Here is a 57,671-nt window from a genome sequence, read left to right as displayed (position 1 = left end):
CGTCCGTCGATCAGCGTCGATCCGGAAACCTACGACGTGATCGCCGACGGCCAGTTGCTCACCTGCGAACCGGCAACGGTGCTGCCGATGGCGCAGCGCTATTTCCTGTTCTGATCCGGAATCCTCGGTTTCATGCGCACCCTCGACAAACGCATTGCCCCGAACGTGAAACTCGCCGCGTCGCTCGTCGCGCGCGCGCCGACGCTCACGCTCGCCTATGACGCCCGCTGCAAGAGCCGCCTCGCGGCGACGCTCGACACCGGCGAGGACGTCGCGGTCCTGCTGCCGCGCGGCACCGTGCTGCGCGACGGCGACGTGCTCGTCGCCGACGACGGCGCGCTCGTGCGTATCACCGCTGCACCCGAAACCGTGCTGCTCGTGCGCGCGGCCGACCCGCTCACGCTGATGCGCGCCGCCTACCATCTCGGCAACCGCCACACGCCGGTCGAGATCGGCGACGGCTACCTGAAGCTCGAGGCCGATCCCGTGCTCGCGGACATGCTGCGCCGGCTCGGCACGCAGGTCGAAGAGGCACGCGCGCCGTTCCAGCCGGAAGCCGGCGCGTACGGCGGCGGTCACAAGCACGGGCACGACGCGACGTTCGCCGAGGATTACGCGCTCGCGCAGCAGGTGTTCGGCGAGCACCACGGGCACTCGCACTCGCACTCGCACTCGCATTCGCACGATCACGATCACGATCACGATCACGATCACGATCACGATCACGATCATCAGCATGGTCCCGGCTGCACGCACGGCCACCACGGTCATGACCACCACTGAACTCGTCGCGCTGCTGCACCTCGCGTCGCCCGCCTTGCCGATCGGCGCGTACAGCTACTCGCAGGGCCTCGAAGCCGCGCTCGACGCGAACCTGATCCGCGACGCCGATTCCGCGCGCGACTGGATCGCCAGCGGCCTGACCGACGTGCTCGCGCACGGCGAGTTGCCGTTCCTCGCGCACCAGCTCGCCCGCTGGCAGACGCACGACGTTCGAGCGCTCGGCGCCGAAAACGCGTGGTTCGTCGCGAGCCGCGAATCGGCCGAACTGCGCCGCGAAACCGAACAGATGGGCTGGTCGCTCGCGCAGCTGTGCGCGTCGCTCGAATGGGGCGACGCAGCACGCCGCGCGACGCTCGCGTCGCTGTCGCCGATCGCGCTGCCGACCGCGTTCGCGTACGCGGCCGCCGCACACGACGCCAGCGCCGACGCGACGCTCGCCGCGTACGCATTCGGCTGGGTCGAGAACCAGACGTCCGCCGCGCTGAAGGCCGTGCCGCTCGGCCAGCTCGCCGGGCAACGCATCATCGTCGCGCTGCGCGGCGCGATCGACGCAGCCGTGCGCCGCGCGCTCGCGACGCCGCCCGACGCCGTCAACACGTTCGCGCCGCAGCTCGGCATCCTGTCCGCGCGGCACGAAACCCAGTACTCGCGGTTGTTCCGCTCCTGAATCTGATCCACACCATGAACGCACCCGCTCCCTCCTCCGCTCGCCGCACGAAGAAACTGCCGCCGCTGCGCGTCGGCATCGGCGGCCCCGTCGGCTCCGGCAAGACCACGCTGCTCGAAATGCTGTGCAAGGCGATGCGCGACCGGTACGACCTCGTCGCGATCACGAACGACATCTATACGAAGGAAGACCAGCGGCTGCTGACGGTCGCGGGCGCGCTGCCCGAGGAACGCATCATGGGCGTCGAGACGGGCGGCTGCCCGCACACGGCGATCCGCGAGGATGCGTCGATCAACCTCGAGGCCGTCGACCGGATGCTCGCGCGCTTTCCGGATGCCGACATCGTCTTCATCGAGTCGGGCGGCGACAATCTCGCGGCGACCTTCAGCCCCGAGCTGTCGGACCTGACGATCTACGTGATCGACGTGGCCGGCGGCGAGAAGATTCCGCGCAAGGGCGGCCCCGGCATCACGAAGTCCGACCTGCTCGTGATCAACAAGACCGACCTCGCGCCGCTGGTCGGCGCGAACCTCGACGTGATGGCGTCCGACACGCAAAAAATGCGCGGCGAGCGGCCTTACGTGATGACGAACCTGAAGGCGCTCGACGGCGTCTCCGACGTGATCGCGTTCATCGAGAAGAAGGGCTTGCTGACGGTGTGAGCGGCACGGCGGCGACCAGCGACGCCGCCACGCACGCCGGGCGGCATCGCGCCGCCCGTCGTCTAAGCGTCGTCGTCGGAAGCGCCCGGCAGCCCACGCGCACCGGCTTCGCCGGCCGGCAGCAGCGCGGCGAGCACGTCGACCGTGCGCGCGGTCGCGCCGCGGTGACGCGACGCGAAGGCCGCGCCGGCCGCGCCCATCGCGATGCGCCGCGCCTTGTCGGCGAACAGCGCGTCGAGCACGTGCGCGAGATCGAGCGGATCCGCGACCTGCATCGCCGCACCGGCCGCGACCGCATCGGCGGTCGCCTGCGTGAAGTTGAACACGTGCGGCCCGATCAGCACCGGCACGCCGACCGCGCACGCTTCGATCAGGTTCTGCCCGCCGAGCGGCAGCAGGCTGCCGCCGATGAACGCGATATCGGCCGCCGCGTAGTACGCGCCGAGCTCGCCCATCGAATCGCCGAGCAGCACCGTCACGTCGGCCGGCAGCGGTTCGGCGGCCGGCCGGCCGGCCGCGAGCGCGGCCGCATCGGCGGCCCAGGCGGAGCGCCGCACGCACTTGAGCCCGCTGCGGGCAACGAGCGCCTCGACTTCGGCGAAGCGCTGCGGATGACGCGGCACGAGCACCAGCAGCGCACCGGGCGTGCGCATTTCCGCGAACGCCTGCAGCACCAGCGCTTCCTCGTTCTCGCGCGTGCTGGCGGCGACCCACACCGGCCGCGCGCCGATTGCGTCGCGCCACGCATGGCCGCGTGCCGCGAGTTCCGGCGGCGTCGTCATGTCGAACTTCAGGTTGCCGAGCACGGTCACGTTGCGCGCGCCGAGCGACGTCAGCCGTTCCGCATCGGCCGGGCTCTGCGCGAGCACGCGCGAGAAGCCGCCGAACACGTCGCGCGTCGCCGCGCCGAACTTCGCCGCGCGCCGGAACGAACGCGCGGACATCCGCGCATTGGTCAGCACGAGCGGCACGTCCGCGCGGCGGCACTCGTCGATCAGCGTCGGCCACACCTCGGTTTCCATCACGAGACCGAGCGTCGGCCGCCATGCGTGCAGGAAGCGCCGCACCGCGCCCGGCATGTCGTACGGCAGGTAGCAGCGCAGCACGCGATCGCCGAAGATCTGTTCGCCCGTCGCGCGCCCGCTCGGCGTCATGTGCGTGAGCAGGATGCGCGCGTCGGGACGCGCGTGCATCAACGCGTCGATCAGCGGCTGCGCGGCGCGCGTCTCGCCGACCGACACCGCATGCACCCAGATCAGCGGCGCGCGATCGTCCGGCGAGCGGCCTGTGACGTGGCCGAAGCGCTCGCCGATATGCTCGCGATAGCCGCGCTCCTTGCGCGAACGCACATAGAGCCGGATGACGGCGGCCGGCGCGACGAGCCACCACAGCGCGCGATAGATCGCCCTCAGCATGCGGCCGCCCGGATGTTGCGTCGAAGCAGGTGCGCGCTCAAACCAGCGCCCTGCCCGTCAGGCGTTCGAGAATGCCGAGCGGCGCGCACTCGCGGCGCACCATCGCATCGACCGGCAGGAAGAAGGTCTGTTCGAGCATGAACTGGCCGGACATCACAGCGTGCGAAGTCTGATCGGAGAAACATATCCACACGCTGCCCGGCGGAAACGGCATCGTCTGTTGCGGGCAAGTTTTCTGGTAGTCGAGATCGGCCTTCATCCCGTCGTGCAGGTTCAGCATCAGGTGGTCGTATGCGCTGCGCGGCGATTTCGTCACGTGCAGCAGGTTCAGCAGCCACGCCGAGCCCGGCAACTGCGGCCGGATCTTCGGCAGAAAGCGCTTCGCGACGTCCTCGAACGGCTCGCCGACACGCCACACGCGCGGCGCGCCGGCCGGGTTCACGTTCGTGAACACGCGCAGGATCCGCTCGCCGTAGTTCGGCCGCGACGGGAATGCGTCGACGTGCAGGCGGCTGTCGTCCTTGCGCCACGACGTCTGGCGCGTTTCGACCTGCATCAGCCGCAAGCTTGTCGGCGCGACGCGCAGCTTGCCGCGGTATTCGGGAAAGAGGCCGTCGACGAGCGTGCCGGCCTGCTGCTGGAAGCGCGCGACGAGCGCGCGCACAGCGGATTGCGTGACGCTGTCGCCGAGCACGCCGGCGAGCGCGCCGCCGTTCGGCGCGAGGCTGATGTTCTTGCGTTTCGGATCGGCGAGCGCCGGATCGAGCAGCGCTTCCTCGCCGCCTTCGATCGCGAAGCGCAGGTGCGGGAAATACAGCACCTTGCCTTCCTCGACCGCGGCGAGCAACTGCTCGCGCGGCGCCGACAGGTTGTGTCCGCTCCAGTCGGCGGACGGGACTTCGATGATCTGGGATTCGCTCATGATCGGTTCGCGTGTGGACAGCGTTACAGGAGACCGAAGCCCGCGAGCGCCGACTTCACCTGCGCGATCGACGGGGGCTGCCCCGCCGTGCCGAGATTGACGACGTTCGGCGACCAGTAGCCGCCGGTCCGCCAGGCCGTCGCGAAATTGTACAGTTCGACCGTCGGACGCTTCAGCGCGGCCGCGATGTGAACCAGACCTGTATCAACCCCGATCGTCGCGGCCGCGCCGTCGATCAGACCGACCACGGCCGGCAGCGACAGCTTCGGCGGCACGATCGCCGCCGCGCCGAATTCCTTCGCGAGCCGCTCGCTGGTCGCGCGTTCCGCGTCGTTGCCCCACGGCAGCACGAGCGACGCGCCGCGCCGCACGAGCGCCTGGCCGAGCTCGATCCATGCGGCGTCCGGCCACTGCTTGTCGGCGCGCGACGTCGCATGGACGAACACGACGTACGGCACCGGCAGGTTCAGGCCGAGCGCGGCCACCGCGAGCGCCGCCGCCCGCGTGTCGAGGCCGAACTCGACCGGATCGGCCGGGGTCGGCGCCGGATCGTCCAGCGCGGCCGCGACGAGCTGCCGCGAGCGCTCGACCACGTGCGTGCGCGGCGCGATCGGCACGCGCTTGCGGTAGAAGAAGCGCACCGGCCATTCGTAGCCGGCGCCGTCGGTCCGGTTGCCGAGCCCGACGAGCGGGCCGCGCGCCCAGCTCGCGACCCACGCCGTCTTGATGAGGCCCTGGCAGTCGATCACGAGGTCGTACTGCTCGGCCGCGAGGCGCCGACGGAACGCGCGGATCTCGCGCCACGTCGCGCCCGAGAACGGCTTCTTGCGCCAGCGGCGCAGCGAGAACGGCAGCACGTTGCGCACGCCGTCGACGAGCCGCACGAGGTCGACGAAGCTTTCCTCGACGAGCCAGTCGATCTGCGCATCGGGGTGACGGCGCCGGATATCGGCGATCACCGGCATGTTGTGCACGACGTCGCCCAGCGACGACACGCGCACGATCAGGATCTTTTGCACGCTGAAAAAACGCCGGCTGACAGCCGGCGACAGACATAAAGGGGGGATTTTATCCCGGCCGGACGACCGGACAGACAAAAAGCGGCCGCGCGCCCGAGGCACGCGCCGCTTTTCGAGATAAACACGGCCGACGAACCGGCCGTCGTACGGGCGGCCCGCCGGCCGCCGGCGCTCAGAACGGCAGCTTGACGTCCGGCTTCGCGGCCGTCAGCACACGGCGGAAGTCTTCCTGGATGCGCTCGAGCCCTTCCTGCGTCTCGGCTTCGAAGCGCATCACGACGACCGGCGTCGTGTTCGACGAACGCGCGAGGCCAAAGCCGTCCGGGTACTCGACACGCAGGCCGTCGATCGTCACGACTTCGTCGGCGCCGTCGAACTTCGCCTCTTTCTGCAGCTGCTCGATCAGGCGGAAATTCTCGCCTTCGTCGAGCCAGAGCTGCAGTTCGGGCGTGCTCATCGCGTCCGGCAGGCTGTTGAGCAGCGCGCTCGGATCGGCCGTCTTCGCGAGGATTTCCAGCAGGCGCGCGCCGGTGTACAGGCCGTCGTCGAAGCCGTACCAGCGATCCTTGAAGAATACGTGGCCGCTCATTTCGCCGGCGAGCGGCGCGCCCGTCTCGCGCAGTTTCGCCTTCACGAGCGAGTGGCCCGTCTTCCACATCAGCGGCTCGCCGCCCTTCGACTTCACCCACTGCGCGAGGTGGCGCGTGCATTTCACGTCGTAGATGATCTGGGCGCCCGGGTTGCGCGACAGCACTTCTTCCGCGAACAGCATCAGCTGGCGGTCCGGATAGATGATCTGGCCGTCCTTCGTGACGACGCCCAGGCGATCGCCGTCGCCGTCGAACGCGAAGCCGAGCTCGGCATCGGTGTCCTTCAGCGCCTGGATCACGTCCTGCAGGTTTTCCGGGTGGGCGGGATCGGGGTGGTGATTCGGGAACGTGCCGTCGATGTCGGTGAAGCGCTCGACGAGTTCGCAGCCGAGCGCCTTGAACAGGCGCGTCGCGAGCGGGCCGGCAACGCCGTTGCCGGCGTCGACGACGAGCTTCAGCGGCCGCGCGAGCTTCACGTCGCCGACGATACGCGCGATGTACTGATCGGCAACGTCGATTGCTTCATACGTGCCGCTGCCCGTCTCGAACCGCTCGTCGACGATGCGGCGGTACAGCGCCTGGATCTGCTCGCCGTAGATCGCCGCGCCGCGCAGCACCATCTTGAAGCCGTTGTAGTCGGGCGGGTTGTGGCTGCCCGTGACGACGATGCACGAATCGACGCGGCGCTCGCCGCCCTTCAGCGCCAGCGGCACGTTCGCCGCGAAATAGCCGACCGGCGTCGGCACCATGCCGACGTCGACGACATCGACACCGGCCGCACGCAGGCCGTCTGCCAGCGCGCCGACGAGTTCCGGCCCGGACAGGCGGCCGTCGCGCGCGACGACGACCGCATCGCCGCCCTGCGCACGCACTTCGCTGCCGAATGCGCGGCCGATCCCGCGCGCCGTGTCGACGTCGAGCGTCTTGCCGACCACGCCACGGATGTCATATGCCTTGAAGATGGATTGGGAGATCATCGATTCTCTTCTCTCTCAGTTGCGTGCATGGAAAATTGTCTGGCTTGGCTGGCCGCCTCTCGCCGGTGCCGCGCATGATACATGCGGCCCCGCAAAACAAGGAACGGAACGGCTGGAGCGGTCGCGATCCCACTTATAATCGCGGGTTTCGATGACGCGCATACCGCCCATTTTAATGCCTAGCCGTCCCGCCGCCGCCCACCCGCCGCTTCCGGCCGCCCCCCGCGCGCGCCGCCGCTGCCGCGCATGCTGAAGCGCTTCGGCAACCCGGACGTCGCGAAGGCCGTCGCGAACCTCGTCTGGCTGGGGCTCGAACGGCTCACGCAGATCGGCGTCGCGATCGCGATCAGCGGCCTGCTGGCCCGTTATTTCGGGCCAGATGTGTTCGGCAAATGGCAGTACGCGAATACGCTTCTCCTGGTACTGGCGCCGCTCACCTGGGTGTGCGGCGCGGAAATCCTCGTCCCGACCATCGTCCAGCGCCCGCCCGCCCAGCTCGACGCGGTGCTCGGCAGCGCGTTCGTGCTGCGCATCGCCGTGTCGGTCGCCGCGCTCGCCGCGACCTGGATCGCGATCGCCGCGGGCGCCTTCGACCCGCTGGTCGGCGCGATGCTCGCGGGCCTCGCGGTCACGATGGTGTTTCGCGAGCCGTTCGTCGGCGTGATCAACGCGTGGCTGCAGAGCATGACCTACAGCAAGCCGCAGCTCGTCACCAGCATGGTCACCGCGCTCGCGAAGGCGCTGCTCGTGTGGCTCTTGGTGCGCGCGGCCGCCGGCCCCGCCCGCTTCGCGTGGCTGTGGGCGCTGGAAGCCGCCGCGATCGGCCTCGCGCTGCTGCTGTACTACCGCCATCGTAACGGCGGCACGCTCGGCTGGACGTTCGACACACCGCTGTTCCGGCACTTTGCAACGGCCGGCACCGTGTTCTGGCTCGGCCTCATCTGCATGTACCTGTTCCTGAAACTCGACCGCCTGATGCTCGAGCGCCACGTGTCGTTCGCCGATCTCGGCCGCTATTCGGCCGCGCAGCAGCTCAACGAGAACTGGATCACGCTCGCGCTGATGCTCGCGCAGACCATCGCGCCCGCGTTCGTGTACCGCGTGCAAGACGTCGCGCGGCTGCGCCGCAACATCGTCCGGCTGATCGCGATGACGGCGGGCCTGATGACGGCGGGCGCGCTCGTGCTCGACGCGGCCGCCCCGCTGATCGTCGGCAAGGTGTTCGGCCGCGGCTACGAGGCGTCCGTCGACATCTTCCGCTGGGCCGTCTGGCTGTCCGTGCCGGCCGGCATCGAGGCGATAGGCAATCTTATCGTTCTCAAATATCAAGCAAAATTCGTGTTGCTCACGAAATGGCTGCTCGCGCTGGCGATCGCCGCGCTCGTCAACCTGTTCGCGATCCCGCGGCTCGGCCTGTACGGCGCGCTCGTCGGGCTGGCGGCCGGCTACCTGGCTGCTGCCGCCGTCAACTTTTATTACATCCGTTTCAAGCTGCGAACATGACGTCCCCTGATTGCCCGCTCCCGCTCGACGACGTGGCCGTGCTGATGCCGGCCTACAACGGGCACGACGACGTCGCCCGGACCCTCGCGTCGTTTCGCGAGGATGCGCGCGTGCACGTGCTGATCGTCGACGACGGCAGCACGCCGCCGATCGTCGCGACCGACGTGCCGGGCCTCGCGATCGACGTGCTGCGCATGCCGCAAAACGGCGGCATCGAACGCGCGCTGGCGGCCGGCATCGACGCGCTCGCCGCGCGCGGCTTCCGCTATGCGGCCCGTATCGATGCGGGCGATCTCGCCACGCCGCGGCGCCTCGCGAAGCAGCGCGCCTATCTCGGCGCCCACCCGCGCGTGGCCTGCGTCGGCATGTGGACGCAGGTCGTGTCGCGCGCCGGCGAGCCGCGCTTCATGCTGACGCCGCCCGCCGACCCGCGCACGTTGCGCCGCACGCGCTTCCTGCGCTCGCCGCTCGTGCATCCGTCGGTCATGTTGCGCATCGACGCCGTGCGCGAAGTGGGCAACTATCGGGCGAAGTATCGCGCGGCCGAGGATCTCGATCTTTTTTTACGGTTAATGCAACGCTACGATTGCGCGAACCTGCCGGAACTCGGCCTGTATTACGAGCTTAACGAGGGCGGGATCAGCGCGACCAAGCGCCGGCGCCAGCTGGTGTCGACGCTCACGCTGCTGCTGCGCCACTTCAACGTGCTGAACCCGTACGACTGGGCCGGCCTCGCCAAGAACCTGCTGCATTTCGTGACGCCGTACCGTACGCTGCAGCGCATCAAGCAGACGCTGTTCGGCGCACGGCCGTCCGCCTGACGCGTATCCGGCCCGTTCGGCAATTTCGACGCTTTATTTTTTCTTTTTTTCATGTCCGCCACCTCCCCGCTGCGCATCGCGCTCGTCTGCAACACGGCCTGGGCGATCCATACGTATCGCCACGGGCTGATCCGTGCGCTCGTCGCGCGCGGCGCCGAGGTCATCGTGATCGCGCCGCACGATCGCACGGTGCCGCTGCTCGAGCAGATGGGCTGCCGTTACGTGGCGCTTGCCGTCGCGTCGAAAGGCACGAGCCCGCGCGAGGATCTCGGCACGCTCGCCGCGCTCGCGCGCCACTACCGCGCGCTGCGGCCCGATCTCGTGTTCCATTACACGATCAAGCCGAACATCTACGGGTCCGTCGCCGCATGGCTCGCGCGCGTGCCGTCGATCGCGGTGACGACGGGCCTCGGCTACGTGTTCATCCAGAAGAGCCGTGCGGCGAGCGTCGCGAAGCGCCTGTACCGGTTCGCGTTCCGCTTCCCGCGCGAGGTGTGGTTCCTCAATCGCGACGATCTCGCGACCTTCACCGACGAGCGCTTGCTCGCGCATCCCGAGCGCGCGCGGCTGCTGCACGGCGAAGGCGTCGATCTCGAACAGTTCTCGCCCGTGCCGTTGCCGGGCGGCGACGCGCCCGTCTTCATCCTGATCGGCCGGCTGCTGTGGGACAAGGGCGTGCGCGAATACGTGGAAGCCGCGCGGCTCGTGCGCGAACGCTTCCCGAGCGCGCGCTTCCAGCTGCTCGGGCCGCTCGGCGTCGACAATCCGAGCGCGATCGGTCGCGCGGACGTCGACGCGTGGGTCGGCGAAGGCATCGTCGAGTATCTCGGCGAAGCGCACGACGTGCGCCCGCACATCGCGGCGGCCGACTGCGTCGTGCTGCCGTCGTACCGCGAAGGCGTGCCGCGCACGTTGATGGAAGCATCGGCGATGGGCCGCCCGATCGTCGCGACCGACGTGCCGGGCTGCCGCGACGTCGTCACCGACGGCGAAACGGGGTTCCTGTGCCGCGTGCGGGACAGCGCGAGCCTCGCCGAACAACTGAATCGCATGATCGCGCTCGGGCCGCAAGGCCGTGCGGCGATGGGCGCACGCGGCCGGCACAAGGTCGCGGCGGAATTCGACGAACAGCAGGTCGTCGAACGCTACAGGGAGACCATCCATTCGTTGACGGGATTCACACTCTGAAGGAGCGCATCTGCAATGACCGCTAAAGGCACCATCCTCGTTACCGGCGGCGCGGGCTATATCGGCTCGCACACGGCCGTCGAGCTGCTCGACAACGGCTACGACGTCGTGATCGTCGACAACCTCGTGAACAGCAAGGCCGAATCGGTGCGCCGCATCGAGCGGATCACGGGCAAGACGCCCGCGTTCCACCAGGTCGACGTGTGCGACGAAGCCGCGCTCGCGAAGGTGTTCGACGCGCACCCGATCACCGGCACGATTCACTTCGCGGCGCTCAAGGCCGTCGGCGAATCGGTCGCCAAGCCGCTCGAGTACTACCAGAACAACATCGGCGGCCTGCTCGCCGTGCTCAAGGTCATGCGCGAGCGCAACGTCAGGCAATTCGTGTTCAGTTCGTCCGCGACCGTATACGGCGTGCCCGAACGCTCGCCGATCGACGAATCGTTCCCGCTGTCCGCGACGAACCCGTACGGCCAGTCGAAGCTGATCGCCGAGCAGATCCTGCGCGATCTCGAAGTCTCGGACCCGTCGTGGCGCATCGCGACGCTGCGCTACTTCAACCCGGTCGGCGCGCACGCGAGCGGGCTGATCGGCGAGGATCCGGCCGGCATCCCGAACAACCTGATGCCGTACGTCGCGCAGGTCGCGGTCGGCAAGCTGGAAAAGCTGCGGGTGTTCGGTTCGGATTATCCGACGCCGGACGGCACTGGCGTGCGCGACTACATCCACGTCGTCGATCTCGCGAAGGGGCACATCGCCGCGCTCGACGCACTGGCGAAGCGCGACGCGAGCTTCGTCGTGAACCTCGGCACCGGTCAGGGCTACAGCGTGCTGGAAGTCGTGCGCGCGTTCGAGAAGGCGTCGGGCCGGCCGGTGCCGTACGAACTCGTCGCGCGCCGCCCGGGCGATATCGCCGAGTGCTATGCGAACCCGCAGGCCGCGGCCGACATCATCGGCTGGCGTGCGACGCTCGGCATCGAGGAAATGTGCGCCGACCACTGGCGATGGCAGGAGGGGAACCCGCGCGGTTTTGTATAATCCGCTGTCCATTTTTCGAGCGATCCCATGCTCAGCTTCGCGTCCGGCTTCATCGTCTCCTTGCTCGTCACGCTGTTCATCGTGCGCTACGCGCACCTTCACGAGAAATTCTCGATCGACAGCGACCTGGCCGGCGTGCAGAAATTCCACGTGCGGCCCGTGCCGCGCGTCGGGGGCATCGGGATCCTCGCCGGGGTCGTCGTGGCCGCGCTGCTCGTGTCGCGGCGCTATCCGACGATCGCCGGCAGCATTCTCGGGATCGTCGCCTGCGGGATGCCGGCGTTCCTGTCGGGCCTCGTCGAGGACCTGACCAAGCGCGTATCGCCGCGCGCACGGCTGCTGTGCACGATGGGCGCGGCCGCGCTGGCGTTCTGGCTGCTGGGCATCGCGGTCAAGCGCATCAGCGTGCCGCCGCTCGACTTCCTGCTCGGCTACGTGGCCATCTCGGCGTTCATCACCGTGCTCGCGGTCGCGGCGCTCGCGAACGCGATCAACATCATCGACGGCTTCAACGGGCTCGCATCGATGGTCAGCTTCATGATGTTCGCGTCGCTCGCGTATGTCGCGTTCCATGTGAACGACCCGGTCGTGATGTCCGCGTCGATCATCATGATGGGGGCGGTGCTCGGCTTCTTTCTGTGGAATTTCCCGGCGGGGCTGATCTTTCTTGGCGACGGCGGCGCGTATTTCATCGGCTTCATGCTCGCGGAGCTCGCGATCATGCTCGTGATGCGCAATCGCGAGGTGTCCGCGTGGTACCCGGTGCTGCTGTTCATGTATCCGATCTTCGAGACGTGCTTCTCGATCTACCGGAAGAAGTTCATCCGCGGGATGTCGCCGGGGATTCCGGACGGCGTGCATCTGCATATGCTCGTGTACAAGCGGCTGATGCGGTGGGCCGTGGGGACGAAGCACGCGCATGATCTGACGCGGCGGAATTCGTTGACTTCACCTTATCTGTGGCTGCTGTGCCTCGTCGCGGTGATTCCGGCGACGCTGTTCTGGCGGCATACGGTGCATTTGTTCGTGTTTGTTGTGGTGTTCGCGCTCACGTATGTGTGGCTTTATCTCAGCATCGTCAGGTTCAGGGCGCCGCGGTGGATGGTGGTGAGGAGGGAGAAGCGGGGGCACTGAGGAGCCGCGGCCAGCGTGTTGTCCGGCTCGCACGGCCCGCCGCCGGTGACGGGGGCCGTACGATTCAGCCGCGAAGCGACGAGTGAAACTGCTAGGCCCCCGCTGTATTCGTGCTCCAGCGCGGCAGTGGCGCATAGATCACGACGTTACCGTCGTCCTGAACATAAGTCGCCGCGCCTGAATTGCCGCTCGTGCCGGAATACCAGAGCGGGACTCCCGTCGAGCTGTAGACGACCAGATTGCCATCCGCTTGCATCGCCGCGAATGCACCCGGATGACTATAAGTACCCGAATTCCACTGCGCAACGCCCTGACGAAGCAGCACGAGATTTCCGTCGCCCTGCATGACCAGCACGTTCGCGCCATTGCCTGAAGTGAAACTCTGGCCACTGCCGAGAGCAACGCCGCCCTTCCAGACGCCCGGGCCGGTCGTGGAGTTCGCATATGCACTGGAAGCAGTCGATGTGGCGAATACCGGGACGAACGATCGGTAGATCACCAGGTTGCCGTCGTCCTGCACGGCAAGAAACTGGCTGTAGGACGTGCTGCTGGTCGCCGAGTTCCACAGCGCGTTGCCGCTCGCGCCGTACACCACGAAGTTGCCATCGCCCTGGAAGACGGCATACGCTCCGGGATTTCCGTAAGTGCCTGAATTCCACACCGCAGCACCATTGGTCGTGTTGTAAAGCACGAGGTTGCCGTCATTCTGCATCGCCAGCTGATGGCTTCCGGACCCCGAATACACGATTTGCCCCGGCCTGAGCGTCGTACCTTGGTTGATCACACCGCCGTAAATCGCCGCCGTCGGAACACATATCGCGGAATACATCGCGCTGACGTTCGGCGTGCCCCAGCCGGTCACGAAATCCCATCCCGAACCAGCACTGTATGCGCCGTTCGACCCGTAAGTGATATCGCGAAAGATCGATGGCGTCTTGGCCTGGGCGCTGTACAGCATGGGCGCCGCAAAACCGAGATTCGTCGTGCAGGCCCCGGACAGCATGCGCGCCCAGGTCGCAGCAAACAGCGGCGCGGACAGGCTGGTCCCCCCCATTATCACGACTTGTCCGCCCGCGATAACTGCTTCGCCGCTGTTCGGATCGGCGTCGAACGCGATGTCCGGCATGCCCCGAAACGCGCGCCCCTTGAGCGCCGGAACATTCGACTGCCACGACGGAATCGGCTCGATGCCACTAATGCCGCCCCCACTCGAGTCCCAGGCCGTCTCGCCTGCGTAGCTGCCGTTCCCGTTCGTATAGAGCGTCGTGCCGCCAACGGCCACCACGTACGGTGATGTTGCGGGATATTGCACCGATGTGCCACTGCAGCCGTACGCCACGCTGCCTGAATCGCCGGAACTGACCGAAAAAGTCTGCCCCTGCGCGACGGCGAGCTGGAACAGCGTGTCGATGACCGCCGTCGGCGCCCAGTTCTCGCAGCCGCCGATCGACATGTTGATGACCCGGGCGGTGTTGTCGGTCACGGCGCGATTGATCGCAAGCGCCATATCGCTCCAGGCAAACGACCGCGCAACGTAGAAATTCAGTTGCTTGAGGCCGCCGGACATCCCGACGATGGTCTGACTATCGAGCGACCATTCCGTGGTTGCGCTCGTGTCCCCGCTCGACAGCCCGGCATGAATCACGGAAACGGGTACGGCGGGCAGATGGTTATTGCTTTCGAACGTCGCCAAGTCGATGACGGACTGCGTCACGTCTCCTTCGGCAATGATGCCGACAGTGGTGTTCACCGCCGCCGGGGCGCTGCCGACGGAATAGATGCGGGGAAAATCCGTCGGATTGTGACCCACCGTGACGGCGGAAGTCGTCGGCGATGCGTTCGCAGTCGGCACAGCGACGGCATTGGACGCGCGTACGAAATTCGGGCGCAGGCGAGTCGCGGTATCGAGCCCGAGAACCCCTTGAACGACACCGCCGAGCGCATCGGGCAACGTCTCCGGGGCGGTATTGATATGCGTGCTGGTGCCGTCCGCCATCGCAACCGGTACAAGAGTCGTCTGGAACACACCCGATATCACGCCGGCCGGGGCATCGGCTTCGACGATCATGTTGTTGCCGGCCACGCTGATGTTCGTGAAGCCCTTACTTGCCAAGTAAGTCTTCACGGCGGCGACCTGGCCCGCGGTGGGGGCGTATCGTGCGGCGATCTGCGCAGAGGTCAGCACGGCCCCGAAATTCGCGCTTCCCGCGGTTCGCGCTTGCTGCAGAAAGCGGTTCAACCCGGCTTCGTCATTCAGCTTGAGCACCAGCACAACATGGACCGGCGCCGTTGCGCTCATCGGCGCAGCGCTCACCAAGTTGCCCGTGGCGCGCAGCGCCGATAGTTTGACCGCCTGCGCGGTATTCGCAGTCGGACCAGCGTCGTCGCCGCCGCAGCCTGCAAGCGCGAGCACCATGAGTGCCGCGCCTATTCCCCTGACAAGTTGTTCCGTTTTCATCGAATTGGTATGGACCGTAGAGCCTCGTATTTGGCTGTTCGCCTTTTTTCTTTACGGCAATCACACGGCTACCTTGAGGAAAACATAGGAAGGAATCGGTTGGTAGTCAAATACTCCGATGTATCGAACCAGAAGTGCGGGCAGCACAATTTGCCCTGCGGTCACGCTCCGATAGACGTCGCACGAGCCTCGGATGTTGCACGACCGCAAGCATCGCCTCCGCAACGCGTCCTGCGCCAAGCCGGCTGTGCTTGCGGCGAACCCACCAATAAAAATGCCGTTCAGTTCGCTACTGAACGGCATCGATTCCGCGATCGCATGTTATTTCACCGCGACCGATTACGGCGCGATCACTCGGTGGCAATCGCCCTTCTTGGCACGCTCTGAAGCACCGGGGTCATCGTCGTCTGATATTCCGGCACCCAACGCCGCAGATCGCGCCGCACTTCGTCGTCGCTGAGCACGCGGTGCTGCATCAGCCAAGGCAATAGCTCATCGAGCAGATGGTCCGGCACTTCCCGCGCACGCGCGATTCGCAGCTTCGGATGCGGCGTGCGTGTGGTGGTCTCATCGTCCGCGAGCAGTTCCTCGTAGAGCTTCTCGCCGGGCCGCAGCCCCGTGAATTCGATTCGGATCTGACCTTCAGACAAGCCGTACAGACGAATCAGGTCACGCGCGAGATCGACGATCTTGACCGGCTCGCCCATGTCGAGGATGAAGATCTCTCCGCCGCGTCCCATGCTCGACGCCTGCAGCACGAGTTGCGACGCTTCCGGAATCGTCATGAAGAAGCGCGTGATCTCGGGATGCGTGACAGTTACCGGACCGCCCTTCGCGATCTGTTGCTGAAACTTCGGAATCACGCTGCCGGCACTACCGAGCACATTGCCGAACCGCACCGTCTCGAACTGCGTGCTGTCGCTCGTCTGCTGCAACGCCTGGCACGCCATCTCGGCGAGCCGCTTGCTAGCGCCCATCACGTTGGTCGGATTGACGGCCTTGTCGGTGGAGATCAACACGAAGTGACGTACGTCGTGGCGGATCGCCGCGCGGGCCACGCGATAGGTGCCGAGCACGTTGTTACGCAGCGCCTGCCATGCGTTGTGCTCTTCCATCAGCGGCACGTGCTTGTAGGCAGCCGCGTGGAACACGATGTGCGGTGCGTGGCGCGACATCACCTGGTCGAGCAGCAGCGAATCCTTCGCGTCGCCAATGATCGGCACCACGGGCAGATCCGGAAAACGCTCGCGCAATTCCTCGGTCAGCCGATACATCGCGTATTCGGACAGATCGAACGCGACCAGTTGCGCCGGTGCGAAGCGCAGTATCTGCCGGCACAGCTCGGAGCCGATCGAGCCGCCCGCGCCCGTCACCATCACGACGCGGCCGCGCAGCAGCGCCTCAACGTGCGGCGTGTCGATCGTCACCGCGTCGCGGCCGAGCAAATCCTCGAGATCGATGTTCCGGACTTGCGACAGGAACCCTTGCCCTGGCATCAACGCAGTCAGCGACGGCAGCACCATCGCCTTGATGCCGGCGCGCACGCATAGCGTCGCGACGCGGCGCTGTGTTTCGACCGAGGCCGACGGAATCGCGATGATCGCGTATTCCACCTTCAGCGCGTCGGTCCAATGCTTCAGGTCGTTGAACGAGCCGAGTACCTTGTAGCCGTAGATTTCGCGGCCCTGCTTCGTGACGTCGTCGTCGAGCAGGCCCACCAGGCGCCATTCGCCGGAACGCGATAGCTCGCGCGCAAGGCTCGCGCCGGCCGTGCCGGCGCCAAGCACCAACACCGGCTTGCCCTTGCCGACGAGCCCGCCATACAGGTAGTACTCCTTCGTCGCGCGGTACAGCGCCCGGGCGCCGCCCATTGCAAGGAACAGCATCAGCGGCGACACGAGCAGTACCGAACGTGGAATGATCGGCTGCGGCTGGAACATCACGGCGCCGATCATCACGATCACGCCGCCGCCGATCACCGCTTTCGAGATTCGAACCAGGTCGGGAAGGCTCGCGAATACCCAAAGGCCGCGATAGAGGCCAAAGACGAGGAACATCAGCGCGTAGACCGGCAGCACCCAGACGAGCGCCGTCAGCGCGCCACCCATGAAGTCGGACGGAACGCTGCCGTTGAATCGGACGAGATAGGCGAACAACCACGCGGCGGTGACCGCCGTCAGGTCAAACAGGAAAGCGCTCAACGAAAGCCATGATGCTTTGGATCGCAACATCGGCAGGAAACCTCAAGAGTTATTTTCGGCGGCGGACTGAAACCGGCGCCAACGCATGTCGATCACCCATCCGAACCATGCCAGGACGCCGTACCACGCGAAGAACGACAGCCACTGCTGCAGTTCCGGGCGGCCCGTTGCCCACATGGCGACGATTATGCCTGCGAGCATGATGAGGTACCAATAAAGAGCAGTCCGGCGGTGACCTACGCCCGCCCGGACCATCCTCTGATAATAGTGCTCCCGGTGCGCCTGCCAGAACTTTTCGCCACGTAACAGACGTCTCAAAAGTGTTACAGATGCGTCGGCAATAAAGGGCGCGAACACCAGCGCCGGAAACCAGAGCGGCCACACGCCGCCGCGCCAGCCCCAGTAGCCGAGGGCGCCGGCCAGGAATCCGAGCGGAATCGAACCGGCATCGCCCAGGAACAGCCGCGCCGGGTGGAAATTCAGCAGCAGGAAGCCAAGCGCGGCGCCGGCGACGGCCGACCCAGCGACGATCAGATCCGGCGACGGCGTCGGGGCGGTCAGCGCCGCAACCGCGTAAGCGCCGAAGCCTAACAGCGCCATGCCGCCCGCGAGGCCATCGGCGCCGTCCATGAAGTTGTACAGGTTCGTCAGCCAGACCATCACGAAGCCGATGCCGACCAGCAGCCACCACGGTGCGTCGGCCGGAAACGCGACGATCAGCGCGACGACCGCCGCGAGGTGGGCCGAGAATCGCACGCGCGCAGGCAGGCCGCGCCGGTCGTCGATCTGGGACATCGCGGCAAGCCCGGCGGCACCGATGGCGATCAGCCACAAATGCGGCGCCAGCACGAGCAGGGCGACGACGCAGACCGGTACGATGCCCCACCCGCCGACGCGCGGCGTCGGCAGCGTGTGGAGCGAACGGTCGTTCGGAATATCGGTGGCAAGGCGCCACGCAAGGCCGGTCGCGAGCAGCATGCGCAGGATGGCCGTCGACCCGATGGCAGCGGCCAGCGCCACCGCAGCCGCTTCGGGCCAGGTAGATATCGGGAAATGCATGTCAGCTATTGTTGTGTATCGCGCGAACGATACCATGCGGCGGTCGCTTCGAGGCCCTGTCTTGTCGTATACGGCGGATGCCAGCCGAGCACGCGCGTGATCCGGCCCGTATCGAGCTGGAGGCTGCCGGTCAGACGGTCGATCGCCGCGCGGCGGCCGGTCAGCGTCCCGAGCGCACGCAGCACGGCGGACGGGACAGCGATCAGGCGGGCCGGCTTGCCGAGCGCATCGCCGACCAGATGTAACAGGCCCGTGACCGACGGCGCATCGTCGTCGGCGACGTGGAAACATTCTCCGGCGGCACGCGGATCGATCGCGCATTGCAGCAGCGCGTCGGCGAGATTGTCGATATAGATGATGCTGCGACGTGCCGCGATGGAACCGAGCGGCAGCGGTATCCCGCGCGCTACCGCGTCCATCATGCGCAGGAAGTTCGCGCGGACTGTCGGACCGTAGACGAGCGGTGGCCGAACGACCACGACGTCGAGCCCGTTCGACGCACCGAATTGCGCGAGTTCGCGCTCCGCGCGCAGCTTCGAGCGACCGTAGGCGTCGTGCGGGTTGGGTTTCACCACTTCCGATAGCGGCACCCCGCCGTCACCCTCGCCGACCGCCTTGATGCTGCTCGCGTAGACGATGCGGCGCACGCCATGCTGGCGCGCGGCTTTGGCGAGACGTAAGGTACCGGCGACATTGGTGGCATCGAACGCAGCGTCGGGATCGGGCGACTCGTCGCGCATCACGTGTACGCGTGCGGCGAGGTGGATCACGCAATCGGCGACAAGATCCGTTGGCCATCCTTCGTCGAGGCCGTCGAAATCGGTGGCGTCGTGCACCCATTCACGCACGCCTTCAATGGATCCGCCCGGGCGTCTCACCAGGGCGGTCACGGTATGCCCGGCGTCCAGCGCGCGGCGGCAGACCGCGCGACCGACGAAGCCGTTTGCGCCGGTGACGATGAGGTGGCTCACCACAGCCTCCAGCCAAAGCGGTTGTAGAACTTGAAGGCTGACGCGGCGAACATGCGGATGTGTGCGAAGCCCTTGCGGGACGCACCGCCGCCGTGGTGGATCACGCGGACCGAGGGGACGTACGCGACGCGCGCGACGTCATGGGTGCGGAGGCTGAGGTCGTAGTCCTCGAAGTAGAGAAAGTAGCGCGGGTCGAAGCCGCCGAGCCTCTTCAGGACGTCGGTGCGGAACAGCATGAAGCAGCCGCTGATGATCGGCGGGTCCCAGACGATGTCGTGATCGTTGATCAGGTCGCGCATTTCGTAGTGAGCGAGACGACCAGCAAACCACCGGCGCATACGTACGGGCAGGAAGCCGCGGACAAGCAGGTCGAGCACCGTTGGATAGCGGCGACACAGATACTGCTGATCGCCCACGTCGTGGCCGATCCATGGCGCGACCAAACCGGTGTCGGGGTTCGTGTCGAAGAACTCGCAGCCGCGTGCGAGCGCATGTAGGTCCAGATCGATGTCCGGGTTCAATATCAGATGAAAGCGACCGGTAGTTTGCCTGATGGCGAGATTGTGACCGCGACCGTAACCTACGTTGCCGTGCCCCGTCAGCAACCGGCAATCGATGCCATGCTCACGTAGCCGATCAGTCATCACGCGCACGTCGCCGAGGCCACCATTATCGACCAGGAACAATTCGACCGAATGCTCTGCCGAGATGGCACGCATGCGCTCACACGCGGCGGCCAGGCTCACGAGCGTCTGCTCGAGCCGGGCGATATCGGGTTGATAAACGACGATGGAGACCGAGAGTCCGCAATTGGACGGAGGCGACGCGCTTGTAGGATTCATGCGGGCTTCGATTGCGCGCTGGCGTTGGATTGGCCAACGTTAAAAGTACCGGGATTCGTTGCAGACAGATGCGACCCGGGTTCCGGCTCCGGATCACGCAGGCTCGCCAATTGTAACCTTCGCGGCCCCATCACTGCGGAACAGCGCTTCTTGGGTGATAGAATCCGTCCGTTGCTGCCAGCCAGACTTCGCTGTCCTGACGCAGGCGAGCGCCGGCCGCTACGGCCGACTCGACGCGTTCCTGAAGCAGGTACGCGCTCCAGTATGTAGCGGTGTACCGAAACCTTAATACACGAACCAACCGAATATCAAATGACTGTTGCAATTATCACCGGCATTACAGGTCAGGATGGAGCTTACCTCGCACAGCTTCTCCTTGAGAAAGGCTATACCGTGTATGGCACTTATCGCCGTACGAGCTCGGTGAACACCTGGCGAATCGAGGAAATCGGCGTTGCCGATCACCCCCAGCTTCACCTCGTCGAATACGATTTGACTGATCTTGGATCCAGCATCCGCCTGCTTCAAACCACGCAAGCGACGGAAGTCTATAACCTCGCGGCGCAAAGTTTCGTCGGCGTCTCGTTCGACCAACCCACGACCACTGCACAGATCACCGGTCTGGGTGCGCTGAACCTGCTCGAAGCCATTCGAATCGTCAATCCTGCGATTCGCTTCTACCAGGCCAGCACGTCCGAGATGTTCGGTAAGGTCCAGGCCGTCCCCCAGACGGAAACCACCCCGTTCTATCCCCGCAGCCCGTACGGCGTCGCCAAGCTTTATGCGCACTGGCTCACGGTCAATTACCGCGAGAGCTACAACATCTTCGGTGCCAGCGGGATCCTGTTCAATCACGAATCGCCTCTGCGCGGGCAGGAATTCGTCACGCGCAAGATCACGGACAGCCTCGCGAAGATTCGCCTCGGCAAACTTGACGTGCTGGAACTCGGCAACCTCGACGCCAAGCGCGATTGGGGTTTCGCGAAGGAATATGTCGAAGGTATGTGGCGCATGCTTCAGGCCGAGCGCCCCGATACGTACGTGCTCGCGACCAATCGCACCGAAACCGTTCGCGACTTCGTGTCCATGGCTGCCCAAGCGGCAGGCTTCGAGCTCGCCTGGCAAGGTAGCGGCGAACAGGAGGCTGGCGTCGATGCGCGCTCGGGCAAGACGATCGTCAGGATCAGCCCGAAGTTTTACCGACCCGCCGAAGTCGATTTGCTGATCGGCGATCCGGCCAAGGCGCGCAAAGAACTCGGCTGGGAGCCGAAAACAACGCTTGAACAACTTTGCCAGATGATGGTCGAGGCGGATATTCGCCGGAACGAAGCCGGGTTCTCCTTTTAAAAAAGCATGGCAAAGGTCTTCGTAACGGGGCTGGATGGGTTTACCGGCCGCTATCTCGCGGAAGAGTTGACCCGATTCGGTCACGACGTGTGTGGTGTCGTTCGCTCGAAGAAAGCAGATATTCCATGGCGAGCGCACGTCTGTGATCTGCTCGACCGCGAAGGCCTTACCCATACGTTATCTGCTGAAAAACCCGACGCGGTCGTGCATCTTGCCGCGATCGCATTCGTGCAACATGGCGACGTTGGCGGGATCTATCAGACCAACGTCGTCGGTACCCGCAACGTGCTCGACGCACTCGAACGCGCCGGATGCCGCCCCCGGTCGATATTGCTCGCGAGTAGTGCAAACGTCTATGGCAATAGCGAACGGGAAATAATCGATGAAAGCGTCCCGCCCGCGCCGGTAAACGATTATGCGATTAGTAAGTACGCAATGGAGCTGGTTGCGCGGATGTGGGCGGGAAAGCTTCCGATCGTCGTTGCAAGACCATTCAATTACACGGGTGCGGGGCAGGACGACAGATTCGTGCTGCCGAAGATCGTTCGTCACTTCCGAGACAAGACGCCCCGAATCGAGTTGGGCAATCTGCACGTCGTGCGCGATTTCTCGGACGTTCGCTCCGTGGCTTCCGCCTACCGCCGGCTGATTGAAGGTGATTTTGCCGGCCGCACTTTCAACGTTTGCTCCGGCACAGGACATTCACTTCATGATGTTCTGTCCATCATGCAGGAGTTGACTGGGCAGGCACCGGAAATATGCATCAACCCGCAGTTCGTGCGGGAAAACGAGGTTTTCAAGCTGATCGGAAATTGCGCGCAACTCGAGCAAGCGATCGGAAGCGTCCAGTCCATTCCATTGAAGGCCACGCTCGCATGGATGCTCGAAAACTCACCGGAATAATCCGGTCAGGGCTCTGACGTCGACAAGTGCGTGGGCAGCATCTCGGGCCTCGTCGCGACGCGCTACCTCTGCGAACCAGCGCCCGCGACGCTTGAAGCGCGGGCATCGATGAACATCAAATCGGGCGGGTATCGCGCATCCACGGCGATTTGGCGAATGTTCATCGCGGCCGGCGCGTTCGTCTATCGTGAGAGGCACGACATAATCCCCCAGACCGCGCATCTCGGTGACCGCGGTCGCGACGACACATGCGCCGCCCCGGGAAAACTCCAAGCATTCCGCAGGATCGACATGAGAAACACACAACTTGATGGTCTTCGAGGCTGGGCAGCGTTGTCGGTGGCGATTTATCACGGCATCAATATTCCGTCGAAAGCTGCTCATGAAGCACTGATGCTGCCCATGCAGGCCCAAACCTCCTCGTATGCCGTCGCCACCAAGTTGCTCGTCGCGACTTTCAACGGAAGCCTCGCGGTCGTCATCTTCTTTGTCTTAAGCGGGAAGGTATTGCTTGAGTCGCTCATGCGATCTCGGAAAAGTATGCCGGAGAGCTCAATCGATTTTACGATCAAGCGAATCCTTCGCATCTATCCCCCGCTTTGGGTAGCGCTCGCTGCCTACGTGCTCATGTTCTTCGTCATGCGTAAATTCGCTGGATGGGGAGCGGTGCCCGACCTACACCTCGTCCTGGTCAATGCGACATTGACCAAGATCACGATGTACGGCGTCGCTTGGACATTGGTTGTCGAGTTGCTGGCAGCCCCGTTGATCTTGATGGCCGCATGGTCTTACAAAAAATATGGGGCTCAGGCGCTCTTCATTCTGCTTGCTCTGCTCCTGCTATTCAAAGACAGTCCGATTCTCGGATTCCTGCCATATTTTTCGACATATGCGTTTCTCTTCGCGCTGGGCTTTCTCACTTGCACCAATTTTGGAAAGCAACTCGCCAAGGATGTACCAGGCGTAAGTGCCTCAGTCGTCATGCTGCTGATGATCTACGGCGTCCTGTTTACTCAATACGATTCGCCCAATGTCGTCGTCTTTCAAGGACTTGCTGCATTCCTGCTTATCGCAATGATCTCTGAAGACAAGGATACCTGGCCAAAGCGATTCTTCAATCTGCCAATATCCCAATTCCTAGGACATATTTCGTTCAGTCTCTACCTACTGCACCCGCTCGCTCTCGAGTTGCTGGAGCATTGGGCCGACCGCCTGACCGGAAACGGCTTCAGGGAGCACTATCTTGCCTCCGGTGTTGTCATTGGAATCCTGACTCCCATGCTCACCATCCCGATTGCCGCACTAATGTACAAATATGTCGAGACGACAAGCATAACTCTCGGCAAGGTGGTCTCGGACAAGATTTGCGGAGCTTTGTTCGGAAATACCATCAAGGCGACGAATAATTTGCGATAACCCTAGCCGCGGAACGCGCTGAATCTATCCGCTAATAAGCGTAATGCGGTAACTCCGAGGGCACTCCTTCCGGGCACCGGGGAGGCGCGACGGCAACGAGCACACGAATCCAGCACCATCTCCGTGCCGCCGTTTGTGGTTCCGAGCCGTTTGCAAGGACGTAGCGAATCCGCACTCGCTCCCAAAAAACGAAAGGCGACGAAGTCAATGGCGCTCGAGCGCGGCAGCAGCTCTTTTCATTTGTAAATGGCCTGCGAGGCATTGCAGCGTCACAGGTCGTTGTACTGCACTACGGCGCCGCGTTTCTTCCTGCGCTCGTACGAGCCGGATCTCCTGTCCACTTTGATTGGGAGCAGTCCGCAAGCGTTTCGCCGATGTTTCTGCTCGCGCAGGGCTACACAGCCGTCTACGTTTTCTTTGTGATGAGCGGATTCGTGCTCGGATCTGCCTTTATTCGATCGCAGGCCTCGGTTCCCGCAGAGATTGCAAGCGGTTCGTACGTCTCTTTCTTCCCGTCTTCACTGCGGTCATACTCGGATTTGCCCTCTTGCGTCTGGCACCACTGGCACGGACCGAAGCATGGACGGTGAGTCAGTCGACATGGTTGGCCGGGCTCTATCAGACGCCCCTGAATACTCGTCTCGTCTGCAGCGATGCTCTCCTCCATTCGTTGCTGCTGGGATATGGTCCCAACTCGCTGTTCGAGAATGCGGGTGTTCTGAGTCCGGTCATTCAGATCTCGCAAGCCATTGACCCGCCCCTGTGGACCGTACACTATGAATTCTGGGGGTCGATCGCACTCATCGGGTTATCCGCGCTCTACAAGCGTTTCGCGAGGTGGGCGGCGATAGCAACGATCCTGACAGCGATCGCGGTCACGGGAACCAGTTTCCTGTGCCTGTTCGTGCTCGGATTTGTTCTTTATCTGGTTCACGATCGCCTGTTTTCGGTACACAGGCCTTTGGCTGAAACGGCCGGGATCGCGCTACTGGTGACCGGCATCTGGCTGAGCGTGTCGTCCAACCAGAGAGTCATTGCCGACGTGTTTGAACTGTCTCGGAAGCTTCCGGTCATGCATGCCTTCGATGCATTTCAGTTCCAATGGCAAATCAGCGCGCTTTGCCTGTTTACCGGGTTTCTTTTGAGTGCGAGGCTGAGATGTCTGGGATCTGGCCGAGCGGTCCAATGGCTCGGCAAAATCTCCTTCAGTCTTTATCTCATACACTTTCCGGTTCTGATGACACTGGGCTGCTGGTTGTTCGCGAGGCTGCAAAGCAAAGGCTATCTGTTTGCCTCCGGCGCGTCGCTCATCCTTGGCTTTACTGCCCCACTGCTTCTCGCCACGCTGGTTGAGAAGCTCGTCGACAGGCCGTCGGTAGCGCTCTCGCGGATGTGTGCCGAAAGCAACCAGCGCCCTTACCTTGACGCACGGAGTTAGCATGAACTGCCGGTAGGTGGCGGCAAGTCGACGATCTCAGCCGTCGGCCATGCCGGTCGACCAAAATCCGGCAGCACGCAGACACCGGGCAGTCGATGCACGCTCGCCAATGGATCCATCGGCCGCACCGCTCGCGGACGGCCAAAGACACGATCTACAGCAACTGCAACCAGTGCTTGTGTGCGGATCCGCGAGTCAGAAAGTATGGCTTTACGGAATATCCAAGACAATCGAACACACGCTGATGTCGCTTGTATATCCGAAATGCATCCTGCGGGACAATCAAGCGACGCCACAGACCTGGCTTCCCCTGCCAGCCGTGTCGGTTCGGCGTCGCGCGCATTTTCTCCATGCTGAGGCTGTCGAGCAACGGGCGAACCCGCTGCGCATCCCCGCCTAGGGCAGTGACCTGCGAGCCGAGCACATGCTCGGGATCACGAACCGCATCCTCGTACCGCAAGCGCATCACCTGCGCATCGTTCCACCATTGATAGGTGACCGATAGCAGATCTTCGGCCCCCGTACTTAACGCGTATTCAAGGAACTCGCGCGACGTGGGGCTCGCAGTCGCGAGGTTACCAGGCAGGTTCGTGTTCCCCTCCAGCCACCTCGATGTTCCCGGTTCGTATTTGATGTAGTGCAGCGCCGAGATAAGGACATCGAGCGGATGCCTTGCCACCGTAAGCACGGTGAATCGATTGGCGCGAAGCCACGCCTGAAAATTCGGTTCACGGTACCAGTGAATCTGCAGAAAACATCTCGCCGGCAATGTGGACGGTGCATCGAGATAATTGTGGACCGCGATTTCCTCCATCTGGAGTGCTCCCGCGATCGTCGACCGAATCCACGAATTGCCACTTCTTGGCGAGCTCACAACCGCGATGCGCGATACTTCGTCCATTGATGTTTCCAGAGATGCAACTGTCTAAAGTCGTATGGCGACGGCCATCGGCCGCGCCACGCTTTCTCAAATAAAAAACGCAGTCGTCACGCGCCTGCCTTGCTGAGCTCGTCTGCTGAACAAAAGACGAGCTCGATGTCGGGATTCATGTACGACACCGCCGTTGAAACATTGCTCACGATATGCAGCAGTATGTGGCAATAAGACATCGTCATCGCATCCCGGATTACTTCCCACGCCATTCTGGCGTCCCAGTTAGCCTGGTTCGCGGCGACAAGGTGCTGCACCTGGAATCCTTCTGCTCGTCGCTGTTCGGGTGTGAGCTGATCGTAGCGCGCATCTTCCGCGTTCGTCGTTCGACGGACGTCGGAATAGCACGCCATCCGGTCACCAAACTCGGCCCGGAATGCATCGACGACGCGATCCTGATCCGTCGCGAGAAATACTGCCCACTCCGACGAGTGCTCGTCGATTCCTCGAGCGTTCAGCTGAGAGCGGACCTTGTCTATATACGCCTGCACGTGTGCGATCTTGCCGTCGGGTTGTTCGATGACGTGACTCGGATGCTTGACGTGCGCCGCAATGACGAATTTGCCTTCGAAGTGGCGAGCACGAAATTCGTCGAGTTCGCTCTGATATTTTTCCTGAAGGCGAACGTGATCCTTGAAGACTTTGTGATACTGCCGGCGAAATCGAGCAAATTGTCCGCTCGTATACAGCTTATAGGCGTGAATATAGGTGAGCTGCGGTTCACGGTCCGCATTGAAGGTCGCAAGCGGTGGGCGCCCCTTTTTGTATAGAAAATCTGGGTCGTCCATTTCCTCTTCGGTGAGACCGTAAAGGGGCTGGAAAAGTTTGGACCAGACATTCCCCTCGCCCGGGCGCCCATAGCAGAAGCTCGTAAACTTGTCGGTGCCCAGCCGATCGATCATGCGATCCACATTCCAGTCGGGCAAAACCATGTGACATCTCTTGTCACCTTGGTCCCACACCAAATGACTCATGAATGCATTGAAGACCGAGAAGAAGCCGCCGTCATGCGCTTGCGCGATAACGCGATCCACACCCGGCAAGGCGGCGGAACGAGAACCGATCACACGCTCGACCGTTGCAAGCAATTGCGCCGGGGGTCTGGCGAAACGCGACCCTTTTTCCCGGGGGCGAAAGGACCGGAGCCGAGTGTCGATCAATTCGCCATAGTTCACCGCCAGGTTCGTAAAGCTGAATTCGGCAGCAAGCTCGCGCCGCACGCGCATCGTCTGTCCACTCAGGCCGGATGACACGTACTCGAAAGCATCCGTCAGCGCAGTCGCTATATCGGCAATGTTAGCCGCATATTGCCGTCCTGCAACCAGGTTGTCGATCTCCGGATAACGCGCAGGCATCGCGATCGTCGCCGGTATCGCGAACACCCCAGGCGCCGGGTACAGATCGTTATGACCGCCGACGTTGGTGATTGCCAGCACCTTGCCCAATGCGAGTGCCTCTCGCGGGCCGATGGAATAGCCTTCCCCACGGGAGCAATTGACAAAAATGTCGCAACCTTCGATCAGCGCGTTCTTTTCCTGATCGCTGAGCGGTGCACAACTGATCACGATATTTCGTGCATCCCGACCCTCAACCAGTCGTCGGACGCGCTCAAGGCTGTCGCCGATTGCAAGATTCGAGTGAATGGTCAGTTCAACATCATCGCGAGATCCGAACGCCTTGATGAACCCCTCAACAAGTGCCTCGACACCCTTGCGCGCATGAAACGCAGCGATCGAGCAGAACTTGATCTTGCCGCCCGACGGCGCTCTGAAGGGTCGACTCAATAGCCGTTCGATGTCCAGCGCGAGCGGCAGCGTACCGACGCCGATCTCGACACCCGACTTCAACGCGACATCTTCCAGATGTCGACTCATGAATAGCGCGAAATCGAAATGCTCGTTGAGAATATTGACCCACTGCGACGGCAACTCGTCGGAATCGTAAGCCACATGGGCAAAACTCAACGCATCGCGCGGAACAAGCGTGTAGTTGAAGTCGTATGCACCGTTCCACAGCACGTCCGTGTAAAAAGCGACCTTCACCCCCGACAGATCCGTGCATACAGGAATCGCAGTGCCGTTCGGCAGGACGATCTCGCGTTCCGAACGGAAGTGAGGCTCCGTCGGAAAAATGGAGATCGAATAATATCGACTCAGCAACTCACACGCGGCGAAAGTGACCGCGCCAATGCCCGTCCCAAACGTACACCGCCCGATCACGCAAATCGAATCTGATTCAGCTGCCAAAACTTGCTCCGTAGAAACCATGACTATCGTCGAATTGCGAGCTTGATACTACGAAGTGGTTTCGTCAGCCGCCACGACGTACTGGCAAATACTGCTCGAAGTGCATCCGCCGATTTCCGTGCCTCGGCGGCGATCTCCGCTGACAACTGTTGGTTTTGCGATTGCAGGACTGCCACGAGCCCTTCCAGCTCTTCGTTCCGCGATTGAAGAGCTGCACTTCGCTGCTCGAATTCTTCTTTTTGCGACCGAAGCGTCATAATGAGCCGTTCGGACTCGTCGACACGCGAGAGGAGACGAATTCTTTCGTGACTCAGCCATGCGGCGTGTCTCGACGACTCGTAGAGTTCCTGATAGCAACTGTCGCTTTCGCGACCGAGCGCCGACACCCGCTTCTCACTGTCCTCAAGCTGTGCACGCAGCGCTTCGACCTCTGCCCGAAGAGATGCACCGAGGTCTTCATTACCCATGGAGCGCTGCGCGTCCGGCTCGGAATCGTCGGCCTCCCGCGTCGATTCACCATTGGATTTGTGTGTACCATTGCTCGTCTGAAAATCAATGGCGCTCAGCCTTGCCTCCAGATTCTCACGTGCGCCCTTCTCCAGAGCCCATCCCTTTTGTGCTTCGGCCAACATATTCTCCATATTCTGGCGGCCTTCCCTTTCCATCAACCAGCCATCTCGCACTTCGTGCAATTGCCGTGTCACATCCGAGAGATTTGCCTCCAAATCTGCCGTTTTTCGCACGGCGTTTGCCTCGGCAGCACGAACGAAGCCATCGAACCAGTTTGGCGGCGTCGCAAAAGCCGGTGCGAGTTCTGCGAATTTCTCATCGGCAACGTAAAACCGATTCAATCCGTCGAAATAGACGAAACGATATTTCGCGTTCAGCAGGAACTCCTCCCAATCGTAATGGGAGGGAACGGGTGAGTTTGGCTCCGTTGCCTCCACCAGTACGATCCACGGGCGGAATCTGTCGAAATCCGCACTCGCGAGCACCTCGCGCTCATTCCCCTCGACATCTATCTTCAGGAAGTGAATCGATCGATCGCCAACATATTTCTCGCAAATGTCGCTCAGCTTTGTGACGGCAACCGTTATCTGACTGACATCCCAATTCGAGTCCCGGTACGAGTCGGCCAGCCTTTTCACGCCGGTTGAAATCCCGTTACCGCCGTCGACCGCGAAATATCGTGCAGCCGTTCGTTTATTCTCGATCGCGATTTCCAGATTGACATCCTCCGGTCGCGCTTCGACGAGACGACCAAAGGGACCGCTCATGGGTTCGATATTTATGCCACGCCAGCCACGCTCATAAAAGGCCGCAGTGACTGAATCCGCATACGGCTCCGAGGCGCCAACGTCTATGTAAAAACCACGCTCTACCTTGGCAAGAGCGCGCCACAGCATGACGTCTTCGAAGTTCTGTGCGTACGATACAAATTTCATCTGTTGGACAACGCTCGGCAACGATGGATTGAGGGGACGGCGAGTTCGCGCGCGAAGCAACGAGCCCACTCCGTGCGAAGCGTCTTACTTTCTGGCGGTTGCAACGTTGTTGCAATACCAGTCATAGGTGGCTGCAAGAGCGTCCTCAAACGGCACCCTGGGCTTGAATCCCAAGGCCTTCAGGCGCGACACGTCGTATGCACGCAATTTCTGTCCGTCCGGCTTCGTCGCATCCCACTCGACGGTGCCTTGGTAGCCCGAGATGCGGCACAGCGTATCGACCGTATCGCGGATCGTGTGCGACTCACCTGTCGCGATATTGATCGCACCGCTATGTTTTTCCGCGACGAGACGCATGGCATAGGCAGCGTCCGAGCTGAACAGGAAATCGCGCTCGGCCTTCCCCGTTCCCCAAACCGTGAGGGGTTGACCCAAGTCGACGGCCCGTTGAAACTTTGACACGAGCGACGGGATGACGTGGCCGAACTTCTCGTCAAACTTGTCGTAAGGCCCAAACAGGTTGGTGGATACGCAAAATGCGTAGTCGATACCGTACTGCTCCTTGTATGCCTCCAGTTGCGCAAGCATGCTCCGCTTGCTATGCGCATACGGCGCTTCGGAATGATGCGGCTCGCCAACCCAGATTTCGTCCTCGGACATCGGCAAGCGAACGCGATCCGAGTAAATTGCCGTGGAACCCATTGCGACAATCTTGCGGCAACCGGTCTGGCGAGCTGCATCGATCACGTTGGTGTTGATCCGGACGTTGTCGAGGTATGCAACACCGCGGTTGGACATGTTCCCCATAATTCCATAGACGCGCGCGGCCAAATGGAACACAAGTGTGGGACGCAACTCGTCGAAGGCGCGCTCCGTCGCGATCTGATCCCTTAAATCAACGTCTCCGCTTGCAATTGCAACAACGTTCTGGTATCCAGCATCGCTCAACTCCTTCTTCAGGGCGCGGCCGATTACGCCGCCTGCCCCGGTGATCAAAACTCGCTCGCTCGATACGGTCATGCCTAGCCTCTCTTTATAGCGCGCCGATCCGAGCATTCACGTAGTTGCCACAAATCGGGGAAATTGACACAAGATGGTTGTCTGACAACCTTCGCAACTTAACTTTACAGCGAGCGAAAATTATAAAGAAATTTTAAATCACTGAACTGTGCGCCCGGGAGCATTTTTGAGATGAGACAGTCCGAACCGGACAAATCCGTTGCCCAGATTACCGCCGGAAGGCGTATTTTTTGATGACGTCGTGCGGTTGTGATCGTTGTCCCGCGCAGCGGGCACGCCCCTCGTTCCGCGGCGGACCGCCATGCAGCACGTTCTACCCGGAAAATCTCGTCACTGGATCCACGCCAGATTACCGATTGACAGGTATCGGCCATATTGAGATTAGGGTCGCATTAAAGTTCGAGTATGAACCACCGAACGCCCAGGATGCGCCAAGAACGGCACGAGCATTTTGACCGTCAAATCACCTGGCACCGGGGCCTTTCGGGTTGAATCCATCCCCCTCCCGTCCGCGTGGCGACCAGAAGAATTATCTGAAAGCACTTGGCCTATGGTCGACGCGGAGTGAAGCGGCGACGAGCGCCGCCTGCCCCAAGCCTCGCCATCGAAGCAGGTCGCGACGCCTTAGCCGACGCACTCCGCGATTCGCGCCTCGATTTCCGAGCCGTAATCCGCCCAATCGAAGATCTCGCGATCAAGGGCATCTTGCGCCAGGCGGCGACGCAACTCCGGCTGCGTGGCCAACTGTTCCATCGCTGCTGCAAGCGCATGTTCGTCAAGCATGTTCACGGTCATGCAGCCGCCTTTTTCCGCGAGTTCGGCCATGACTCCCTCGGAATGGCACAGACATGGTGTACCCATCCAAAGACTCTCCATGATCGGCAACCCGTATCCCTCGACAATTGACGGATAGACGGTAAAGGCGGCACGGCGAAACTCCTCGGCAAGCGCTTCATCGGTCAGCAAGCCTGCCCATTTGATACTTGGATCCTCCGCCATCATGTGCTGGAGCCATGCAATCAGGTCGTCCGCTTCGGCGAAGCGATGACCCACCAGAACGAGTTGCAACGGTAGATCCGGGCGACGCGCTCGCAGCAATCGATAGGCCTCCACCAATGTCCGGTGATTCTTGCGCGGTTCGATGCTGCAGACACAAAGGATCGTCAATGCCCCGTTACCGGGCTCGTCGGCGAATGCCTGCACACGCGGCCGGGCACCGAACTGCCCAGGCAGATAGACAGCTTCCCCCGACGGGCATGGAAGTCCAACTCGCGCGGCATAGCCCTGGAATTCCTTGAGACTCTCGCGGGAAATCGACCAGATGGTATCGAATGAAGCCAGTGCCTCCAGATAGCCGGGAAACTTCTCGACGACTTCTCGTGCACAAAACGGCGGATGCGATATCGGGATGACATCGTACAAAATACCGCCGATAACGAGATTCCGCGCGCGAGCCCATAAGACCCGCTTGTGCACCGTACCGTCCAAGGCGACCTCGGGGAAAAAGAATACCGGCGCCTTGCCATTACCGAGCACCTTCATGCAATTTTCGACAGTCCCGAACGCGTCCCGCAACGAGACGTGCACAGGTCCGTCATAGGTCGCCAACGTCTCTCCCTCGCGATCGGTGAGCAGCCGATAGCCTTCGATGTCCGGATCCCAGCGCACGAACACCGGCATCACCCCGGCCGAACCCTGAAGCGCTCGGCACAAACGTCGTGTGACGCGAATCACGCCGGGGTTGGCTGGATCGACGGCCGAATTGGTGCAATCCACCAGCACCAGTCTCGGGGCGGCAGACGCCGCGGATTCCGCAGAGAGCGTCTCGCGCGCAGGTTGATCCGCGATGCGCGCCAATGCGGACAGATATTGGTCAAGCGTCGCTTTCCAACCAAAGGACGAGCGAAACCGTTCGAACCGCGCCTCGGTCAGATGAGACGGAATGCCCTGCGTCAAAATATGCACGGCCTTGTAGACCATGTCGTCCGGTTGACCACAAAGCAGCCATGGATCCGCAATGACTTCCGGGTGGGCGCCGAGGCTGAATGCAAGTACCGGGCGACTCAACCACTGCATTTCCGCCAGTGGCAAATTGAAGCCTTCCCACAGTGACACCGTTATGCCCAGTTCGCACTGGCGCATGATCTCGTTGAGCGCGGCATCCCCGACGAAACCGAGGAATACGATTGCATCGGCGATTTTTTCGGGTACCGCGAATTCTCCTTCGCGCGCCAGCACCAGCAGCCGCGCTTCAGGAACAATCTCGTGGATACGTTCGAATACCTGCAGACCGACCGGGCCATTCTTGTAGCCCAGCGGCTCGAAACGCCCAAGCAACATCACCGGTTTGAAACCGGTCGCGACGAGAGATCGTACGTGACTCAATGCCTCGTCATCGACGTGACTGCCGTCAGGCGCACCAAACAGGGAACTCTGCAAATGATCTGCGCCAAGCAGGATCGTCTCCACGCCCGCCGCGCTTCCCCGGTCCGGCAGGGTCTGGGTTTCGCGAATGAACGCACTGATTGGCAGGACGGCGCTGAAGCGGGGAAGTTCGCGCGCCCGGATGCGCCGCAATTCGCGCTGCGTCGGCAGCACGCCCTCCGGCATGCCGTCCTGAGGCACCGCGCCGGCGTCGATAAAGACAGACTTGGCGCCGCGCTCCGCGCACACCGACGCTGCCGAGAAAAAGGGCCAACCGCCAACGATGACGACATCGGGACCCTGCTCGGCAAACATCTGATTCCAGCGTTCACGCAAATGCTCGGCCGCGCGCTCCTCCGCGTACACGATCGACAGACGCCCGACGTCGTCCCATATCTGCAAGGCGGGCGAAACCTGTCGAACCGCGGCCTCGTCGCAGCGTAGACACACGAACGTAACGAGATGCCCTTGCCGCACAAGGCTTTGGCCCAGCACCAACAGGAGACGATCCACCCCGAAACGCGGTAACAAGCGCTCGTTGCAGATAACGAAGTGACGCCTCCGCACCTGATCTACTTTCGTCAAATTCATGGCCAAATGTCCGGGCAAGGGATATGGAAGGACGCTTGCGGCGCGATTGTCGCAAGCATGTCGGCAGCGCCGCGCGGATTCCACGCGCGAGGCAATGCCGCCGGATCGACCGCGACGCTCGCCAGCAGGTCCCGAACATCGGCACCGGACTCGACCGCACGAACGCCACCGAACATCTGCCCCACCACCGACAGGGATTTGCATTCGGCGGAGACAATGATCGGCAGTCCCCATCGGATGGCCTGCAATGCAGCCGCAAACTCGATGTCCTCGCTCCAGTTCCAGAAGGCAGCCGCGTCCGCCCACGCGTCCGCAGGCAACCAGTCGTGCCACAGCAAGCGTACGCGTCGCCCTGCGCCGACCTCGTCTTCCGTCTGATGGAGCGACTGCACCGCATCAACAATTTCCCGGCTCGGTGCGCCGCCCGCGCACAACACTATCGGTTCGCTGGGCAATGAGCGCGGATCCGCCAGCACGTCCTCATATACGTCAAGCAGGCGGGCAACAGCGGCTTCTTCCGCATATCCTTCGCGACGAGCCACGTTCCTTTCGCCCTCTTGGCGGGCGCGCTCGGGTGCGTCGATGTATGCCCGCATGGCTTCGGCAAGCCGGTCAGGAGCCCAGGGCGGCACAAGCGTCCCCGTCTTTCCCTGCTCGATCAACGCGCCGATACCACCAACGTCCGTTGCCAGTTGCGCCATACCCGCAGCCATTGCCTCAAGAAGCGACACAGGCTCGTTCTCGGGCCAACGTGAGGGCAATACGATCACGTCACTGGCGCTCATCAATTCAATGATCCGATCGCGCGGCACGCGCCCCAGGCACTGGACAGTCTTATCGAGTCCCCAATCGGCAATCTGACGCTGGATATCTCCCAGCAAGTGGCCGTCACCTGCGATGGTGAGCGACCAACGCCCTTTCAACGATGCGTCGTCAGACAGACGTTTCGCCGCTTCGATGAGATCGGGAATTCCCTTGTGCTCCCCCATGTAGGCGACGCACAGAAAGCGGATCGTCGAGGAAGGCACTCGCTTCAATTCCCGGAACGGGCGGAGATCAATGCCGTTCGAAATCACGAAGGTTCGATCGCGCTGGGCTGCGCCCGCCTGCACGTACGCATCGGCGAGGGAGGCGCTCGGCGACACGAGTGCCGAAGCGTGCCCGAGACACCAGACGATATAGTCTCGCCGCAAACGCATCGGCACCGAATGCGCCAGATCATGCGGGTGAATCGATGCGCTGCAATGGGTTCCGCACTCTTCGGTATTGCCGCAAATCGAACCATCGTCGCGAAGCTTCGTTCCGCGGTAGCAAACCCCCCAAAGGTCGTGGAGCGTGACCACCACCGGAATGCCTCGACGTCGCGCTAATGGAATGAGATGCATCCCAAGTCCGGCCATATTATGAAAATGGACCAAGTCTGGTTGCTCGGAATTCAATATGGCCCTGAAGTGCTCCGCGACGCGGTCGTTCCTGAAATTGTCGCTGGCTTCGAACGACGTCACGCTGGTGCGCCATACAACCATCCCGTCGTCATCTTCCCGATCGAGACGGCCGCGGGCGTCTGCGTTTTCCGCAATTCTTCCCGTAAAGACGATCACGTCATGACCGCTCGCCGCCAGGCCGAGAGCCTGACGGCGAGCCACGACCTCGGCACCACCCAACACATGTGGCGGAAACAGATTGCTGACGACAAGGATTCGCCTGCGGCGCTTCTTGGTATCTGAAAGCACGATTAGATCTTCTAATGACGAGTACGCACGCCGGTACGATTCAGCACGCCGGTTTCCCGTCTGCACTCATTGATGTTGGTCCGCCGACCCCAAGCGAATCGCGGACAGCTCGAATTCGAAGCACTGACCGTTGCGGCGGCCGCGGACCGGCACTTCGACCTGCCCGAATCCGGCTTCTTCGACCAATTTCTTGAGACTTTCCGGTGTCAACAGGTTGAAATGGAAATCGCCGTTGTAGTCCTGACTTCCGAACAACACCTCGCGGAAATCGTCGAAAGAGTAGCTGCCTGCCGCAACCCCGTTGAGCATGGCCTCGCCATCGGGCACGATCGCTCGCAAGCGTCCGCCGGGTTTCAACATGGACCGCCAGTGTGGTAACAATCGCCGACGCAGTTCCTCCTGCGGGAAATGCTCGACGAGATGCGATGAAAACACTTCGTCGACACTCCCCTTGTCAAAAGGCAAACCGCCGACATCGGCCACCACATCGACGCCCGGAACCTCACGGGCATCGACATTGACATACTCCGGCATCGCGATGTGACCACATCCCAAGTTAACCTTGAAGTTGCCCGCAGCCTTGGCCCGCTCCACTTTGTCCGGCGCCAGCACCTTCGCGACGACATCATCCGATACGGCGCCCGGTCGGGCATTGCGTCCGGCGCCGTAGCTCAGTTCGTACATCATTTCGCGACGTACGAATTCGACGCGGTCGAGCAAGTAGCGCAATGTGTCATCGACCTGGGCACTGCGCCGCGCCATGTCTTGACGAAGACCGTCGATCGGCTGCGCAGAGCCGTTCGCCACCATTTCAAGGCGCTTTTCGACTGCTGTTGCGATAGCCGCATCGAGCCGAGCTTGCAGCCGTTCTTCGATGTCCGACAGATGCGTGAGCCGATTGTCGATTCCGCTCATGTCGTTGCGCACTCGCAACCAGACCTTGGTCAGATCGTCGATCGTCCGCTGGCTACGGCTGCACTCCTGCTTCAGGCGATCCGTGGTTGCCGACGACGATCGCAGTTCGTTTTCGAGATGTTGGAGCCGGGGTTCGATCACCATCAACGGCCGATTCAAGCGAAACAGCAGCGGACCCAGCAAAGGTCGCGCGAAGCGTTTCAGGGTTTGCTTCAGTTGACTCACAGTCATAAGGTGCTCCGAATTGCGTTTGAGATGTTGGAGGAGCATCAACTTGCCCCTTCACGCGATCTCGACAGGAACTTGGCAAAATCAATTAAGCGAACGTCATGCGCTCAAGCGATGCGATGTCGATCGACCGATTCTCAATCGCGTGACAACCGTTCGGATCGACGTTTCGCCCAAATCACTTCGAGCCGGTCACGCATCGCCTCGCCCACCGGAACGGAGCCGTAGCTGCGCCAGATGCGTTCGCGCGCGAACTTGCCACGCCTGCGCCCTTCCGACGGATCCGCTGCAACGTGCCGCATCACCTCGACTGCGGCGGCTTGATCGGGCTCCGCCCAGGACTGCCCTTCCGACCACGGATATTCGTTGGACGCCACCGGCCGCAACTGGTACGGAATCGGATAGCCTGTCTCGGCGGTCAGGAAATCGGTGCAACCGGAATAATCGGTACCAATGACGATCCGCTCGAACGTCATCGCTTCCGCCATGCCGAGCCCGAAACCTTCGGCACGATGCAACGACACATAAGCATCCGACGAACGGATCAGGCCAAGCATCTCGTCGCGCGCCATGTTCGAGTCGAACATGAGAATCCGGGGATCCTGTCGCATTGCATCGCTCACGATGGCCTTGATGTCGGGGAAATGATCGGGTGCCCCGGTCGACTTGATCACCAGCCCGACATTCTCGTCGCCGAGCGGGAAAGCTTCCTGGAATGCCCGCAGGACACCCAGTGGATTCTTCCGGAACGGCGACGAGTAGTAATCGAAGCTGAACATGAAATAAAAGCGCTCCTCGTCCATGCCGAAGTGCGCCCGCCCCGGATGATCTCCGTCGGTATCGTCCATCGCGGGCGGCATGACGGTGATGGGCCCGTCGAAGATATGCGCAAACGCATCGGCAATGAACGTGTTGGGAGCCCAGATCTCATGAATGTGAGCAAGATTTCCGCGCCAGGCCTCCGGCGCCCTCGCAAGCTCCCAATACGGACACAGGATGTTATAGGACTGCGCCAATAGTCGTGGATCCAGTTCCCGAAACACGGCGGGAACCTGATCGCAAGCGACCTCGATCATGTTGACGTCGTAAGGATGCTTCTTGTCGTACCGGTGGGGCATGTATTCCCCGATCAATCGGCTTTCGATCCCCACTCGGAACGGATAGACAGCAAACGGTAAGTCGACCGCTTCGGCCGCCGTCAGGTTCGCACGGAATGCTTGCCCCAGGCCCAATGCGCCCTCGGCATAGCCGATAAACAGGACCCCGTCCCGCAGTTCCAGCGGTTCGCTCGTGAAGCGAATGGGGAGAACCGGCGCCTGCTGATCCGATGCCTGCCCTTCGCCTGCGATACGCTGCCTGAGCCACTGCATCCGCGTCCGGAAAAAAGGAGCGACCAGTTGCTTCGACGATATCGCAAGCGCGCGCTTCCAACCCTGTTGCTCCAGACGGTCCGCAAAGAAGTTCGCCAGAAAGCCGCTACGACGGAATCCTCGCACGACAACGCCCTTCCATCTCATGGACGCGCCCGCACCCGTCGTGTTCCAGCCCGCTTCGCCAGACGACGGCGACTGCATTCCGGCCATGCCGCGTGCATTCGCAGACGTCTTCGACCGCTTTGTCGATACCTCGAACTTTCCTTCATTTTCCGCAATCAGCGCTCGACGGATCGACAGACTGCATTCGCGCCACGAGAATTTCGCGCGAATGGCTCGAACGCCCGCCTCCGAAAGAAGCCGGTATCGCGCCGCGTCCATGTCGTTCGCCTCCAGCAGCAACGTCGCCAGATGCTCGGCGGACGGCTCCCACCAGGTTCCGATCGTGCCGAAACCCTTGTCAGAGTAATCGGCCGGGATTTCGATTCCGTTCAACAACAACGCACCGGGAATCGCAAAGTCGGCCATTCCGCTGAAATTCCCGAAAATGGCTGGCGTACCGCATGCCATGGATTCGGCAATCCCGAACCCGAATCCCTCCGAGCGCGACGAGCAAACCGTGAAATCCGCACTGCGATAGAGCGTCGCCAAAAACTCCTCGTCCATGCCTGCGACGCTTTCGTAAACCGCGATCCCTTCCGAAAGGTATTCGGCTATGCGAAAGTTCCTCCAGATGCGCGTGCTGTCAGGACTCGGCATGGCTTTCAAGATGCCCGTGCCCATCAGGATCAGCCTGGCGTCAGGTCGCAAACGATGAAAGGAACGCCATGCCTTGACCATGACGTCGAGCCCCTTCCGGTACTGATTGCTGGCAAACCACAGAAAGGTTTTTCCGTCCGAAAAGCGCATCGACGGCCCCCAAGGCTGAAAGACATCGCTTTCGATACCGAGAGGAGCGTAATGAACGCGATCGAAACCGGCGCGCGTCAGTACCTCTACCCCCCAACGGGAGGACGTCAGCACCATCTTGTAGCGCTCTTTGAATGCCAGCCACGACTCGGGCAAACGCGACGTCTCCCAAACCGTATAAAGACAATCGAGAGGCTTTGCGCCTGGATGCGAAAAGACAAGCTCGGGTGCGGCAGGATGAACGAGACCGTAGCGTCTCAAATACGGATGAAGATTCTTGTTGACGATGTTCCAGGAATTCGTCTCTTTCGAGTGGTGATTCCTGTGAGAAACGGAGTGCCCAAGAAACTTCTGCGCAAACAGGAGCTTGTTCTTCGCGAGGTAGTTGCGCTTGAATTCACTCGGCTTCTCCGCAACGGTCGAACTCGTCCAGTGCTCGATCTGCGAGTAAGTCAGATATGCACAGGTGTATCCGGCGTCGCGCACGCGAAAACCGAAGTCCGCATCCTCGTGATAGAACCCATATTCGTTATCGAGAAAACCGATCTTGTCGATGACCGACATGCGCACGCCCGCAAGAGTCAGCTCGCAAAAATCGGCTTCCAGACGTTTCGTATCGCCCGGAGGCGGGATGAAATCGTGCTTGAAAGTCAACGTCTCGAGATCCCAGCAGACCCGGTAGGCCAGCTTTCTCTGCGTGGCGGTCTTGTCGATGAGGATCTGTGCCGGCGCCACGATGGCGAGGTCCGGATCCGTCAAAAGCTCCGCAAGCAACTCGCGAATTACATCGGTTGTAAACGTGAGATCGTTGTTGGCGACGAAGACAAAATCACACCCGCGCTCCTTGGCCATTTCCGCGCCAATGTTGCACGCCTCGGTGTACGTGTGCGCTCGCCCAAGCTGCAGCAGGCCGACACCTGCGCTGCGACATACTTCTTCAGTATTGTCCGCACTCCCCTGATCCAGCACCACGACCAGTTCACCAGGAATCCGAAGCGTCGGCAGCATCCGCTCCAGAAGTTTGGCGCCATTGATCGATGGAATGACGAGCAGGGTTTTTCTCAGTGCAGTTTCAATAGTCATGTTTGCTTTACGTTGGCAGCCGGGGAAGACCCTCGTCCCAACCGTGGCTACGTTCATTTCCAGACCGGCCGACAGCGGCTCCGTTCATGGGGGGCACGGATGCTCGAGCGCCACCTTTCCGCCTTCGCCACCGGGCCTTCGGTTACCGGCACGCGTCCAAGACGAACCTGCCGGATGTGACCAAAAGCCTCGGCGATTGACGTGGCGCTTACGACGACGCGGGCACCCGCCCATAGTGATCCTCGAAGCGGACGATGTCGTCTTCGCCGAGGTACGCCCCGGATTGGACCTCGATCAGTTCGAGCGGGATCTTGCCGGGATTTTCAAGACGATGCGTCACACCGAGCGGAATGTAGGTCGACTGGTTTTCGCTCAGCAACGTCACCAGGTCGCCATTGAAAACGCGTGCCGTCCCACGGACGACGATCCAGTGTTCCGCGCGATGATGATGCATTTGCAGACTCAGCGATGAGCCCGGATTGACGATGATGCGCTTTACCTGAAAGCGCTCGCCCTGATCGATGCTTTCATAAGAGCCCCAAGGCCGAACGACTTTCCGGTGCGTGACCGATTCATGCCGACCCATCGCGCTGAGCCGTTCGACGATCTTCTTCACGCGTTCCGACTCGTCGCGATGCGTGACGAGCACCGCATCCGCCGTTTCGACGATGACGAGATCCTTGACGCCGATCGCGGCAACCATCCTGTGATCCGCGCGAATGTAGCTGTCGGTCACTTCGTCCGTCAGCACGTCACCCAGCACGGTATTGCCTTCCTCGTCGGCGGCGGAAATCTCTGCGAGTGCTGCCCACGAACCGATGTCGCTCCAGTTGAGGCCGGTTGTCGCGACCATCACTGCGCGATGAGTCTTCTCCATCACCGCATAGTCGATCGAGATATTCGGGCTTTCCTGGAACGCATCGGGATCGAGTCGCACGAAGTCGTCGTCGCGCTTCGCCTGCGCAAGCGCCAGTTCGACCTGCTTGAGAACGGCGGGCTCGAAGCGCGCCAGTTCTTCGAGGTACACGGACGCCTTGAGCATGAACATGCCGCTGTTCCAATAGTAGCCGCCGTCCGCGAGAAACCGCTCCGCCGTGGCGCTGTCCGGTTTCTCGATGAACGCATCCACACCGTAGGCGCCTTCATGCGACGCAAGTGCGTCGCTGCGACGAATATAGCCATAACCGGTATGCGGTTTTGTCGGTTCGATACCGAAAGTCACCAGATGCCCCTCGTTCGCGATGTCCCGGGCGGTCGACGCGATTCGTGCGAAGACTGCTTCGTCGAGAATGACGTGGTCCGAAGGCAGCACGAGCAGCAAGGCGTCCGGCGTCTGTTCCAGCGCGAGCAGCGCGGCGGCGGCCACCGCCGGCGCCGTATTCCTTCCAACCGGCTCGAGTACGACCGCAGAAGGCGTCACGTCGATGCTGCGCAATTGGTCGGCAACGAGGAAGCGCTGCTCCGTATTGGTGATCACGATCGGCGAATTCACGTCCGCCATACCATGCAAACGCCGGACCGTCTGCTGTACGAGCGTGTGACTGCCCGTCAGTTTCAGATATTGCTTCGGGTACCCGCCGCGTGACATCGGCCAGAGTCGGGTACCGCTGCCGCCACACAAGACAACCGGATATACGTTCACGTCAACTCCGTAAAATGATGATGCTCTAAGAACTGCATGTGCGAGAAATTCGGCACAAGCGGCTATGCGGGTACTTCCACCCGCGGCGGCCATGCCAAACCAAAGTCGTCACGCGCCAAAGTCAGATTCGGGCTGTAGAAAGGATCGTGCTTCAGGCGGTCCCCCCAACGTCCCTTCATATACTCGAACTCGCGCTCGAAGCGCGCTCGCCTGACAGGATCGTCGTCACGTCCGCGCGTGGCCGACTCGTGGTGGTACAACTCTGCAAATGGGGTCCAAACGTTTCGGTAGCCGGCCTCACCGATGCGAAGGCAAAAGTCGACATCGTTATAGGCAATCGCCAGATCCCGCTCGTTCAACCCGCCCACCTCGCGATAGATCGACGTGCGCACGACAAGGCAAGCCGCAGTGACTGCCGAGAAGGCGTTGATGAGGCCTGCTCTGCCGAAATATCCACGCGCCGCGCGTGGCAGGTGTTTATGGGCGTTCCCGGCCACACCCAGAATGCCCAGGACTAGTCCGGCATGCTGAATTGTATCGTCCGGATAAAGAAGCTTCGCCCCGACGGCCCCAACTTCCGATTGCAACGCCAGCGCAACCATTTCCGACAACCAGTCCGGCGATATGACCTCGACATCGTTGTTCAGCAGCCCGACCAACTCACCGTTCGCCTGTTCGACGGCCGCATTGTTCAACGCGGAATAATTGAACGGACTGTCATCGCGCAAGACGCGGATACGGGGATCCCCGGCTATCGATTCAAAATAGCGCAAGGCTTCCGGATCGTCAGAACCATTGTCGATCAGGATGACTTCATAGTTCGCGTACGTCGTTTTCTCGAAAATGCTGGTGATACATCGGCGCACCAGTTGAGCGGCATTGCGCGTCGGGATGATCAGGCTGACGAGCGGCTGCCTCGCCGGCAACGCATACCGGGCCCGATAGCCATAGCCGATGTACTCCACTTTGCAGTCCACGCCCCGCCGCTCGAAATGCTCGTTGAGGGCCCGCTCTCCGGCGACCGCGGCATAAGGTTTCGCGTCCGAGCTGAAAGCGGTGCTCTCCGAATGAACCCGCCAGTGATAAAGCACGCGTGGAATGTGATGGATTGCCGCGACGTCCGTGCGTTCGATACAGCGCAACGCCAGATCGTAGTCTTGCGACCCTTCATATCCGACGCGGAACCCTCCCACTTCATTCAGCAACGCTCTCTCGTAAACGCCAAGATGGCTGAACATGTTGTGGGAGTAGAACAAGTCGGGATTCCACGCGCACTTGAAATAAGGGTCGTGACGCACTCCCGACTCGTCGATCTTGTCCTCATCCGAGTAGATCATGCGCGCGGAAGGATTCTGCTCGATGACGTTAGCCACATGGTAAAGCGCATGTTCCGGAAGCAAATCGTCGTGATCGAGAAGTGCGACCCACTCGCCCGTCGCCAACGCCAGAGCGCTGTTCGAGGCGGCAGAAATATGCCCGTTTTGTTCGCGAAATACAGCCTTGATACGCTGATCCTCGCTCATGTAACGCTCGATCAACGGACGAACGGCCGGATCGGTCGATACGTCATCGGCGATGCACAATTCCCAATGAGGATAAAGCTGGCCGCGTACCGATTCGATCGCTGCTGCAAACCATTCGGGCTTGGGGTTGTACACGGGCATGACCACGGAAATCACCGGCAGGCGATTGAAACCGGCGATGTGCTGCCGAATGGTATCCCGCGTCGCATCATCGATCCGATCGTAGCGACGTACCCAATCGACATAGTCGTCACGGCCAATGATTCCGGGCGCGCCGGCCCGCAGCCAAACGAGTTTGTGCATCACGCCAGCGATGCCCTCGCGGCGATATACGCCATATGCCTTGCGCAGGACGGCGCGGAGGCCACCACCTCCGGCTGCCCGTTTCGCCAGCGAATGTATCTCCAACAGTTTCAATTTGCCCCACACCTTGCCATATCTTCCGGCGCGCCGATTGCAACGCCTGCGATTCGACGACTCTCGATGTTGCGCCCGACCTTCCCGCTGCCATCGCGCCCGCCTGCCTCACGAGCCCGCGAACGGCCAACGCGACGTCCGTCAGCTTCGGAGCTTACGACGATCGCTCAGGCCGTTGCCGCTTCATATGCCGACACGATCTCTTCCGTCGGCCCGAACGCCCGTACACTTCCGCGCTCCATCCAGAGCACCTTGTTGCAAACCTTACGGATTTCCGAGTTGGAGTGCATCGCAAGCACGACGATTTCCGCGCGACTGTGCAGATCCGCCAGTCGTGCCTCGGCCTTATGCATGAACGATGCGTCACCAACGCCCATGACTTCGTCAAGCAACAGGATTTCGGCGTCGACCGCGGTCGACACTGCGAACGCAAGTCGCACCTTCATCCCGCTAGAATACGTGCGAATGGGCAGATCGAGATAATCGCCGAGCTCGCAAAATTCGGCGATGTCCCGTTGCTTCTCGCGAATCTCCGAATCGGACATGCCGAGCAGCAGCCCTCGAAGCCGGATGTTCTGCATCCCGGTCGAATTCTCGTCCATGCCGAGGCCAATATCGAGCAGCGGCACGACTTTCCCATCGCGCGCGAGCGTACCGGCGGTGGGCGGATAGATACCCGCCATCGCGCGAAGCAGCGTCGACTTCCCCGCGCCGTTATGCCCGATCAGGCCGACGCGGTCACCACGTTCGAAACGCAGATTCACGTTATCGAGCGCGCGCACGACGATCACGCCGTCGTTGCCCTCGGCGATCCGGTTACGCCGCCCCATGCGGAGCACTTGTTTCTTGAGTGATCGCCCCTGCACATCGAAGATCGGCAGATCGAGCGTCACATTGTTCAATTCAATGTATGCCATGGTACGCACCTCAAACCCAGTACGGAATGCGCTTGAGATAGCGCCCGGTCATGAGCAACGCGACAGGCCATCCAATCAGCGCCATGCCAATCGTGACCGCCCATGTCGTCACGCTCGGGACCTGCCCGATCAACGGACTACGCACGAGGTCGATCAGATATGCGAGCGGATTCCATTCGACGATGAACGAAAAGCGGGTCAGCGAGTCCGGACGGAAGATGATCGGCGTCACGTAGAACGCAACCTGAAGCAATGCGCCGACAATCTGCGGGAGGTCGCGAAAACGCGCGGACAGCAGGCTGATCGTCATTGCGATCCACATCGCGTTGATGACATAAATCAGAAGCGCCGGTATGAAGATCGGCAACGTGTCCCACCGCTTTACACCAAAAATCGCCAGCAACACGATCACAATCAGGAAATTGTGGGCGAGCACAATAAGATTTCGCCAGACGACTTGCAGGATATAGATCAGCTTCGGGGTCGCCATCTGGCGGATATAGGACGCGCTATTGATGTATGCGACGCTCCCTTCTTGGATGGTCGCCGAAAACATGCCCCACAGCACAAGACTGCACGCCAGGAACGGCAGATACTCGTTGATCTTCTGTCCGAACAGCGTGCCGTAGACGATACCCAGAGACGTGATCATCACGCCCATGCTGATCGTGAGCCAGAAGGGCCCGAGACGCGAGCGCGCATAGCGTTGCCGGATTTCAAGCCACCCGAGCAGCGTCCACAATCGCCACGATGCGATACTTTTCTTGAGGTCAGCGAGTGAGAGATTCAGCATGCAAGCTTTCGAGAAATGAATGAATAGGGAATCATCGGACAATTATCGCCGACGAAATCAGAGCGCTCCGGCACGGCCGAGTATCCCGTGCCAGATGCCCAGCAGCGACAGCCGCAAGTGAGTCAGGCGAGGCTGCATGAAAAGCGCATAGATCGCAAGACGAAACGGCATCTTGACGAGTTCGGTCGATTTCCAGGTCCAGGGCACGTAACTGCGTCTGATCAGCGCCACGGCATTACGGAACAGGTAGTAATGGCGCACCGCACTATGCCCTGGATACTTTCTGCCGAACACGCGCACGGGTTCACCGCCAAGTTCGTGCGCAAGCCGCAGTGTCGGCGCGCCCAGTACCGCGTAGCCTTTCGAACGCGCGCGAACGCACCACTCCAAATCAACGAAATCGATGAACAGCGTATCGTCCATGGGACCGATGTCGCGCCACGCCGCGAGATTGATGCACGAACCTGACGTAATCAGAAAATCGACGTCGACCGGTCGTGTCCCGGTCGGCTCGATGCGTTGCAGCTTCAGGTAGCCAAAACGGACAAACGGTGCGATTCCGCCCAAGCGCGCATCTTCGTATGCCGGCCCGATGAGCGCCACGCGCTGATTGCGTGCGCGCTCATCGTCGAGTAGTTGCGGCAGTTCCGTCAGCAGCTGCGCCGAGGGTTCGCTGTCCTGATCGAACAGCAGCGCACTCGTGCAACCTGCGTCAAGCAATCGCTCGACGCCCTGGTTGAGCGCCGTGGCAATGCCTCGGTTCGCACCGTTTGCCAGGTAGTCGATTCCGTCGTCCAACCCCAACGCATCCGCCGTGGATACGGATTCGGTATTGTCGACGACCACGCATGGCCACGTAGCCGCGAGCCGGTTCGCCCGGGCCACGCAATCGCGGTCCGGTCGATAGAAGACAATCACGATGCCCGTGCGCTTCCGACGGGCCGATAGTTCGTTGGAGTTACTCACTCAGACAGAGCCGTAATGCATCGTCCCAAACCGGCATATGCAGGCCGAACGTCCCGGCCAGCTTGTCGAGAGACAACCTCGAATTTGCCGGACGCTTCGCAGGCACCGGATAGTCGCTTGCCGGAATCGGCACGACCTTCGGCGCACGCTCGCCCATCGCCTCCGCAAAGATGACTTCGGCAAACCCGTGCCACGACGTCGCACCGGCCGACGTGAAGTGATACACGCCGGAACGCTCCGCCCACCAGTGCGCATCACCAGCAGCCAACGCCTGTGCGACGATGTGCGATGTAGCCGTGGCAATAGTCTTCGACCAAGTCGGCGCGCCGATCTGATCCGCGACTACACGCAGTTCCGGACGCTCGCTCGCTAGCTTCAGCATCGTCAGCAGGAAGTTCTTGCCGCGCCGCCCGTACACCCAGCTCGTCCGCAGAATCAGGTTCGCACATCCCGCCGCCGCGATCGCCTGCTCGCCTTCGAGCTTGGTCAGCCCATAGACGTTCTGCGGGTTGGTCGCGTCCGTTTCGACATAGGCGCCCTCTTTGGTGCCGTCGAACACGTAATCGGTCGAGTAATGAACCAGCGCCGCGCCGCTGCGCGCCGCTTCCTCCGCGAAGACACGCGGCACATCGACGTTCATCCGACGCGCGGCATCGATGTCCGCCTCCGCTCTGTCGACGGCCGTATAGGCGGCCGGATTCACGATAATTGACGGCTTCAACTCGCGCACGACACTACGCACGCGCTGTAGATCGGACAGATCGAGCATCGAACGATCGCACGCCACCACGCGCCCCAACCCTTGCAGCGCGCGCAACAATTCGAATCCGACCTGACCGTTCACGCCCGTCACAAGGATCGTCGGCTCAGGTTTCACGCCCATCTCATGCATAGACTTCGGCTTCGCTCAAACGCTCGCCCGCCGCGTCCTTCGCGGCCAGCAACGGCTCGAAATCAATCGGCCATTCGATCCCGATCGCCGGGTCGTTCCACACGATGCTGCGCTCGTGCTCCGGAAACCAGTAATCGGTCGTCTTGTAAAGGAACTGCGCAGCGTCCGACAGCACGACGAAACCGTGCGCGAACCCAGGTGGCACCCATAGCTGACGATGATTGTCGTTCGACAGGAGAACGCCGACCCACTTGCCGAAGTTCGGCGAACGCTTACGAATATCGACCGCGACGTCGAACACCTCGCCTTCGACAACACGCACGAGTTTGCCCTGCGCGTGCTGGATCTGATAGTGCAGCCCGCGCAGCACGCCCTTCGACGACCGCGAATGATTGTCCTGCACGAATTCGACACCAGCCTCGACCTGCTCGGCGAATTCTTTCCCGTTGAAGCTTTCGTAGAAGAACCCGCGCGCATCGCCGAACACCTTCGGCTCGATGATCTTGACTTCGGGCAGCGCCGTCGCCGTTACTTGGATGGCCATGCAACTCTGTCCGTAAGAATGTTCTTGAGATACTGACCGTACGCGTTCTTCGCGAGCGGCTGTGCGAGCTTCAGCACCTGTTCCGCGTTTATCCAGTTGCGGCGGTAGGCGATTTCCTCCGGGCACGCGACAACGAGGCCTTGCCGCTTCTGCAGCGTCGCGATGAAGCTGGCTGCCTCGATTAAGGAATCGTGCGTGCCGGTATCGAGCCACGCGTAACCGCGCCCCATGATCTCGACATTAAGCGCGCCATCCTTGAGATATCGCGAGTTGACGTCGGTGATTTCCAGTTCGCCGCGCGGCGACGGCTTGATGTCGGCCGCGATATCGCACACGCGGTTGTCGTAGAAGTACAGGCCCGTCACCGCGTAATTCGAACGCGGCTTCACGGGCTTCTCCTCGATCGACAACGCGCGGAACGACTTGTCGAATTCGACGACGCCGTAACGTTCCGGATCATGCACGTGATACGCGAACACGGTCGCGCCGGCTTCCTGCGCATGCGCGCGCTCGAGCTGCTTCGCGAGATCGTGGCCGTAGAAGATGTTGTCGCCGAGAATCAGCGCCGACGGATCGTTGCCGACGAATTCCTTGCCTATAATGAACGCCTGCGCGAGTCCATCAGGCGACGGCTGCACCGCATACTGGATGTTCATCCCCCACTGGCTGCCGTCGCCGAGCATCGACTCGAAACGCGGTGTGTCCTGCGGCGTCGAAATGATCAGAACGTCGCGGATACCCGAGATCATCAGCGTCGATAGCGGGTAATAGATCATCGGCTTGTCGTACACCGGCAGCAACTGCTTCGACACGACGTGCGTGATCGGATACAGCCGGGTGCCGGAGCCGCCGGCGAGGATTATGCCTTTACGTGCCATCGCATTGCTCCTCAGGCTCGTTTCGCGTAGTTGGTCTCGACCCATTTGCGATACTCGCCCGACGCCACTTCGTCAGCCCAAGCCTGATTGCCGAGATACCAGTCGACCGTCTTCGCGAGGCCTGTCTCGAACGTTTCCGCAGGCTTCCAGCCGAGTTCGCGTTCGAGCTTACGCGCATCGATTGCGTAGCGGCGATCGTGGCCGGGGCGATCGGTCACATAGGCGATCTGGTCGCGATAAGAACCGGCCGCCTTCGGGCGTGCCTTGTCGAGCAGGTCGCACAGCGTGTGCACGACTTCGAGGTTCTTCTTCTCGTTCCAGCCGCCGACGTTGTACGTCTCGCCGGGCACGCCGCGGGCGAGCACCTCGCGGATCGCGCTGCAATGGTCTCCGACATACAACCAGTCGCGCACGTTCTGCCCGTCGCCATACACCGGCAGCGGCTTGCCGGCGAGCGCATTCGCGATCATCAGCGGAATCAGCTTCTCGGGGAACTGGTACGGACCGTAGTTGTTCGAACAGTTCGTCGTCAGCGTCGGCAGGCCGTACGTATGATGGTAGGCTCGCACCAGGTGGTCCGAGCCGGCCTTCGTCGCGGAATACGGGCTGTTCGGCGCGTACGGCGTCGTCTCGGAGAATTGCGGATCGGTCGCCGACAGCGAACCGAACACTTCGTCGGTCGACACGTGGAGGAAGCGGAACGCAGCCTTGTCGGCGTCGTTGAGGCCGTTCCAGTACTGGCGGGTCGCCTCGAGCAGCGTGAACGTGCCGACGACGTTGGTCTGCACGAAGTCCGCAGGACCGTGAATCGAACGATCGACGTGGCTTTCGGCGGCAAAGTGCAGCACCGCGCGCGGCTTGTACTCGGCGAACAGCGCGTCGAGAGCGTCACGGTCACATATATCGACGCGCGCGAACACATGCTTCGGGTCTCCGTCCAACGACTTGAGCGTGCGAAGATTCCCTGCATACGTCAGCTTGTCGACGTTGAGCACGGCCTCGTCGGAATCGCGCAGCCAGTCGAGTACAAAGTTGGCACCGATAAAACCCGCGCCGCCCGTAACCAGGATCATGAGGCTCCCTCTAGTAATGCGCGGCCGGCGCCGTTGGACACCGGCCGCTTCAGATTCATAGCAAGCAACCGTGGTCGCCGCATCAGACCGGGAATTTTAACCGGTCGACATGACCGCCAAAGTCATGAAATGCTAATTTTGTTCGGGAAAACGACAATTATAGGGAGCCAAGCCACGCAAAAGCCATGCCGCTAACAACTTGATACAGCGCTCCGCACCCGGACTGGGAACGAAATTTCTTTTCAAATCAATGGCATTTTAGAGAACAAGAATCCCGAAAATTCCGGCATCCGCCAAGTACTCTTCTTTTATCCGAGAACCCCGCAGGATTCGCCTCTCATGACCCTCCCCCCCATCGCCATCGGCGACATCCAAGGCTGCCATTCCGCTTTCCAGTCGCTGCTTGACAAGCTTTCAGCCCCCGCCGACACGCCCCTCTGGATCGCCGGCGACGTCGTCAACCGCGGGCCGGGCTCTCTGGCCGCGTTGCGCGCGGTCGTCGGCCTCGGCCCGCGCGCGACCGTCGTGCTCGGCAACCATGACCTCCACCTGCTCGCGGTCTCCGCCGGCCTTCGCACCGAACGCCCGGGCGACACCATCGGCGAGATCCTCGACGCGCCCGACGCCGACGCGCTGCTCGACTGGGTGCGCCGCCGCCCGTTCGTGCATGTCGAAGACGGAAAGCTGCTCGTCCACGCCGGCGTGCTACCGCAATGGGACACGACGCTCGCGCTCGAACTCGCCGACGAACTCCAGCGCGCACTCCGCGCGCCCGACTGGCGCGACACACTTCAAGGCCTGTACGGCAACGAGCCGAATCAATGGAGTCCGGACCTGAAAAAACGCGACCGGATGCGCGTCGCGTTCAACGCGTTCACGCGCCTGCGCTTCTGCACGCCCGATGGCGCGATGGAATTCAAGGCGAACGGCGGCCCCGACAGCGCGCCGCCCGGCTACCTGCCGTGGTTCGACGTGCCGGGGCGCCGCACCGAGGACGTGACGGTCGTGTTCGGACACTGGGCCGCACTCGGCCTGATGCTGCGCGACAACGTCGTCGCGCTCGATTCGGGATGCGTATGGGGGAATCAGTTGTCAGCCGTGCGGCTGACGGCCGATCCGGCCCAGCGCACGGTCACGCAGGTGCAGTGCGAAGTGTGCCGCACGCCGGGCGGCGAATGACGGCACGCTAATTCACGCGCGCCGCCGACGCGTCAGCCTTCGCGCCCCGGCACGGGCGCATCGGCAGTCGCATCGCCCGCCCCGTCGGCGCCGAGCTCGGTCGCCGGATACGCATGCTTCTGCAACTCGGCGAGCGACTCGGCCGTCGGCTTGCCGACCTTCTCCTGCAACGTCGCCAGCGCAGCCGCGATTGCATCGCGGGCCGCCGCGGATGTCGCACGACGATCACCGCCCGGCGGGATCGGCTCGCACACGTACAGATGCGCGACGAGCGGGCCGCCGCGCAGCACCATGTCGAGCGACTTGCCGAGCGACAGATCGCCCGTATAGGCCGGCGCGACCGACTGCCGCCCGTGCGCGTCCTCGTACATCAGGCAGATCGGCTGCACCGCGCACCCGGCCGACACCGCGGCCTGGAACAGGTTCGCATGGAACGGCAGCAGATCCTGGCCGTCGGACGTCGTCCCTTCCGGAAACACGCACATCACACCGCCGTTGCGCAGGCGCTCGGCCATCTCGTGCATGATCCGCATCGCCTCGGTGCGCTTCTCGCGCTGCAGGAACACGGTGTCGAGCTTTTCGGCGAGCCAGCCGACGACCGGCCACTGCCGCACCTCCGCTTTCGACACGAACGGCGTCGGCCGCCACGCATTGACCGCATAGATGTCGAGCCACGACACGTGGTTGCCCACGACGAGCGCGCTCGCGTCGAGCCGCGCGCCGTCGTTGTGGACGACGAGGCGCATCCCGCAGATGCGCAGCATCTTGAGCGACCAGCGACGCGTCAACTCGGCGCGGTGCGCCGGCGTGACGCGCGAAAAGCGCAGCGCGACGATCACCATGCCGCGCAACAGGTGAAAGACGAGACGCAGCTTGCGAAGAGCGGTCATGGCGAAGGTCCGGCGTGGTTCAGTGGCGCTCGAACGCGACCTGCCCGGCCACGAGCGTCGCGCGTACGGTGGCCGGCAGTTCGTAGCCGAGGAACGGCGAGTTGTGGCCCTGGCTCTTCAGTGCACGCGACTCGACGCGCCAGTGCGCGCGCGGATCGAACACGCACAGGTCGGCCGCGCCGCCCTCGGCGAGGCGCCCCGCCGACAGTTGCAGCACGTCGGCCGGCGCGGACGTGATGCGGCGCAGCGCCTGCGCGAGCGGCGTGCGCGTCTCGTCCGCCCACTTCAGCGTCAGCGACAGCAACAGCTCGAGCCCCGTCGCGCCCGGCGTCGCTTCACCGAACGGCAGCAGCTTCTCGTCGTCGTCGACCGGCGTGTGATCGGAGCAGATCGCGTCGATCGTGCCGTCGGCGAGCGCCACGCGGATCGCTTCACGATCGCGCTCGCCGCGCAGCGGCGGATCGAGCCGGAACTGCGAATCGAAGTAGCCGATGTCGACGTCGATCAGGTGGACGTGGTTCACGCCGACATCGCAGGTCACGGGCAGCCCCTCGGCCTTCGCTGCACGCACGAGCGCCAGCCCGGCCGCCGACGACAGCCGCGCGAGGTGCACGCGCGCGCCCGTCACGCGCATCAGTTCGAAAATCGTGTGCAGCGCGATCGTCTCGGCCGCGACCGGCACGCCGGACAGCCCGAGCCGCGACGCAAGCGCGCCACTCGCGGCCACGCCGCCGCGGCCGATGAACGCGTCGAGCGGACGCAGCCACGTCGTGTAGCCGTAGGTGCTCGCGTATTGCAGCGCACGCAGCAGCACCTGCGTGTCGCGCACCGGCACGTTCGCATGCGTGAAGCCGACGCAGCCGGATTCGGTCAGCGCGACCATCTCGGTGATGACTTCGCCCTTGAGGCCGACGGTGAGCGCGCCGAGCGGATGCACGTTCGCCTGGCGCAGGTTGCGCGCGCGGAACTTGAGCATCTCGACGAGGCCGGGCTCGTCGAGCACGGGATCGGTGTCGGGCGGGCACACGAGGGTCGTGACGCCGCCCGCGACGGCCGCGGCCATCTCGGACGCGAGCGTCGCCTTGTGTTCGTAGCCGGGCTCGCGCAGCCGCGCGCACAGGTCGACGAGGCCGGGCGCGACGATCAGGCCCGATGCGTCGATCGTCTTGTCCGCGGTGAAACCGGCCGGCGCGCTGCCCAGCGCGGCGATCTTGCCGTCCGCGACGAATACGTCGGCCTGTCGTTCGGTGCCGGCGACCGGGTCGATCAGCGTGCCGCCTTGGATATGAATCTTCATGCGCTGTCTGTAAATGCGTTGATTGCGTTGAATGCCTGAATGAGGACGCACGAAAGCGCGCTCAGTCGCTGTTGCCGGCGACGATGCCCATTACCGCCATCCGCACGGCGATGCCGAACGTGACCTGGTTGAGGATCACCGATTGCGGACCGTCGGCGACCTGCGAATCGATCTCGACGCCGCGGTTCATCGGGCCCGGGTGCATGACGATCGCGTCGGGCGCGGCGAGCGCGAGGCGCTCGGGCGTCAGGCCCCACGTCTTGAAATACTCCTGCGCCGACGGCAGCAACGCGCCGCTCATTCGTTCGTTCTGCAGGCGCAGCATGATGATCACGTCGACGCCCTTCAGCCCCTCGTCGAGGTTGTGGAACACCTTCACGCCCATCTGCTCGAGGCCGCCCGGCAGCAGCGTGCGCGGGCCGATCGCGCGCACTTCCGGCACGCCGAGCGTGGTGAGCGCGTGGATGTCGGAGCGCGCGACGCGCGAATGCAGGATGTCGCCGACGATCGCCACGCGCAGCTTCGTGAAGTCGCGCTTGTAGTGACGGATCGTGTACATGTCGAGCAGGCCCTGCGTCGGGTGCGCGTGGCGGCCGTCGCCGGCGTTGATCACGTGCACGTGCGGCGCGCAGTGCTCGGCGATCAGGTACGGCGCGCCGCTGGACGCGTGGCGCACGACGAACAGGTCGGCATGCATCGCCGACAGGTTGTTGATCGTGTCGAGCAGCGATTCGCCCTTGCTCGTGGACGACGCATTGATGTTCAGGTTCAGCACGTCGGCCGACAGGCGGGTCGCGGCGATCTCGAAGGTCGTGCGCGTGCGCGTCGAGTTCTCGAAAAACAGGTTGAACACGGACTTGCCGCGCAGCAGCGGCACCTTCTTCACTTCACGGTCCGTCACGCTGACGAACTGCTCGGCCGTATCGAGGATGTGATTGACGATCGAGCGCGGCAGGCCCTCGATCGACAGCAGGTGCTTCAGCTCGCCGTTTTTCGTGAGCTGCGGGTTGCCCTTCAGGAAACCGTAGCGAAACCGGTCGGGGCTCGCGGCCGCCGCGGGATTGCCGGTGCGGCCAGTGGTGTCGGTGGTCATGGTGTGCGTGATTCCAACTATGCAAACGGGCCGCGGTGCAAACCAGCGGCCCGGGATACGGTTCGCGTGTCGTTCAGGCGCCGTGCGACTCGCTGTGGGCCTCGATACGCAGCGTGAAGCGCGCATCGTCGCGCGCGAGCACGAGCGTCGCGTCGGCCGGCACGTCGAGCGTGCCGCCCGCGAAGCGTGCGGCGACCGGCAGCTCGCGGCCGCCGCGATCGGCGAGCACCGCGAGCTCGACCGCGGCCGGACGACCGTAGTCGAACAGCTCGTTGAGCGCCGCGCGCACGGTGCGCCCGGTGTACAGCACGTCGTCGACGAGCACGATGCGCGCGCCGTCGATCTCGAACGGCAGCGACGTCGGGCTGGCCTGGCTGTGCAGCCCCTTCTTCGCGTAGTCGTCGCGATGCAGCGCGACGTTGACGACGCCGAACGCCGGCGCGCCGAGATCGCGCGCGAGGCGCTCGGCGAGCCACGCGCCGCCGCTGTAAATGCCGGCGAGCCGCGGGCCGCCCGGTTCGGCGAACGCCGTGCCGTACGCGGCGCGGATCTGGTCGAGCAGGACGCGGTAAAGCGCCTCGGCGTCAATGGTGCTCATGGTCGGACAATTGATCGAGATACTGTTGAAGGATGACACGCGCGGCTTCGGCATCGAGCATGTCGGCGCGGGCGCGGCCGCGCACGTTGCGCTCGCGCAGCCCGGCCTCGGCCTCGACCGACGAATAGCGCTCGTCGATCCACGTGACGGGCAGCCCGAAGCGGCCGTTCAGCTGGTTGCCGAAGCGCTTCGCCTGCTGCGTCATGTCGTGCGGCGTGCCGTCCGGATGCATCGGCAGGCCCACGACGAGCGCGTCCGGCCGCCATTCAGCCAGCAGGTCGCCGACCGCCTTGAAGCGGTGTTCGCGGTTCAGGTTCTGGATCACGACGAGCGCACGGGCCGAGCGCGTCAGCGCGTTGCCGATCGCGACGCCGATCCGTTTCTCGCCGTAGTCGAACGCCAGGAGCGTCGCATCGCGCGCGCTCGCGCCACTCATGCGTGCCCTGCTTCGCCGGACAGCATCGACGAACTGACGCCGAGCAGGCCGAGCGCGGCTTCGAAGCGCTCCTCGGCCGGCGTGTCGAACACGATGCGCGGATCGGCGGCGACCGTCAGCCAGCCGTTGCGGGAAATTTCTTCCTCGAGCTGCCCGGCGCCCCAGCCCGCATGGCCGAGCGTCAGCAGGAAGCGTTTCGGGCCGTTGCCCGTTGCGACCGCCTCGAGCACGTCCTTCGACGTCGTCATCTCGAGCCCGCCGTCGACGGACATCGACGAGTTGTAGCTCGCGCCCTCGACCGGCTCGTGCAGCACGAAGCCGCGCTCGGTCTGGACCGGGCCGCCGAAGTACACGGGAATGTGCAGTAGCGGCTCGATGTCGAGCTTCAGGTCGATGCGGTTGAACAGTGATTCGAGGTCGATGTCGGTAGGACGGTTGATGACGAGGCCGAGCGCACCGCGCTCGCTGTGATCGCAAAGATAGATCACCGTTCCCGAGAACGTCGGATCGGCCATGTTCGGCATGGCGATCAGGAACTGGTTGGTGAGATTGATGCGATCGGAAGGCTTTGACATGGTTTGAATTTTAGCAAAGACGCCGCGACCTGACCGGGCCGCGATCAACAAGCAACGCCGCGCCGCGCTGGCAACGGCGCGCGCGGATCACACGGCACTCTAACACGCGCGCGGGCGCTGTCGGCAGCGTGTTGCGGGCCCGCGCGGCAAGGGCCGCCGTCGCGTGTTCGCCCCCTTGTTCGTCAGGCCCGGCCGAGGGCCGTGCCGAGCGCTTCGGACGCCGCCGTGAGATCCGGCGGCGCGACGCCGGCCGCGATCTTCAGGAGCGCCGCGCGCAGCATGTCGGACGCGTGGCGGTGCGCATTGAGACCGCCGTCGGCGAGCGGCAGGCCGTGCGCCGCACGGCGCCACGCCAGGCCCAGCGTGTCGGCCAGCAGCGCCGCGTGGCCGAGCCCGAGCGCGCACGCGGCCGTGCCGACCCGGTAGGCGGCGGCGGACGCATGCCATGCGGCGCCGGCGTCGGCCGTGGCCGGGTTGGCCGCCAGGTCGGCCATCGACGCATCGGCGGTCTGCAGGAAATCCTCATAGGCATGCGCGTTGACGGTCACGACGCCGAGCGCGCGCGTGGGCGCGGCGGCGAGCGCATCGTGCTCGGCCCGCGCGGCATCGGCTTCCCACAATGCTTCGGATGCGGGCGTGCCGGCGACGTGCCAGTCGACCGTCAACCCGTAGTCGTGCAGCACGTCGACGAGCGCGACGTCCTCGGCCGCGGCGCCGAACAGCGCGAAATCGCGCCATAGCAGCGCGACCGTTTCCCGCACCAGCTCGGGCGGCGCGCTGCGCCGGCCCTGCGCGTGTTCGCCCAGCAGCAGGTTGATTCGCGCGAGAAAGCGCTTCAGCTCGGGCGCGCCGCTCGCGCGCAGCGCGCGCACGCATGCGGCCGCGAGTCGCCAGAAATCGTACGGTCCGTCGTCGGTGAGCACGGCCAGCATCGCGTCGACTTCGTCGAGCGCCGCGCCCGGCACGCCGTGTTCGGTGCGCAGCACGCCGAGCAGCGCCTGCTCGTAGCGGGCGCGAATCCGGGGCGCGAAGGCGTCGGGCAGCGCACGCAGCGTGGCAGGCGGCACCGCGCGGCCGACCAGCGCGAGCGCATCGAGCGGCGTGCTCGCGCGCAGGTCGGCGGCGCTTTGCGCGCGCAACGCACGGAAATGCTCGAAGAGAATCGGCGAGCACGCGAGCTCGCGCAGGTTGTGGCGCCCGACGGCCGCACGAAAATCGTGCAGCGCCGCGCGCCAGCCGGCCGACGTCGGCTCGGTGGCGACGAGCGGCACGGCGGCCGACAGTTGGCCGGCAAAACGGGCGGCCGGCAGCCAGCCGGCTTCCGCGAGCACGGCCGCGGCCGCCGCAAGCGGCGCCGCGGCATCGTCGCGCCGCTCGAATGCGTCGGCGGCCGCCGCCAGCCACGCGTCGGCCGCGCGTACGGCCCCGCCGCGCGGGTTGGGCAATGCGTCAGGGTGGGGAACGTTCGCCGGATCGGACGTCATGGACACGCGCGCCTGTCATCGTCAAGTCGCTCGCGCGAACCGCGGCGCGCAAGCGCCGGGCCGGTGCGAGGCCTGAGCGGAGTGTCCGTGGGCCAGCGGTCCGATCAGATCTGGACCATCTCGAAGTCTTCCTTGCGGGCGCCGCATTCGGGACACGTCCAGTTGATCGGGACGTCTTCCCAGCGCGTGCCCGGGGCAATGCCCTCTTCCGGCAGCCCGGCT

At 62.9% G+C, this 57,671-nt stretch carries 48 protein-coding genes (2 of these 48 cut by a window edge); 14 read left to right on the top strand and 34 right to left on the bottom strand.

Features of this window, described 5'->3' with window-relative positions; genetic code table 11:
- The 4 genes in view from ureC to ureG are tightly spaced (at most 18 nt apart) and all read left to right on the top strand, a layout consistent with a single transcriptional unit that may run on beyond the window.
- A protein-coding gene (gene ureC, locus CFB81_RS04145; RefSeq protein ID WP_089434657.1) for an urease subunit alpha crosses the window boundary here: on the top strand, positions 1-114 show its 3' end. Its footprint begins 1,593 nt before the window's first position; the window shows 114 of its 1,707 coding nt (coding positions 1,594-1,707); its start codon lies off the left edge, out of view; it ends in the stop codon at positions 112-114.
- 18 nt (positions 115-132) lie between these two features.
- Positions 133-783 (top strand): urease accessory protein UreE, encoded by a 651-nt coding sequence (gene ureE / locus CFB81_RS04140; protein ID WP_089434656.1) that lies wholly within the window; start codon positions 133-135, stop codon positions 781-783.
- Positions 770-1,450: an urease accessory protein UreF gene (locus tag CFB81_RS04135; protein ID WP_089434655.1), complete on the top strand. Its 681-nt coding sequence runs from the start codon at positions 770-772 to the stop codon at positions 1,448-1,450. Before ureE ends, CFB81_RS04135 begins: the two co-directional genes overlap by 14 nt.
- Positions 1,451-1,464: 14 nt before the next feature.
- Complete coding sequence (gene ureG, locus CFB81_RS04130) at positions 1,465-2,112, top strand: urease accessory protein UreG (protein WP_089434654.1); 648 nt, start codon at positions 1,465-1,467, stop codon at positions 2,110-2,112.
- A gap of 62 nt (positions 2,113-2,174) precedes the next feature.
- Here ureG and waaA read toward each other — a convergent pair whose 3' ends face one another.
- From waaA to CFB81_RS04110, 4 genes are all read right to left on the bottom strand, one after another.
- Entirely contained in the window at positions 2,175-3,527 is a 1,353-nt protein-coding gene (gene waaA / locus CFB81_RS04125) for a lipid IV(A) 3-deoxy-D-manno-octulosonic acid transferase (RefSeq protein ID WP_089434653.1), read from the bottom strand.
- A 37-nt stretch (positions 3,528-3,564) separates the two neighbouring features.
- Positions 3,565-4,449, bottom strand: a complete 885-nt coding sequence (locus CFB81_RS04120; protein WP_089434652.1) for a Kdo hydroxylase family protein — start codon at positions 4,447-4,449, stop codon at positions 3,565-3,567.
- Between the two features lie 23 nt (positions 4,450-4,472).
- A complete protein-coding gene (waaC, locus tag CFB81_RS04115) occupies positions 4,473-5,468 on the bottom strand; it encodes a lipopolysaccharide heptosyltransferase I (RefSeq protein WP_069621173.1) in 996 nt (331 codons plus the stop codon).
- A 172-nt stretch (positions 5,469-5,640) separates the two neighbouring features.
- Entirely contained in the window at positions 5,641-7,035 is a 1,395-nt protein-coding gene (locus CFB81_RS04110) for a phosphomannomutase/phosphoglucomutase (protein WP_089434651.1), read from the bottom strand.
- Between the two features lie 246 nt (positions 7,036-7,281).
- Here CFB81_RS04110 and CFB81_RS04100 point away from each other — a divergent pair, with 246 nt between their 5' ends.
- From CFB81_RS04100 to CFB81_RS04080, 5 genes are read left to right on the top strand one after another with little or no spacing between them, the layout of a single operon-like run.
- Positions 7,282-8,538, top strand: a complete 1,257-nt coding sequence (locus CFB81_RS04100) for a lipopolysaccharide biosynthesis protein (protein ID WP_089434650.1) — start codon at positions 7,282-7,284, stop codon at positions 8,536-8,538.
- Entirely contained in the window at positions 8,535-9,359 is an 825-nt protein-coding gene (locus CFB81_RS04095; protein WP_089434649.1) for a glycosyltransferase, read from the top strand. The genes CFB81_RS04100 and CFB81_RS04095 overlap by 4 nt, the downstream gene beginning before the upstream one ends.
- A gap of 51 nt (positions 9,360-9,410) precedes the next feature.
- Positions 9,411-10,547 (top strand): glycosyltransferase family 4 protein, encoded by a 1,137-nt coding sequence (locus tag CFB81_RS04090; RefSeq protein ID WP_089434648.1) that lies wholly within the window; start codon positions 9,411-9,413, stop codon positions 10,545-10,547.
- Positions 10,548-10,562: 15 nt separating this feature from the next.
- Positions 10,563-11,585 carry a UDP-glucose 4-epimerase GalE gene (gene galE, locus CFB81_RS04085; protein WP_027783730.1) on the top strand — a complete coding sequence of 341 codons (1,023 nt, stop codon included), beginning with the start codon at positions 10,563-10,565 and terminating at the stop codon, positions 11,583-11,585.
- A 27-nt stretch (positions 11,586-11,612) separates the two neighbouring features.
- Positions 11,613-12,719 (top strand): glycosyltransferase, encoded by a 1,107-nt coding sequence (locus CFB81_RS04080; protein WP_089434647.1) that lies wholly within the window; start codon positions 11,613-11,615, stop codon positions 12,717-12,719.
- 91 nt (positions 12,720-12,810) lie between these two features.
- Here the strand turns inward: CFB81_RS04080 and CFB81_RS04075 are convergent, their stop codons facing one another.
- From CFB81_RS04075 to CFB81_RS04055, 5 genes are all read right to left on the bottom strand, one after another.
- Positions 12,811-15,135 carry a protease pro-enzyme activation domain-containing protein gene (locus CFB81_RS04075; protein WP_089434646.1) on the bottom strand — a complete coding sequence of 775 codons (2,325 nt, stop codon included), beginning with the start codon at positions 15,133-15,135 and terminating at the stop codon, positions 12,811-12,813.
- A 392-nt stretch (positions 15,136-15,527) separates the two neighbouring features.
- Positions 15,528-17,408: a nucleoside-diphosphate sugar epimerase/dehydratase gene (locus CFB81_RS04070; protein WP_089434645.1), complete on the bottom strand. Its 1,881-nt coding sequence runs from the start codon at positions 17,406-17,408 to the stop codon at positions 15,528-15,530.
- Positions 17,409-17,420: 12 nt separating this feature from the next.
- Entirely contained in the window at positions 17,421-18,437 is a 1,017-nt protein-coding gene (locus CFB81_RS04065; RefSeq protein ID WP_249190264.1) for a glycosyltransferase family 4 protein, read from the bottom strand.
- A 5-nt stretch (positions 18,438-18,442) separates the two neighbouring features.
- On the bottom strand, positions 18,443-19,408 hold the full coding sequence (locus CFB81_RS04060; RefSeq protein WP_089435323.1) for an SDR family oxidoreductase: 966 nt from the start codon (positions 19,406-19,408) through the stop codon (positions 18,443-18,445).
- Positions 19,405-20,250: a glycosyltransferase family 2 protein gene (locus tag CFB81_RS04055; RefSeq protein ID WP_089434643.1), complete on the bottom strand. Its 846-nt coding sequence runs from the start codon at positions 20,248-20,250 to the stop codon at positions 19,405-19,407. The genes CFB81_RS04060 and CFB81_RS04055 overlap by 4 nt, the downstream gene beginning before the upstream one ends.
- Positions 20,251-20,562: 312 nt before the next feature.
- On the opposite strand from CFB81_RS04055, the gene gmd reads away from it, so the two are divergent.
- The 4 genes from gmd to CFB81_RS04035 all read left to right on the top strand — a co-directional run bounded on the left by gmd (position 20,563) and on the right by CFB81_RS04035 (position 25,354).
- Positions 20,563-21,597: a GDP-mannose 4,6-dehydratase gene (gene gmd, locus CFB81_RS04050; protein ID WP_089434642.1), complete on the top strand. Its 1,035-nt coding sequence runs from the start codon at positions 20,563-20,565 to the stop codon at positions 21,595-21,597.
- A gap of 6 nt (positions 21,598-21,603) precedes the next feature.
- Complete coding sequence (locus tag CFB81_RS04045) at positions 21,604-22,500, top strand: NAD-dependent epimerase/dehydratase family protein (protein ID WP_089434641.1); 897 nt, start codon at positions 21,604-21,606, stop codon at positions 22,498-22,500.
- A gap of 30 nt (positions 22,501-22,530) precedes the next feature.
- Positions 22,531-23,916 (top strand): acyltransferase, encoded by a 1,386-nt coding sequence (locus CFB81_RS04040; RefSeq protein WP_089434640.1) that lies wholly within the window; start codon positions 22,531-22,533, stop codon positions 23,914-23,916.
- Positions 23,917-24,262: 346 nt separating this feature from the next.
- Complete coding sequence (locus tag CFB81_RS04035; protein WP_089434639.1) at positions 24,263-25,354, top strand: acyltransferase; 1,092 nt, start codon at positions 24,263-24,265, stop codon at positions 25,352-25,354.
- Between the two features lie 154 nt (positions 25,355-25,508).
- On the opposite strand, the gene CFB81_RS04030 is transcribed toward CFB81_RS04035, so the two are convergent.
- The 17 genes from CFB81_RS04030 to rfbB all read right to left on the bottom strand — a co-directional run bounded on the left by CFB81_RS04030 (position 25,509) and on the right by rfbB (position 49,897).
- Positions 25,509-26,255, bottom strand: coding sequence for a sulfotransferase domain-containing protein (locus tag CFB81_RS04030; RefSeq protein ID WP_143328560.1), 747 nt, complete (start codon positions 26,253-26,255; stop codon positions 25,509-25,511).
- 86 nt (positions 26,256-26,341) lie between these two features.
- Positions 26,342-28,552, bottom strand: a complete 2,211-nt coding sequence (locus CFB81_RS04025) for a glycosyltransferase (protein ID WP_089434637.1) — start codon at positions 28,550-28,552, stop codon at positions 26,342-26,344.
- Between the two features lie 2 nt (positions 28,553-28,554).
- Complete coding sequence (locus tag CFB81_RS04020; RefSeq protein WP_256975921.1) at positions 28,555-29,937, bottom strand: FkbM family methyltransferase; 1,383 nt, start codon at positions 29,935-29,937, stop codon at positions 28,555-28,557.
- Positions 29,938-30,060: 123 nt separating this feature from the next.
- Positions 30,061-30,996, bottom strand: coding sequence for a GDP-L-fucose synthase (locus CFB81_RS04015; RefSeq protein ID WP_089435322.1), 936 nt, complete (start codon positions 30,994-30,996; stop codon positions 30,061-30,063).
- A 624-nt stretch (positions 30,997-31,620) separates the two neighbouring features.
- Positions 31,621-34,011, bottom strand: a complete 2,391-nt coding sequence (locus tag CFB81_RS04010) for a glycosyltransferase (RefSeq protein ID WP_179235908.1) — start codon at positions 34,009-34,011, stop codon at positions 31,621-31,623.
- Positions 34,008-35,744, bottom strand: coding sequence for a glycosyltransferase family 4 protein (locus CFB81_RS04005; protein WP_179235906.1), 1,737 nt, complete (start codon positions 35,742-35,744; stop codon positions 34,008-34,010). The genes CFB81_RS04010 and CFB81_RS04005 overlap by 4 nt, the downstream gene beginning before the upstream one ends.
- A gap of 66 nt (positions 35,745-35,810) precedes the next feature.
- A complete protein-coding gene (locus tag CFB81_RS04000) occupies positions 35,811-36,890 on the bottom strand; it encodes a methyltransferase domain-containing protein (protein WP_179234857.1) in 1,080 nt (359 codons plus the stop codon).
- A gap of 134 nt (positions 36,891-37,024) precedes the next feature.
- Positions 37,025-40,252 (bottom strand): glycosyltransferase, encoded by a 3,228-nt coding sequence (locus CFB81_RS03995; RefSeq protein ID WP_179235904.1) that lies wholly within the window; start codon positions 40,250-40,252, stop codon positions 37,025-37,027.
- A gap of 208 nt (positions 40,253-40,460) precedes the next feature.
- A complete protein-coding gene (locus CFB81_RS03990) occupies positions 40,461-41,894 on the bottom strand; it encodes a mannose-1-phosphate guanylyltransferase/mannose-6-phosphate isomerase (protein WP_089434631.1) in 1,434 nt (477 codons plus the stop codon).
- Between the two features lie 62 nt (positions 41,895-41,956).
- Entirely contained in the window at positions 41,957-43,720 is a 1,764-nt protein-coding gene (locus CFB81_RS03985) for a glycosyltransferase family 2 protein (RefSeq protein WP_256976059.1), read from the bottom strand.
- A gap of 281 nt (positions 43,721-44,001) precedes the next feature.
- Positions 44,002-44,751 carry an ABC transporter ATP-binding protein gene (locus CFB81_RS03980; RefSeq protein WP_089434630.1) on the bottom strand — a complete coding sequence of 250 codons (750 nt, stop codon included), beginning with the start codon at positions 44,749-44,751 and terminating at the stop codon, positions 44,002-44,004.
- A 10-nt stretch (positions 44,752-44,761) separates the two neighbouring features.
- Positions 44,762-45,544, bottom strand: coding sequence for an ABC transporter permease (locus tag CFB81_RS03975; RefSeq protein WP_089434629.1), 783 nt, complete (start codon positions 45,542-45,544; stop codon positions 44,762-44,764).
- 57 nt (positions 45,545-45,601) lie between these two features.
- Positions 45,602-46,510: a glycosyltransferase family 2 protein gene (locus CFB81_RS03970; RefSeq protein ID WP_179234855.1), complete on the bottom strand. Its 909-nt coding sequence runs from the start codon at positions 46,508-46,510 to the stop codon at positions 45,602-45,604.
- A complete protein-coding gene (gene rfbD / locus CFB81_RS03965) occupies positions 46,503-47,402 on the bottom strand; it encodes a dTDP-4-dehydrorhamnose reductase (RefSeq protein WP_089434627.1) in 900 nt (299 codons plus the stop codon). The genes CFB81_RS03970 and rfbD overlap by 8 nt, the downstream gene beginning before the upstream one ends.
- Positions 47,395-47,946, bottom strand: coding sequence for a dTDP-4-dehydrorhamnose 3,5-epimerase (gene rfbC, locus CFB81_RS03960; protein ID WP_089434626.1), 552 nt, complete (start codon positions 47,944-47,946; stop codon positions 47,395-47,397). Before rfbC ends, rfbD begins: the two co-directional genes overlap by 8 nt.
- Positions 47,931-48,824, bottom strand: a complete 894-nt coding sequence (gene rfbA / locus CFB81_RS03955; protein WP_089434625.1) for a glucose-1-phosphate thymidylyltransferase RfbA — start codon at positions 48,822-48,824, stop codon at positions 47,931-47,933. Before rfbA ends, rfbC begins: the two co-directional genes overlap by 16 nt.
- Positions 48,825-48,835: 11 nt before the next feature.
- On the bottom strand, positions 48,836-49,897 hold the full coding sequence (gene rfbB, locus CFB81_RS03950; RefSeq protein WP_089434624.1) for a dTDP-glucose 4,6-dehydratase: 1,062 nt from the start codon (positions 49,895-49,897) through the stop codon (positions 48,836-48,838).
- 339 nt (positions 49,898-50,236) lie between these two features.
- Between rfbB and CFB81_RS03945 the strand changes: the two genes are divergently transcribed.
- Complete coding sequence (locus CFB81_RS03945; RefSeq protein ID WP_089434623.1) at positions 50,237-51,076, top strand: symmetrical bis(5'-nucleosyl)-tetraphosphatase; 840 nt, start codon at positions 50,237-50,239, stop codon at positions 51,074-51,076.
- A gap of 32 nt (positions 51,077-51,108) precedes the next feature.
- Here the strand turns inward: CFB81_RS03945 and CFB81_RS03940 are convergent, their stop codons facing one another.
- The 8 genes from CFB81_RS03940 to CFB81_RS03905 all read right to left on the bottom strand — a co-directional run.
- Positions 51,109-51,966 carry a 1-acyl-sn-glycerol-3-phosphate acyltransferase gene (locus CFB81_RS03940; protein WP_089434622.1) on the bottom strand — a complete coding sequence of 286 codons (858 nt, stop codon included), beginning with the start codon at positions 51,964-51,966 and terminating at the stop codon, positions 51,109-51,111.
- Positions 51,967-51,985: 19 nt separating this feature from the next.
- Complete coding sequence (locus tag CFB81_RS03935; RefSeq protein WP_089434621.1) at positions 51,986-53,263, bottom strand: dihydroorotase; 1,278 nt, start codon at positions 53,261-53,263, stop codon at positions 51,986-51,988.
- Positions 53,264-53,324: 61 nt separating this feature from the next.
- On the bottom strand, positions 53,325-54,356 hold the full coding sequence (locus tag CFB81_RS03930; protein WP_006476735.1) for an aspartate carbamoyltransferase catalytic subunit: 1,032 nt from the start codon (positions 54,354-54,356) through the stop codon (positions 53,325-53,327).
- A gap of 73 nt (positions 54,357-54,429) precedes the next feature.
- Complete coding sequence (gene pyrR / locus CFB81_RS03925) at positions 54,430-54,954, bottom strand: bifunctional pyr operon transcriptional regulator/uracil phosphoribosyltransferase PyrR (protein WP_023475283.1); 525 nt, start codon at positions 54,952-54,954, stop codon at positions 54,430-54,432.
- Positions 54,941-55,390, bottom strand: a complete 450-nt coding sequence (gene ruvX / locus CFB81_RS03920; RefSeq protein ID WP_089434620.1) for a Holliday junction resolvase RuvX — start codon at positions 55,388-55,390, stop codon at positions 54,941-54,943. Before ruvX ends, pyrR begins: the two co-directional genes overlap by 14 nt.
- Complete coding sequence (locus CFB81_RS03915; protein ID WP_069621202.1) at positions 55,387-55,965, bottom strand: YqgE/AlgH family protein; 579 nt, start codon at positions 55,963-55,965, stop codon at positions 55,387-55,389. Before CFB81_RS03915 ends, ruvX begins: the two co-directional genes overlap by 4 nt.
- Positions 55,966-56,147: 182 nt before the next feature.
- Positions 56,148-57,449 (bottom strand): hypothetical protein, encoded by a 1,302-nt coding sequence (locus tag CFB81_RS03910; RefSeq protein ID WP_089435320.1) that lies wholly within the window; start codon positions 57,447-57,449, stop codon positions 56,148-56,150.
- A 104-nt stretch (positions 57,450-57,553) separates the two neighbouring features.
- A protein-coding gene (locus CFB81_RS03905) for a rubredoxin (protein ID WP_004186709.1) crosses the window boundary here: on the bottom strand, positions 57,554-57,671 show its 3' portion. It continues 53 nt past the right edge of the window; the window shows 118 of its 171 coding nt (coding positions 54-171); its start codon lies off the right edge, out of view — the gene reads right to left on this strand; it ends in the stop codon at positions 57,554-57,556.

The organism is Burkholderia sp. AU28863 (assembly GCF_002223195.1).
GTDB lineage: Bacteria > Pseudomonadota > Gammaproteobacteria > Burkholderiales > Burkholderiaceae > Burkholderia > Burkholderia sola.
The sequence above is the reverse complement of the archived record's forward strand: the minus strand, read 5'-3'. Positions and strand labels throughout refer to the sequence as shown.

Bases quoted from the DNA above. Each gene is read 5' to 3' on its own strand.
- CFB81_RS03930 (WP_006476735.1), bottom strand. From the start codon at position 54,356: ATGACCACCGACACCACTGGCCGCACCGGCAATCCCGCGGCGGCCGCG.
- CFB81_RS04015 (WP_089435322.1), bottom strand. From the start codon at position 30,996: ATGACCGTATCGAGCGAGCGAGTTTTGATCACCGGGGCAGGCGGCGTA.
- CFB81_RS04100 (WP_089434650.1), top strand. From the start codon at position 7,282: ATGCTGAAGCGCTTCGGCAACCCGGACGTCGCGAAGGCCGTCGCGAAC.
- CFB81_RS04045 (WP_089434641.1), top strand. From the start codon at position 21,604: ATGGCAAAGGTCTTCGTAACGGGGCTGGATGGGTTTACCGGCCGCTAT.
- CFB81_RS04010 (WP_179235908.1), bottom strand. From the start codon at position 34,011: ATGAATTTGACGAAAGTAGATCAGGTGCGGAGGCGTCACTTCGTTATC.
- rfbC (WP_089434626.1), bottom strand. From the start codon at position 47,946: ATGGCCATCCAAGTAACGGCGACGGCGCTGCCCGAAGTCAAGATCATC.
- galE (WP_027783730.1), top strand. From the start codon at position 10,563: ATGACCGCTAAAGGCACCATCCTCGTTACCGGCGGCGCGGGCTATATC.
- CFB81_RS04020 (WP_256975921.1), bottom strand. From the start codon at position 29,937: ATGCTGTGGCGCGCTCTTGCCAAGGTAGAGCGTGGTTTTTACATAGAC.
- CFB81_RS03995 (WP_179235904.1), bottom strand. From the start codon at position 40,252: ATGACTATTGAAACTGCACTGAGAAAAACCCTGCTCGTCATTCCATCG.
- CFB81_RS04095 (WP_089434649.1), top strand. From the start codon at position 8,535: ATGACGTCCCCTGATTGCCCGCTCCCGCTCGACGACGTGGCCGTGCTG.
- CFB81_RS04000 (WP_179234857.1), bottom strand. From the start codon at position 36,890: ATGACTGTGAGTCAACTGAAGCAAACCCTGAAACGCTTCGCGCGACCT.
- CFB81_RS04025 (WP_089434637.1), bottom strand. From the start codon at position 28,552: ATGGTTTCTACGGAGCAAGTTTTGGCAGCTGAATCAGATTCGATTTGC.
- CFB81_RS04030 (WP_143328560.1), bottom strand. From the start codon at position 26,255: ATGGACGAAGTATCGCGCATCGCGGTTGTGAGCTCGCCAAGAAGTGGC.
- ruvX (WP_089434620.1), bottom strand. From the start codon at position 55,390: ATGAGTGGCGCGAGCGCGCGCGATGCGACGCTCCTGGCGTTCGACTAC.
- CFB81_RS03910 (WP_089435320.1), bottom strand. From the start codon at position 57,449: ATGACGTCCGATCCGGCGAACGTTCCCCACCCTGACGCATTGCCCAAC.
- pyrR (WP_023475283.1), bottom strand. From the start codon at position 54,954: ATGAGCACCATTGACGCCGAGGCGCTTTACCGCGTCCTGCTCGACCAG.
- CFB81_RS04065 (WP_249190264.1), bottom strand. From the start codon at position 18,437: ATGCATTTCCCGATATCTACCTGGCCCGAAGCGGCTGCGGTGGCGCTG.
- CFB81_RS04080 (WP_089434647.1), top strand. From the start codon at position 11,613: ATGCTCAGCTTCGCGTCCGGCTTCATCGTCTCCTTGCTCGTCACGCTG.
- CFB81_RS03975 (WP_089434629.1), bottom strand. From the start codon at position 45,544: ATGCTGAATCTCTCACTCGCTGACCTCAAGAAAAGTATCGCATCGTGG.
- rfbD (WP_089434627.1), bottom strand. From the start codon at position 47,402: ATGCATGAGATGGGCGTGAAACCTGAGCCGACGATCCTTGTGACGGGC.
- CFB81_RS03935 (WP_089434621.1), bottom strand. From the start codon at position 53,263: ATGAAGATTCATATCCAAGGCGGCACGCTGATCGACCCGGTCGCCGGC.
- rfbB (WP_089434624.1), bottom strand. From the start codon at position 49,897: ATGATCCTGGTTACGGGCGGCGCGGGTTTTATCGGTGCCAACTTTGTA.
- CFB81_RS03915 (WP_069621202.1), bottom strand. From the start codon at position 55,965: ATGTCAAAGCCTTCCGATCGCATCAATCTCACCAACCAGTTCCTGATC.
- gmd (WP_089434642.1), top strand. From the start codon at position 20,563: ATGACTGTTGCAATTATCACCGGCATTACAGGTCAGGATGGAGCTTAC.
- CFB81_RS04055 (WP_089434643.1), bottom strand. From the start codon at position 20,250: ATGAATCCTACAAGCGCGTCGCCTCCGTCCAATTGCGGACTCTCGGTC.
- ureG (WP_089434654.1), top strand. From the start codon at position 1,465: ATGAACGCACCCGCTCCCTCCTCCGCTCGCCGCACGAAGAAACTGCCG.
- CFB81_RS03980 (WP_089434630.1), bottom strand. From the start codon at position 44,751: ATGGCATACATTGAATTGAACAATGTGACGCTCGATCTGCCGATCTTC.
- CFB81_RS04110 (WP_089434651.1), bottom strand. From the start codon at position 7,035: ATGATCTCCCAATCCATCTTCAAGGCATATGACATCCGTGGCGTGGTC.
- CFB81_RS04070 (WP_089434645.1), bottom strand. From the start codon at position 17,408: ATGTTGCGATCCAAAGCATCATGGCTTTCGTTGAGCGCTTTCCTGTTT.
- waaA (WP_089434653.1), bottom strand. From the start codon at position 3,527: ATGCTGAGGGCGATCTATCGCGCGCTGTGGTGGCTCGTCGCGCCGGCC.
- rfbA (WP_089434625.1), bottom strand. From the start codon at position 48,824: ATGGCACGTAAAGGCATAATCCTCGCCGGCGGCTCCGGCACCCGGCTG.
- CFB81_RS03945 (WP_089434623.1), top strand. From the start codon at position 50,237: ATGACCCTCCCCCCCATCGCCATCGGCGACATCCAAGGCTGCCATTCC.
- CFB81_RS04135 (WP_089434655.1), top strand. From the start codon at position 770: ATGACCACCACTGAACTCGTCGCGCTGCTGCACCTCGCGTCGCCCGCC.
- CFB81_RS04120 (WP_089434652.1), bottom strand. From the start codon at position 4,449: ATGAGCGAATCCCAGATCATCGAAGTCCCGTCCGCCGACTGGAGCGGA.
- CFB81_RS04075 (WP_089434646.1), bottom strand. From the start codon at position 15,135: ATGGTGCTCGCGCTTGCAGGCTGCGGCGGCGACGACGCTGGTCCGACT.
- CFB81_RS03985 (WP_256976059.1), bottom strand. From the start codon at position 43,720: ATGCACAAACTCGTTTGGCTGCGGGCCGGCGCGCCCGGAATCATTGGC.
- CFB81_RS04090 (WP_089434648.1), top strand. From the start codon at position 9,411: ATGTCCGCCACCTCCCCGCTGCGCATCGCGCTCGTCTGCAACACGGCC.
- CFB81_RS03940 (WP_089434622.1), bottom strand. From the start codon at position 51,966: ATGACCGCTCTTCGCAAGCTGCGTCTCGTCTTTCACCTGTTGCGCGGC.
- ureE (WP_089434656.1), top strand. From the start codon at position 133: ATGCGCACCCTCGACAAACGCATTGCCCCGAACGTGAAACTCGCCGCG.